The 56,836-nt window shown below is 50.0% G+C and carries 61 protein-coding genes and 1 pseudogene (2 of these 62 cut by a window edge); 23 read left to right on the top strand and 39 right to left on the bottom strand.

What is annotated here, in order from left to right; genetic code table 11:
* Window positions 1–735, top strand: partial view of a LysR substrate-binding domain-containing protein gene (locus KGP25_RS12100; RefSeq protein WP_048029920.1) — the 3' portion only. It extends 150 nt beyond the left edge of the window; 735 of the gene's 885 nt are visible here — the last part of the coding sequence; the start codon falls outside the window, past its left edge; its stop codon occupies window positions 733–735.
* Here KGP25_RS12100 and KGP25_RS12095 read toward each other — a convergent pair.
* From KGP25_RS12095 to KGP25_RS12080, 4 genes are all read right to left on the bottom strand, one after another.
* On the bottom strand, window positions 726–1,637 hold the full coding sequence (locus KGP25_RS12095) for a LysR family transcriptional regulator (RefSeq protein ID WP_223540529.1): 912 nt from the start codon (window positions 1,635–1,637) through the stop codon (window positions 726–728). The two genes, KGP25_RS12100 and KGP25_RS12095, sit on opposite strands and share 10 nt — an antisense overlap.
* Before the next feature lie 4 nt (window positions 1,638–1,641).
* Window positions 1,642–2,628, bottom strand: coding sequence for an MBL fold metallo-hydrolase (locus KGP25_RS12090; RefSeq protein WP_223540528.1), 987 nt, complete (start codon window positions 2,626–2,628; stop codon window positions 1,642–1,644).
* A 142-nt stretch (window positions 2,629–2,770) separates the two neighbouring features.
* Window positions 2,771–3,529 carry a 5'-nucleotidase, lipoprotein e(P4) family gene (locus KGP25_RS12085; protein ID WP_223540527.1) on the bottom strand — a complete coding sequence of 253 codons (759 nt, stop codon included), beginning with the start codon at window positions 3,527–3,529 and terminating at the stop codon, window positions 2,771–2,773.
* Between the two features lie 90 nt (window positions 3,530–3,619).
* Window positions 3,620–4,147: a GNAT family N-acetyltransferase gene (locus KGP25_RS12080; protein ID WP_223540526.1), complete on the bottom strand. Its 528-nt coding sequence runs from the start codon at window positions 4,145–4,147 to the stop codon at window positions 3,620–3,622.
* A 132-nt stretch (window positions 4,148–4,279) separates the two neighbouring features.
* Between KGP25_RS12080 and treZ the strand changes: the two genes are divergently transcribed.
* Genes treZ through glgX form a run of 3 tightly spaced genes read left to right on the top strand, consistent with a single transcriptional unit; the run spans window position 4,280 to window position 10,623 of the window.
* Window positions 4,280–6,067, top strand: coding sequence for a malto-oligosyltrehalose trehalohydrolase (gene treZ, locus KGP25_RS12075; RefSeq protein ID WP_223540525.1), 1,788 nt, complete (start codon window positions 4,280–4,282; stop codon window positions 6,065–6,067).
* Window positions 6,064–8,532, top strand: a complete 2,469-nt coding sequence (gene treY, locus KGP25_RS12070) for a malto-oligosyltrehalose synthase (protein WP_223540524.1) — start codon at window positions 6,064–6,066, stop codon at window positions 8,530–8,532. Before treZ ends, treY begins: the two co-directional genes overlap by 4 nt.
* A 15-nt stretch (window positions 8,533–8,547) precedes the next feature.
* Window positions 8,548–10,623, top strand: coding sequence for a glycogen debranching protein GlgX (gene glgX, locus KGP25_RS12065; RefSeq protein ID WP_223540523.1), 2,076 nt, complete (start codon window positions 8,548–8,550; stop codon window positions 10,621–10,623).
* Here glgX and KGP25_RS12060 read toward each other — a convergent pair whose 3' ends face one another.
* Window positions 10,624–11,169, bottom strand: coding sequence for a winged helix DNA-binding protein (locus KGP25_RS12060; protein WP_223540522.1), 546 nt, complete (start codon window positions 11,167–11,169; stop codon window positions 10,624–10,626). It abuts the gene before it with no gap.
* Between the two features lie 200 nt (window positions 11,170–11,369).
* Here KGP25_RS12060 and KGP25_RS12055 point away from each other — a divergent pair, with 200 nt between their 5' ends.
* Genes KGP25_RS12055 through KGP25_RS12045 form a run of 3 tightly spaced genes read left to right on the top strand, consistent with a single transcriptional unit; the run spans window position 11,370 to window position 14,080 of the window.
* Complete coding sequence (locus tag KGP25_RS12055; RefSeq protein WP_223540521.1) at window positions 11,370–12,092, top strand: DUF969 domain-containing protein; 723 nt, start codon at window positions 11,370–11,372, stop codon at window positions 12,090–12,092.
* Window positions 12,089–13,075: a DUF979 domain-containing protein gene (locus KGP25_RS12050; RefSeq protein WP_024908532.1), complete on the top strand. Its 987-nt coding sequence runs from the start codon at window positions 12,089–12,091 to the stop codon at window positions 13,073–13,075. The genes KGP25_RS12055 and KGP25_RS12050 overlap by 4 nt, the downstream gene beginning before the upstream one ends.
* A gap of 9 nt (window positions 13,076–13,084) precedes the next feature.
* Window positions 13,085–14,080, top strand: coding sequence for a DUF2891 domain-containing protein (locus tag KGP25_RS12045; protein WP_223540520.1), 996 nt, complete (start codon window positions 13,085–13,087; stop codon window positions 14,078–14,080).
* 47 nt (window positions 14,081–14,127) lie between these two features.
* Here KGP25_RS12045 and KGP25_RS12040 read toward each other — a convergent pair whose 3' ends face one another.
* Entirely contained in the window at window positions 14,128–15,543 is a 1,416-nt protein-coding gene (locus KGP25_RS12040; RefSeq protein WP_223540519.1) for an MFS transporter, read from the bottom strand.
* Window positions 15,544–15,660: 117 nt separating this feature from the next.
* Between KGP25_RS12040 and KGP25_RS12035 the strand changes: the two genes are divergently transcribed.
* Window positions 15,661–16,566 carry a LysR family transcriptional regulator gene (locus KGP25_RS12035; protein ID WP_063621652.1) on the top strand — a complete coding sequence of 302 codons (906 nt, stop codon included), beginning with the start codon at window positions 15,661–15,663 and terminating at the stop codon, window positions 16,564–16,566.
* A gap of 3 nt (window positions 16,567–16,569) precedes the next feature.
* Here the strand turns inward: KGP25_RS12035 and KGP25_RS12030 are convergent, their stop codons facing one another.
* Window positions 16,570–18,024: a Cu(+)/Ag(+) sensor histidine kinase gene (locus KGP25_RS12030; RefSeq protein WP_048223253.1), complete on the bottom strand. Its 1,455-nt coding sequence runs from the start codon at window positions 18,022–18,024 to the stop codon at window positions 16,570–16,572.
* On the bottom strand, window positions 18,014–18,697 hold the full coding sequence (locus KGP25_RS12025) for a copper/silver response regulator transcription factor (RefSeq protein ID WP_223540518.1): 684 nt from the start codon (window positions 18,695–18,697) through the stop codon (window positions 18,014–18,016). Before KGP25_RS12025 ends, KGP25_RS12030 begins: the two co-directional genes overlap by 11 nt.
* Window positions 18,698–18,859: 162 nt before the next feature.
* Between KGP25_RS12025 and KGP25_RS12020 the strand changes: the two genes are divergently transcribed.
* The 4 genes from KGP25_RS12020 to silA are packed head-to-tail and all read left to right on the top strand — an operon-like array spanning window position 18,860 to window position 25,023.
* On the top strand, window positions 18,860–20,245 hold the full coding sequence (locus tag KGP25_RS12020; RefSeq protein WP_223540517.1) for an efflux transporter outer membrane subunit: 1,386 nt from the start codon (window positions 18,860–18,862) through the stop codon (window positions 20,243–20,245).
* A gap of 23 nt (window positions 20,246–20,268) precedes the next feature.
* The gene (gene cusF, locus KGP25_RS12015) at window positions 20,269–20,610 is read left to right on the top strand and encodes a cation efflux system protein CusF (RefSeq protein ID WP_045910573.1); all 342 of its coding nucleotides are present in this window, start codon (window positions 20,269–20,271) and stop codon (window positions 20,608–20,610) included.
* A gap of 11 nt (window positions 20,611–20,621) precedes the next feature.
* A complete protein-coding gene (locus tag KGP25_RS12010) occupies window positions 20,622–21,872 on the top strand; it encodes an efflux RND transporter periplasmic adaptor subunit (protein WP_069719217.1) in 1,251 nt (416 codons plus the stop codon).
* A gap of 10 nt (window positions 21,873–21,882) precedes the next feature.
* Window positions 21,883–25,023, top strand: a complete 3,141-nt coding sequence (gene silA / locus KGP25_RS12005) for a Cu(+)/Ag(+) efflux RND transporter permease subunit SilA (RefSeq protein WP_223540557.1) — start codon at window positions 21,883–21,885, stop codon at window positions 25,021–25,023.
* A 41-nt stretch (window positions 25,024–25,064) separates the two neighbouring features.
* Here silA and KGP25_RS12000 read toward each other — a convergent pair whose 3' ends face one another.
* The 3 genes and pseudogenes from KGP25_RS12000 to KGP25_RS11990 all read right to left on the bottom strand — a co-directional run bounded on the left by KGP25_RS12000 (window position 25,065) and on the right by KGP25_RS11990 (window position 27,680).
* On the bottom strand, window positions 25,065–25,634 hold the full coding sequence (locus KGP25_RS12000; protein WP_223540516.1) for a hypothetical protein: 570 nt from the start codon (window positions 25,632–25,634) through the stop codon (window positions 25,065–25,067).
* Window positions 25,635–25,649: 15 nt separating this feature from the next.
* Window positions 25,650–26,611, bottom strand: a pseudogene (locus tag KGP25_RS11995) (hypothetical protein).
* A 160-nt stretch (window positions 26,612–26,771) separates the two neighbouring features.
* Window positions 26,772–27,680: a LysR family transcriptional regulator gene (locus KGP25_RS11990; RefSeq protein WP_223540515.1), complete on the bottom strand. Its 909-nt coding sequence runs from the start codon at window positions 27,678–27,680 to the stop codon at window positions 26,772–26,774.
* Window positions 27,681–27,892: 212 nt separating this feature from the next.
* Between KGP25_RS11990 and KGP25_RS11985 the strand changes: the two genes are divergently transcribed.
* Window positions 27,893–28,879, top strand: a complete 987-nt coding sequence (locus tag KGP25_RS11985) for an aldo/keto reductase (RefSeq protein WP_223540514.1) — start codon at window positions 27,893–27,895, stop codon at window positions 28,877–28,879.
* Window positions 28,880–28,983: 104 nt separating this feature from the next.
* Here the strand turns inward: KGP25_RS11985 and KGP25_RS11980 are convergent, their stop codons facing one another.
* From KGP25_RS11980 to KGP25_RS11935, 10 genes are all read right to left on the bottom strand, one after another.
* On the bottom strand, window positions 28,984–30,021 hold the full coding sequence (locus KGP25_RS11980; RefSeq protein ID WP_223540513.1) for an aldo/keto reductase: 1,038 nt from the start codon (window positions 30,019–30,021) through the stop codon (window positions 28,984–28,986).
* 681 nt (window positions 30,022–30,702) lie between these two features.
* On the bottom strand, window positions 30,703–30,951 hold the full coding sequence (locus tag KGP25_RS11975) for a hypothetical protein (protein WP_223540512.1): 249 nt from the start codon (window positions 30,949–30,951) through the stop codon (window positions 30,703–30,705).
* 88 nt (window positions 30,952–31,039) lie between these two features.
* Window positions 31,040–32,284 carry a type II secretion system protein GspD gene (locus KGP25_RS11970; RefSeq protein ID WP_000722137.1) on the bottom strand — a complete coding sequence of 415 codons (1,245 nt, stop codon included), beginning with the start codon at window positions 32,282–32,284 and terminating at the stop codon, window positions 31,040–31,042.
* A complete protein-coding gene (locus tag KGP25_RS11965; RefSeq protein ID WP_001007923.1) occupies window positions 32,284–33,309 on the bottom strand; it encodes a zonular occludens toxin domain-containing protein in 1,026 nt (341 codons plus the stop codon). The genes KGP25_RS11970 and KGP25_RS11965 overlap by 1 nt, the downstream gene beginning before the upstream one ends.
* Window positions 33,310–33,312: 3 nt before the next feature.
* Window positions 33,313–33,600, bottom strand: coding sequence for a DUF2523 domain-containing protein (locus KGP25_RS11960; RefSeq protein ID WP_000467041.1), 288 nt, complete (start codon window positions 33,598–33,600; stop codon window positions 33,313–33,315).
* A 12-nt stretch (window positions 33,601–33,612) separates the two neighbouring features.
* The gene (locus tag KGP25_RS11955; protein ID WP_223540556.1) at window positions 33,613–35,175 is read right to left on the bottom strand and encodes a hypothetical protein; all 1,563 of its coding nucleotides are present in this window, start codon (window positions 35,173–35,175) and stop codon (window positions 33,613–33,615) included.
* Window positions 35,176–35,389: 214 nt separating this feature from the next.
* The gene (locus KGP25_RS11950; RefSeq protein ID WP_000473544.1) at window positions 35,390–35,623 is read right to left on the bottom strand and encodes a hypothetical protein; all 234 of its coding nucleotides are present in this window, start codon (window positions 35,621–35,623) and stop codon (window positions 35,390–35,392) included.
* A gap of 34 nt (window positions 35,624–35,657) precedes the next feature.
* A complete protein-coding gene (locus tag KGP25_RS11945; RefSeq protein ID WP_000381239.1) occupies window positions 35,658–35,909 on the bottom strand; it encodes a membrane protein in 252 nt (83 codons plus the stop codon).
* A gap of 2 nt (window positions 35,910–35,911) precedes the next feature.
* Window positions 35,912–36,229 (bottom strand): DNA-binding protein, encoded by a 318-nt coding sequence (locus KGP25_RS11940; protein ID WP_223540511.1) that lies wholly within the window; start codon window positions 36,227–36,229, stop codon window positions 35,912–35,914.
* 11 nt (window positions 36,230–36,240) lie between these two features.
* Window positions 36,241–37,293: a phage/plasmid replication protein, II/X family gene (locus KGP25_RS11935; RefSeq protein ID WP_000568109.1), complete on the bottom strand. Its 1,053-nt coding sequence runs from the start codon at window positions 37,291–37,293 to the stop codon at window positions 36,241–36,243.
* A gap of 171 nt (window positions 37,294–37,464) precedes the next feature.
* Here KGP25_RS11935 and KGP25_RS11930 point away from each other — a divergent pair, with 171 nt between their 5' ends.
* From KGP25_RS11930 to KGP25_RS11915, 4 genes are all read left to right on the top strand, one after another.
* Window positions 37,465–37,911 (top strand): helix-turn-helix transcriptional regulator, encoded by a 447-nt coding sequence (locus KGP25_RS11930; RefSeq protein WP_000527682.1) that lies wholly within the window; start codon window positions 37,465–37,467, stop codon window positions 37,909–37,911.
* 99 nt (window positions 37,912–38,010) lie between these two features.
* Window positions 38,011–38,433 carry a hypothetical protein gene (locus KGP25_RS11925; RefSeq protein ID WP_000089313.1) on the top strand — a complete coding sequence of 141 codons (423 nt, stop codon included), beginning with the start codon at window positions 38,011–38,013 and terminating at the stop codon, window positions 38,431–38,433.
* 111 nt (window positions 38,434–38,544) lie between these two features.
* Window positions 38,545–39,012 (top strand): hypothetical protein, encoded by a 468-nt coding sequence (locus tag KGP25_RS11920; protein WP_000218697.1) that lies wholly within the window; start codon window positions 38,545–38,547, stop codon window positions 39,010–39,012.
* Window positions 39,013–39,057: 45 nt separating this feature from the next.
* The gene (locus KGP25_RS11915) at window positions 39,058–39,429 is read left to right on the top strand and encodes a hypothetical protein (RefSeq protein ID WP_096645245.1); all 372 of its coding nucleotides are present in this window, start codon (window positions 39,058–39,060) and stop codon (window positions 39,427–39,429) included.
* Window positions 39,430–39,966: 537 nt separating this feature from the next.
* On the opposite strand, the gene KGP25_RS11910 is transcribed toward KGP25_RS11915, so the two are convergent.
* The 9 genes from KGP25_RS11910 to KGP25_RS11870 form a co-directional block, all read right to left on the bottom strand.
* On the bottom strand, window positions 39,967–40,215 hold the full coding sequence (locus KGP25_RS11910; RefSeq protein WP_223540512.1) for a hypothetical protein: 249 nt from the start codon (window positions 40,213–40,215) through the stop codon (window positions 39,967–39,969).
* Between the two features lie 88 nt (window positions 40,216–40,303).
* The gene (locus KGP25_RS11905) at window positions 40,304–41,548 is read right to left on the bottom strand and encodes a type II secretion system protein GspD (protein WP_000722137.1); all 1,245 of its coding nucleotides are present in this window, start codon (window positions 41,546–41,548) and stop codon (window positions 40,304–40,306) included.
* The gene (locus tag KGP25_RS11900; protein ID WP_001007923.1) at window positions 41,548–42,573 is read right to left on the bottom strand and encodes a zonular occludens toxin domain-containing protein; all 1,026 of its coding nucleotides are present in this window, start codon (window positions 42,571–42,573) and stop codon (window positions 41,548–41,550) included. Before KGP25_RS11900 ends, KGP25_RS11905 begins: the two co-directional genes overlap by 1 nt.
* A 3-nt stretch (window positions 42,574–42,576) precedes the next feature.
* Window positions 42,577–42,864, bottom strand: a complete 288-nt coding sequence (locus tag KGP25_RS11895) for a DUF2523 domain-containing protein (protein WP_000467041.1) — start codon at window positions 42,862–42,864, stop codon at window positions 42,577–42,579.
* A gap of 12 nt (window positions 42,865–42,876) precedes the next feature.
* Window positions 42,877–44,439: a hypothetical protein gene (locus KGP25_RS11890; RefSeq protein WP_223540556.1), complete on the bottom strand. Its 1,563-nt coding sequence runs from the start codon at window positions 44,437–44,439 to the stop codon at window positions 42,877–42,879.
* 214 nt (window positions 44,440–44,653) lie between these two features.
* Window positions 44,654–44,887, bottom strand: coding sequence for a hypothetical protein (locus KGP25_RS11885; protein WP_000473544.1), 234 nt, complete (start codon window positions 44,885–44,887; stop codon window positions 44,654–44,656).
* Window positions 44,888–44,921: 34 nt separating this feature from the next.
* Entirely contained in the window at window positions 44,922–45,173 is a 252-nt protein-coding gene (locus KGP25_RS11880) for a membrane protein (protein WP_000381239.1), read from the bottom strand.
* A 2-nt stretch (window positions 45,174–45,175) separates the two neighbouring features.
* Window positions 45,176–45,493 carry a DNA-binding protein gene (locus KGP25_RS11875; protein ID WP_223540511.1) on the bottom strand — a complete coding sequence of 106 codons (318 nt, stop codon included), beginning with the start codon at window positions 45,491–45,493 and terminating at the stop codon, window positions 45,176–45,178.
* Between the two features lie 11 nt (window positions 45,494–45,504).
* The gene (locus KGP25_RS11870; protein ID WP_000568109.1) at window positions 45,505–46,557 is read right to left on the bottom strand and encodes a phage/plasmid replication protein, II/X family; all 1,053 of its coding nucleotides are present in this window, start codon (window positions 46,555–46,557) and stop codon (window positions 45,505–45,507) included.
* Between the two features lie 171 nt (window positions 46,558–46,728).
* Here KGP25_RS11870 and KGP25_RS11865 point away from each other — a divergent pair, with 171 nt between their 5' ends.
* The 4 genes from KGP25_RS11865 to KGP25_RS11850 all read left to right on the top strand — a co-directional run bounded on the left by KGP25_RS11865 (window position 46,729) and on the right by KGP25_RS11850 (window position 48,693).
* The gene (locus KGP25_RS11865) at window positions 46,729–47,175 is read left to right on the top strand and encodes a helix-turn-helix transcriptional regulator (protein ID WP_000527682.1); all 447 of its coding nucleotides are present in this window, start codon (window positions 46,729–46,731) and stop codon (window positions 47,173–47,175) included.
* A gap of 99 nt (window positions 47,176–47,274) precedes the next feature.
* Window positions 47,275–47,697 (top strand): hypothetical protein, encoded by a 423-nt coding sequence (locus KGP25_RS11860; protein ID WP_000089313.1) that lies wholly within the window; start codon window positions 47,275–47,277, stop codon window positions 47,695–47,697.
* A gap of 111 nt (window positions 47,698–47,808) precedes the next feature.
* Window positions 47,809–48,276, top strand: a complete 468-nt coding sequence (locus tag KGP25_RS11855; RefSeq protein WP_000218697.1) for a hypothetical protein — start codon at window positions 47,809–47,811, stop codon at window positions 48,274–48,276.
* Window positions 48,277–48,321: 45 nt separating this feature from the next.
* Complete coding sequence (locus KGP25_RS11850) at window positions 48,322–48,693, top strand: hypothetical protein (RefSeq protein ID WP_096645245.1); 372 nt, start codon at window positions 48,322–48,324, stop codon at window positions 48,691–48,693.
* A gap of 537 nt (window positions 48,694–49,230) precedes the next feature.
* Here KGP25_RS11850 and KGP25_RS11845 read toward each other — a convergent pair.
* From KGP25_RS11845 to KGP25_RS11805, 9 genes are all read right to left on the bottom strand, one after another.
* Window positions 49,231–49,479 carry a hypothetical protein gene (locus tag KGP25_RS11845; protein WP_223540512.1) on the bottom strand — a complete coding sequence of 83 codons (249 nt, stop codon included), beginning with the start codon at window positions 49,477–49,479 and terminating at the stop codon, window positions 49,231–49,233.
* Window positions 49,480–49,567: 88 nt separating this feature from the next.
* A complete protein-coding gene (locus tag KGP25_RS11840) occupies window positions 49,568–50,812 on the bottom strand; it encodes a type II secretion system protein GspD (RefSeq protein ID WP_000722137.1) in 1,245 nt (414 codons plus the stop codon).
* Window positions 50,812–51,837, bottom strand: coding sequence for a zonular occludens toxin domain-containing protein (locus KGP25_RS11835; RefSeq protein WP_001007923.1), 1,026 nt, complete (start codon window positions 51,835–51,837; stop codon window positions 50,812–50,814). The genes KGP25_RS11840 and KGP25_RS11835 overlap by 1 nt, the downstream gene beginning before the upstream one ends.
* A gap of 3 nt (window positions 51,838–51,840) precedes the next feature.
* Window positions 51,841–52,128 (bottom strand): DUF2523 domain-containing protein, encoded by a 288-nt coding sequence (locus KGP25_RS11830; protein ID WP_000467041.1) that lies wholly within the window; start codon window positions 52,126–52,128, stop codon window positions 51,841–51,843.
* Between the two features lie 12 nt (window positions 52,129–52,140).
* Window positions 52,141–53,703, bottom strand: a complete 1,563-nt coding sequence (locus KGP25_RS11825; protein ID WP_223540556.1) for a hypothetical protein — start codon at window positions 53,701–53,703, stop codon at window positions 52,141–52,143.
* Between the two features lie 214 nt (window positions 53,704–53,917).
* Complete coding sequence (locus KGP25_RS11820; protein ID WP_000473544.1) at window positions 53,918–54,151, bottom strand: hypothetical protein; 234 nt, start codon at window positions 54,149–54,151, stop codon at window positions 53,918–53,920.
* 34 nt (window positions 54,152–54,185) lie between these two features.
* Entirely contained in the window at window positions 54,186–54,437 is a 252-nt protein-coding gene (locus KGP25_RS11815) for a membrane protein (protein WP_000381239.1), read from the bottom strand.
* A gap of 2 nt (window positions 54,438–54,439) precedes the next feature.
* Complete coding sequence (locus KGP25_RS11810; protein ID WP_223540511.1) at window positions 54,440–54,757, bottom strand: DNA-binding protein; 318 nt, start codon at window positions 54,755–54,757, stop codon at window positions 54,440–54,442.
* Window positions 54,758–54,768: 11 nt separating this feature from the next.
* Window positions 54,769–55,821: a phage/plasmid replication protein, II/X family gene (locus KGP25_RS11805; RefSeq protein WP_000568109.1), complete on the bottom strand. Its 1,053-nt coding sequence runs from the start codon at window positions 55,819–55,821 to the stop codon at window positions 54,769–54,771.
* Between the two features lie 171 nt (window positions 55,822–55,992).
* Between KGP25_RS11805 and KGP25_RS11800 the strand changes: the two genes are divergently transcribed.
* Together KGP25_RS11800 and KGP25_RS11795 are read left to right on the top strand one after the other, a co-directional pair.
* A complete protein-coding gene (locus KGP25_RS11800; RefSeq protein ID WP_000527682.1) occupies window positions 55,993–56,439 on the top strand; it encodes a helix-turn-helix transcriptional regulator in 447 nt (148 codons plus the stop codon).
* A 99-nt stretch (window positions 56,440–56,538) separates the two neighbouring features.
* Window positions 56,539–56,836 carry the 5' portion of a hypothetical protein gene (locus KGP25_RS11795; RefSeq protein ID WP_000089313.1) on the top strand. It continues 125 nt past the right edge of the window, so the window shows 298 of its 423 coding nt (coding positions 1–298); the start codon lies at window positions 56,539–56,541; its stop codon lies beyond the right edge, outside the window.

Raw genomic sequence — 56,836 nt, 5'->3', positions numbered from 1 at the left:
GCGAATCGCCGCTTAACCCTGACGCCCGCGGGCGAAGCGTTCCTGGTAAAAGCCAGGCTTGCCATCTCGTTAACCGAGCAGGCAGTGCTGGACGCCAGACAGACGGCAAGGGGCGAGCAGGGCGTGTTAAACCTCGGGTGCGTGTCGAGCGCGATGTTCGACGGCAGGCTACCCGCCGCGCTGCGCCAGATGCATAGCCGCTGGCCGGCCATTACCATGTCGCTGATGACGGGAAACGTGCAGACGCTCTATGCCGCCGTGCAGAGCAACCAGCTGGATGTGGCCATCATCCGCGCGCCGCTACCGTCGCTGCCGGACGATCTGCAAAGCCGGCCGTTCGCCTCGGAGAAAACGGTGCTGGCGCTGTATCGTCAGCATCCGCTGGCCGGGTCCGCCGCGCTGACGCTTTCTTCGGTGAAAGACGAAAAATGGATCTCCCTGCGCGACCCGGAGGGAATGGGGCTGGAGCAGTACTTCTATGACGCCTGCAGCGGGGCGGGCTTTCAGCCGGACGTGGTGCAAAACGCGACCGACGTGCCCACGGTGATAAGCCTGGTTTCGGCAGGGTTTGGTCTGGCGCTGCTGCCCGCGTCGGCAAAGGCGGTGAGCGTCGAGAACGTCATCTACGTGGACATCCTCGACCGGCTGCGGGAGAGCGAACTCACCCTGGTTTGCCACCGGATTATACGCTCAGAAGTGCTAAAAAAGTTTCTGGTTACCCTCGATCACACCTGACGTCCGGCGGCCCGCAGGAGTTGCTCGCGCAGCCAGGCATTCGCCGGATCCTGGCTGTTTTTCGGGTGCCAGTACATGTTGATGGTAATCGGCTGGAGCGGCAGCGGCGGTGGAAAAATATCCAGCGTGCTGGCGAACCGTCGCAGCATCCGTTCCGGCAGGGTACAGACCAGGTCGGTACCGGCAACCAGCGGCGGCGCCATGGCGTAGCTCTGGGTGGACATGGCGACGTGTCGCTGATAGCCCAGCCCGGCAAGAGTTTGGTCGACAAAGCCGGTAAACGGATCTCCCGCCGACGACACCACCAGATGGGAAAGCGCGCAGTAGCTTTCCAGATCTAACGGACCTGTTCCGCGCGGATGGCCTTTACGTTGGGCGGTGGCAAACGCGTCGTCGAGGAGTTTGCGCCTCACCCAGCCGTCATGGGCGCCCGCGCTCACGCCGATGTAGATGTCCACATCCCCGTTTTCCAGCTGCTGCGGCAGGTCAGCCATCTCCGGCAGGGCGAAGCGCAGGCGGATGCCGGGGGCGTCGGTTCTCACCTGGTTAAGCAGCCCGGTGCCGAGCATCAGCGCCGGGTTCTCATGCAGCGCGATAACAAAGGTCCGGCTGCTGGTTTGCGCATCAAATGCCGTGGGGGCAAACATCGCGCTGATGCCGCGCAGTACGTTCGCCACCTGCGGCTTGAGCGCTTCCGCTCGCGGCGTGGGAAGCACCCCGCGTCCATGCGGGGAGGGAATGAACAGCGGTTCGCCAAACAGCGTGCGCAGACGGGCGAGACGGGCAGACAGCGCGGGTTGGCTGATGCCCAGCCGAGCGGCCGCATGGGTGATGTTCCTGTCCTGAAGCAGGGCGTCCAGCGTCAGGAGCAGGGCTATGTCCATGTCAGATATCCGCGTCATCGCTCTATTTCGCGCCGCTGGCGTCCCGGTTGGTATAGGTGACAGGGACCCAGGCATAACCGCCTTTCTCGCCTTTCGTCACATAGCCGATGACCGGGAAAGGCAGGTGCGGGGCGGCAACCAGGTCCTTGTTTTTCACAAAGTCAGCGAACGCATGCTCGCGTACGCTTGCCGCTTTGTTCTGATCTTCATCGTAGGTGATGGTCACCGCAGGCTGCGGGAACTGAACCGCCGCGGCATGAATGATGTCGCCGACAAAGGTGATCTTCTCGCCTTTACTCGTTAGCGTGTAGAAGGCTGAACCCGGCGTATGGCCGGGATGAACCGTGCCGGTCAGACCCGGGAGAATTTCCGATGTGCCGCTAAACGGCACCACTTTCCCCGCGTCAAGATAGGGCTTCAAGGTCTTCTGCGCGACGTCAAAGTAGTTCTTGCCGTAGCCGGTTTTCTTCTGATTGTCGTCGTTAAAGAAAAAGTCGATATCCGGTTTGCCAACGAAAACGCGCGCGTTGCTGAACACCACCTTGCCATCTTTCACCAGGCCACCGGCATGATCGGAGTGAGCGTGAGTCAGCAGGACTTCAGTGATGTCCTCGGGTTTTATCCCCTGCGTGGCGAGGCTTTCAACCAGACGTCCGCCGGTATCAGGACCAAAGAGCTGGCCAGAGCCGGTATCCACCAGGATTTTATGTCCGGGTATCGCAATCAGGAACGCGTTGATGGAGACCTCAGCCGGGTTGGTCTGGACGTTTTTCGCGAGCAGCGCATCAATGTTTTGCGGCGTAGTCCGGCGCAGCAGCTTGTGCAGATCCTGCGCGACGGTTCCGTCGGTAAACGAGGTGACCAGGACGTCCCCAACCTGAACGCTGTATCCGCCCGCCGGTTGTTTAACGACGTGCTGGGGCGTCTCTGCCGAGGCCTGGAGCGCAGGGTAGAAAAGCAGTGAACTGGAAATCAGCGTGGAAAGAGCAAGTTTTTTCACGGTAAGCATACGAGTCTCCTTTGAAAGTGCTCATCTTACTGCTCCGTAAAATTATAAGAACCTGCCCAGAAATGATAGGACCTATAAACGGGATGGATAGTCAACCGAAGGGCCGGGAAGGCGGGCAATGCCTTTACCGGCCCGTAAGACCTTATTTTTTCAGCGGTGCGTTCCAGCTATCGAGCGTGGCTTTGGACCAGGCGCCATAAGCGGCATTAGGCAGCACAATCCAGTCGTTGCCGAAATGTTCGGCGCTGGCTTCAACCAGCTCACGCTGCTGCTCGCTCGGCTTTTTGTTTTTAAACTGCACGGCGAAGTCCGGCAGGCTGTCGCCGAACAGCATCACGATCTGCTGCTTTTTGAGGATGCTCTGGCGGCGCTCTTCCTTACTGACCGTATCCAGCAGCACGCTTTCGTCAGACACCTGCGGCAGGCCGAGAGCGTTTAACGTTTTCAGCGTGTCGGCTTTATTTTCCTGCATACGATCCGAGACATAGTAGATCCGGACCTTGCTCTGATTCACCTGGTCAAGAAACGCTTTCGCACCAGGGATTAAGCCGGGTTTTCCCTGCTTCTCCCAGTCGCTCCAGGTATCCCATTGTGTATAGTCGTGACACTGCTCCGCGTCGCGCACCAGCAGAGGGGTGTTATCCAGCACCGTTTCGTCGAGGTCCATCACCACGGCGTAGTTTTCGGGCGTTTTCAGATCTTTTAACTTCTCGTTGAAACGCTCGGTGGCAAACCGATAGGTTTGCAGCTGAAGGGCCATAATCTCTGCCGATTTCTGCTGATAGCGCAACGCCATTTCGTACGCTTTCGGTTCACACAGGTCGCGCCCGGCAGCCGTCGCGGTTGCCGCTGCACTCATAACAGGTAATGCCAGCAGTAATGCCTTAGCCATTGAATTCACGCTTTTTTCCTCAACACCCTGGTTAAAATCCCGAAAGCGTAATGAAATTCAGTGACAGAAATATGACCGCGATGTGGCAATGTGTTTCCGCTAGACCAGCATGTAATACCAGAACAGGGCGACCTCGTCTTTTTCCGGCAAGGCGTTGTAGAGATAACGGTCGTACCCGCCCAGAGTAAATCCGTAGTGACGGTAAAACAGGCAGGCGGAGACGTTCACATTTTGTGTTTCAAGCCGTAATCCGGGCGCATTTACGCTACGGGCCCAGACGTGGGCGGCGGCCATTAATTTTTGCGCGGCGCCGGTTCTGCGTCTGGTGCGATCAACGGCAATATAATCCACTGAAATAAACTTATTCCAGCCGATTGACGCGGTAATAAATCCGGCTAATTCACCGTCATCCGTTTCCGCCACAAGAAATATGGCGTCCGGATTAACGCAATGGTTTTCAAGCGTTTGAATGTCAAGTTCGTAGGTTTTTATCCACGGCTCGGCGACGGCTTCAATATGCAAATTACAATGGATAAAGGGCTCTCGCGCAATGTGGCTAATGGTGAAAGAAAAGTCACAACATTCAAGACGGACGAGGTCCGTATTTAATCCTTTTCGAATCTGCATAGTATTCCCGATAGTGAGTTATTTCATAAAGAATAGACGAAGCGGTTAAATCCGCTGAGCTCACGCACTTTTAATCCTGAACTAAGCTTGTACTTCGTTCCGCGTAAAATGTGGGTCATTCGAGGACAATGAATGGAATTCAGGACATTTCAAAAGCAGTGGGGTGCTGAGTTTATTTCCGATGACGTTGTACGTTTTCGCGTCTGGGCAGAAGGACAGAAAGAACTTACGCTACGTCTTGCCGCCACCGATGTGCCGATGACGGCAACAGGCGGCGGCTGGTTCCAGGCAGACGTCCCTGGCGTCACGCACGGCGCAGAATATCAGTTTGTTCTTCAGGACGGTATGGCGGTGCCCGATCCCGCCTCGCGGGCGCAAAAGGGCGACGTTAATGGACCCTCGGTGGTGATCGATCCCCGACGTTACCAGCCGGTCAACCGCGACTGGGCAGGGCGTCCGTGGGAAGAGACGGTAATTTATGAACTGCACATCGGCACCTTTACCCCGGAGGGCACCTTCCGGGCGGCCATCGACAAGCTGCCGTATCTGGCAGAACTCGGGATTACTCAGCTTGAAGTGATGCCCGTCTCTCAGTTTGGCGGTTCTAGCGGCTGGGGGTACGACGGCGTGCTGCTGTATGCCCCTCACTCTGCTTACGGTACGCCGGAGGATTTCCACGCGTTTATCGACGCCGCGCACGGGCTGGGGCTTTCCGTGGTACTGGATATCGTGCTCAACCACTTCGGCCCGGAGGGGAACTATCTGCCTTTGCTGTCGCCCGCGTTTTTCGATGCTCAGCGGATGACGCCGTGGGGCAACGGCATCGCCTACGATCGCGAGCCGGTGAGACAGTACATGACCGACGCGCCGCTCTTCTGGCTGACGGAATACCGGCTGGACGGTCTGCGGTTTGATGCCATCGACCAGATTAAAGACGGCTCGGACACGCATATTCTCGAGGAGATTGCCGCAAAAATTCGCGAGGCCATTCCGCACCGTCACGTTCACCTGACCACGGAAGACAGCCGCAACGTGATTTTCCTGCATCCGCGCGATGAACAGGGCAACGCGCCGTTGTTTACCGGCGAGTGGAACGATGACTTCCACAACGCCGCCCACGTGTTTGCCACCGGTGAGACGCACGCCTACTACCAGGATTTTGCCTTTGAGCCGGAGAAAAAGTTCGCCCGGGCGCTGGCGGAAGGGTTTGTCTACCAGGGCGAGGTGTCTCTGCAAACCGGAGAATCCCGCGGGGTGGAGTGCCGCACGCAGCCGCCGCAGTTCTTCGTCGATTTTATTCAAAACCACGATCAGACCGGCAATCGCGCCCAGGGCGAGCGTCTTATCTCCCTCGCGGGTGCCGACAAGACGCGGGTGCTGCTTGCCGCGCTGCTGCTCTCCCCGCATATCCCGCTGCTGTTTATGGGCGAGGAGTTTGGGGAAACGCATCCGTTCCTGTTCTTCACCGACTTTCACGGCGAACTGGCAAAGGCAGTGCGGGAAGGGCGCGCGAAAGAGTTTACTGGCCATGCCGGGCACGATGAAACCGTCCCGGACCCGAACGACGTGAACACGTTTATCCGCTCAAAGCTCGACTGGCATAAAGTCGCCACCGACGAGGGCAAGACATGGCTGCGCTATACGCGCCATCTGTTGACGCTGCGCCATCGCTATATCGTTCCGCTTCTGCATCCGGGCGGCGCCGTTGAGGGGCATGTGCTCAAGACCGCGCCCGGCATGGTGGCGGTGTGCTGGCGCTTTCCGTCGGGGACGCTCTCACTGGCGCTTAATATCGGCATTAAGCCCGTCGCGCTGCCCGCTCTGGCGGGAGAGACACGTTTTGCCTCGCCAGAAGTTACCGACGTTTTACCCCCGAACGGTATTGTCGTTCGCTTTGCTGATGGAGAAGCATCGTTATGATCCCTTCCGCCACGTACCGAATTCAGTTCCGTAACGGCATGACCTTCGACCGCGTTGTGGCGCTGGTGCCGTATATGAAGGACCTCGGCATCAGCCACCTTTACGCGTCGCCCGTGTTCACTGCCACGACGGGGTCTACCCACGGCTATGACGTGACCAACCCGAATGAAATCGACCCTGCCATCGGCGGGCGAGACGGGTTTGACCGTATGGCCGCCGCGCTCAAACAGGCCGGTATGGGGTTGATTCTGGACATTGTCCCCAATCACATGTCCACCTCGCTGGAAAACGCATGGTGGCGGGATGTGATTGAATATGGCCAGCAGAGCCGCTATTTCCGCTACTTCGATATCGACGGGTCGCGACCGCTAACGCTGCCGTTTCTTGGCGACACCTTTGAGGCGGAGCTGGAGAAGAGAGCTATCACGCTAAAACGTGACCCTGTCACGAAAAAGGCCGCGCTGGTCTACTACGATGCCGAGTATCCGCTCAACCCCGAAACATACAGCGAGGAGAAGAGCATTGCAGAACTGCACAACGCGCAAAGCTGGCGGCTGATGTCCTGGCGGGAGGCGCCGAAGCAGCTCTCGTGGCGGCGATTCTTTGAGATCACCGGGCTGGTCGGCGTTCGGGTTGAAGATGATGCGGTCTTCGACGACACGCACCGGCTGATCCTTGAGCTGGTCCACGCGGGCGTGGTGGATGGTCTGCGCATTGACCATGTCGACGGCCTGGCGGATCCGCTGGGCTATCTGCAGCGCCTGCGGCAGGCCACCGGGCCCGACTGCTACATTACGGTCGAAAAGATTCTCGCCAAAGGGGAACAGCTCCCCGCTGACTGGCCGGTATCCGGTACCACCGGCTACGAGTTTATCGCCTCGCTGGCGGAAGTGCTGGTCGACGACGATAGCCTGGGGCGTCTTGAGAAAATCCATGACGAGACGCTGGGCATCACGGTCGATCGCCACGCGGAACTGCGCGATGCCAAAGGCCTGATGGCCGATCGTAATTTTGAGGGTGAATTCACCACGCTGCTAAACCTTGCTGAGGATCTGGCACGCCGCAATGAGGTTGCGCTGCCGCGCGAGGAAATCCGCCACGCGCTGCGCGAACTGCTTATTGCGTTTCCGGTCTACCGCACCTATGGCACCCGGGAAGGATTAACCCCGCCGGACGTGGCACTGCTCAACCGCGTGGTTGCCAGCGTGGAGACGTCGGAAGCCGCGCTCAGCCTGATCGTGCGCATTCTTACCGGCGACCTGCCGGAAGATTGCCGCGAGAGCGCCGCGCTGTTCAGGACCCGCTTCCAGCAGCTCACCGGGCCGCTGATGGCGAAGTCCGTTGAAGACACGCTTTTCTTTCGCCACAACCTCGAGCTTGCGCTCAATGAAGTCGGTGCCGACCCGACCCCGCGTGCGTTTTCCTTATCCCGCTTCCACCAGGAGATGCGCATTCGTCTGGCCCGTCAGCCCGACGCGCTGCTGGGCACCTCCACGCACGATACCAAGCGCGGGGAAGATGCCCGGGCGCGCCTTTACACCCTGACGGAAGCCCCGGAACGCTGGGGGGAAAATCTGGCCCGCTGGCGGCAGATGAACCAGGCCCAGGTGCGTTTTCTCAATGACGGTACCGCGCCGAACGCCGCCGATACGTGGATGATCTACCAGGCGCTGGCGGGCGTCTGGCCTGCCACGCTGACACCGGACGACGCTGACGGGCTGGCATCACTGGAAGAACGTTTTCTCGGCTTCCTCGAAAAAGCGCTGCGCGAGGCGAAACAGCGCACCGACTGGATTGACAGTAACGAGAGCTATGAGAGCGTGGTGTTGAGCTACGCGCGGCACCTGCTTTCACCGGACAATAGCCTGTTCCTGCATGATTTCAGCGAGGCGATGCAGCCCTTTATCCGCGCCGGGCTGATGAACAGCCTCAGCCAGACGGTGATCAAGCTGACGGCGCCCGGCGTGCCGGATATTTATCAGGGCAGCGAGGCGCTTAACTTCAGCCTTGTCGACCCGGATAACCGACGCGAGCCGGACTTTCCGGCCCTGGTGCAGAGCCTCAGCGCGGCGGATGTCGGGGTGTTTGACAACCCGGCATGCTGGCGGGACGGCAGGGTGAAGCAGTTTGTTACCGCCACGCTGCTGCGGCTTCGACCGCACTACGACGCGCTTTTCCGCTACGGCGACTGGCTACCGCTAAAGGTCAGCGGCGAGCGCGAGGAGAACCTGATTGTCTATGCGCGCGTTAAGGACGACGAGGCGCTGATTGTCGCCGTGCCGCGTCTGGTTTTTGACGTCACCGATAATCATCAGCTGTGGGTCAATACCACGGTCGCGTTACCCGACGAGCTGGCCGGGAAGCGCTATCGGGATCTGTTCAGCGGCGAAAGCCGCATGCTGCAAGAAACGCTGGCGTTAACGTCAGAAAAGGGATGTGTACTGGTTCTGCTTACCTGCGAATAATCGTGGAGAACGAAAATGGCAAAGGATACAAAGTTTGAAATTCGGGCCGGTCATGGCCAGCAGTTGGGGGCGAATTATGACGGGAAGGGCGTTAACTTCGCGCTGTTCTCCGCTCACGCTGAACGGGTGGAGCTCTGTCTGTTTGACCCGTCCGGGAAAACGGAAATCGCCCGGCTGGAGCTGCCCGAGTATACCCATGAGGTCTGGCACGGCTATGTGCCTGACCTGAAGCCGGGGACACTGTATGGCTATCGCGTCTACGGCCCCTACGACCCGGAAAACGGTCATCGCTTCAACCCGCATAAGCTGCTTATCGACCCCTACGCCCGCGAACTAGTGGGTGACATCGACTGGAACGATGCCCATTTCGGCTATGAGCTGGGGCATGACGAGCTGGATTTGAGCTTTGACACGCGGGACAGCGCGCCGTTTACGCCGAAATGCAGGGTCATTGACCCGGACGCCTTTGACTGGCAGGACAACAACCGGCCGAACGTGCCCTGGCCGCATACCGTTGTCTATGAGAGCCACGTGAAAGGCTTTACCCAGATGAACCCGGCCATACCGCCCGAGCTGCGCGGCACGTTTGAAGGCATGGGACATAAAGCCTCGGTCGATTATATCAAAAGCCTGGGCATTACCTCGGTGGAGCTGCTGCCGGTTCACTGGTTCCCGGATGACCAGCATCTGCTCGACCGCGGCCTGAAGAACTTCTGGGGCTATAACACGCTGGGCTTTTTTGCTCCGGCGTCGCGCTACTACGGTCCGGCGGGGATCCAGGGCTTTCGCGATATGGTGCGCGCCTATCATGACGCGGGCATCGAGGTGATTCTGGACGTGGTGTACAACCACACGGCGGAAGGGAACGAGCTTGGCCCGACGCTCTCGTTTAAGGGGATTGATAACTACAGCTATTACCGCACGCTCCCGGACCAGCACCGGTACTACATCAACGACACCGGGACGGGAAATACGGTCAACACCTCGCATCCGCGCGTGCTACAGATGGTGATGGATTCCCTGCGCTACTGGGCGGAATCGATGCACATTGACGGTTTTCGTTTCGACCTCGGGACGATCCTGGGCCGCGAGCCCGAAGGGTTTGACCCGCGCGGCGGTTTTTTTGACGCCATGACTCAGGATCCGGTCTTATCCCGACTGAAGCTGATTGGTGAACCCTGGGATATCGGTCCCGGCGGCTATCAGGTAGGCGGATTCCCGCCAGGCTGGGGGGAGTGGAACGACAAATACCGCGACACCGTTCGCGAGTACTGGAAGGGGGACAACGTCTCCACGGACTTTACCGCGCGTCTGCTCGGTTCCGGCGATCTGTACGATCTGCGCGGACGCCGTCCTTGGGCCAGCGTCAATTTCATCACCGCCCATGACGGCTTTACGCTGAATGACCTGGTGTCGTACAACGAAAAGCACAACGCCGACAACGGTGAGGACAATAATGACGGGCATAACGATAACCGCTCGTACAACTACGGCGAGGAAGGGCCAACCGAGAATCCGGATATTATTGCTACCCGCGAACGGCAGAAACGTAATTTCCTGACCACGCTGCTGTTCTCCCACGGCACGCCGATGCTGCTGGCGGGGGATGAGTTTGGCCGTACGCAGAAGGGGAATAACAATGGATACTGCCAGGACAGTGAGATCTCGTGGATCGACTGGAAGGGACTCTCCGAAAACGACGCTGCGCTGCGTGAGTTTACCCGTCGTCTCATTGCCCTTCGCGCGCAACAGCCGCTGCTGCGCCGTGAAAGCTGGCGCGACGGGCTGGAGATCCGCTGGTTCAATGCCGGAGGCGGTCCACAGCAGGCCGAGCAGTGGGATGAAGGCTCGACGCTTGGGGTCTCCATCAGCAGACCGGATCTGCGGCAGGAGGACGGTATCTGGCACGATGTGCTGATGCTGTTCAACCCGTTTGAAGGCACCGTGCCGTTCCAGATCCCGCAATTTGGCGAAGGGGGATGGGTGCTGGAGCTGTCTACGGCGGATGACGCTGCCACCGGGACAGCGATCACCGAAACCGTTGAGTACGAACTGGCCGGGCGCAGCATTACGCTGTTCCGCCGTCCTTAGTTACAGTGACGCCGCCGCCCGGGCGGCGGTGTCATACAGGGAGGAGATCGTGCGTAACAGCTGCGCGGTCTCGCCAATCGACTTCCCGGCAACGCCGCTCTCCGCGTGGATCGCAATCAGACACGCTTCCCGCACGTCCCGGTATTTCATGCACAGCGCTTTCCCTTCCTCCGTGGTGGAGAAAAAAAGCTCTTTACCCGCTTTCTCGCTCGTCACGTAGCCTGCCTTGACCAGCTTTTTCAGGGCATAGGTCACCACGTGGGTATCTTCCACGTTGAGGACGAAGCAGATATCGGCCAGCTTTTTCTTGCGGTCGCGGTGGTTCACGTGATGCAGCAGCGAAACGTCAAAGGCGCCCATATCGGGCTCGCCGGCAGCCGTCATGCAGCGCACCATCCATTTGTTGAACGCGTTGCTGGTCATGATCAGCGCATATTCCAGCTCTGATAACTCCGCGCAGCGCTCGGATACCAGATGGCGGGAAGAGACGATCCGGCCATCGTTGATATCGTCGCGATCGGGTGAAGCACTCTTTTCTGAGGTCATAACGTTCCTTAGCCAGAAATGTAAACTCATCGATAAAATAAGAACATTTTATTGATAATTTGTTTACATGTTTTTGAGGTTCAGATATAGCTTTTTAGCGCAGGTTTTGCGAAGCCTGCCAACAAAACACAACATCGCTCGCCGCAAATTAAAAAAATAGCCGTCGGCGCGCAACGCTCACTTTCGATAGGGTAAACGTTATGGACGGTACTACGCTGTTGCCGCTGATCGGGATACCGATCGTGGTTATTGGTTTTGCACTGCGCTTCAACCCGCTGCTGGTGGTCGTGGTGGCGGGGCTGGCGACGGGTCTGCTGGTCGGCATGGATTTCGGCATGCTGCTGGAGACCTTTGGCGAGAAGTTCGTCAATAGCCGATCGCTGGCCACCTTCATCCTGATCCTGCCGGTGATTGGTCTGCTGGAATATTACGGGCTAAAAGAGCGCGCCCAGGCTTGGGTGGCGAAGATCGCCAGTGCCACCTCAGCGCGTATTCTGATGCTCTATTTTGTCGCGCGGGAAGGCACCGCCGCGCTGGGCCTGATGTCGCTGGGCGGTCACGCGCAGACGGTGCGCCCGCTGCTGGCGCCGATGGCCGAAGGGGCGGCGCTGAACGAATATGGCGAGCTGCCGCAGCACATTCGCGACAAAATCAAAGCCCATGCCGCCGCGTGTGACAACATCGCGGTTTTCTTTGGGGAAGATATCTTTATTGCCTTTGGGGCGGTGCTGCTGATCGACGCGTTCCTGAAAGAGAATGGTATTCAGGGCATTGAACCGCTGCATATTGGCCTGTGGGCCATTCCAACCGCGATTGCGGCATTGATTATTCATATGACGCGCCTGCTGCGCCTCGATGCAAGTATCCGTCGCGACGTGATGGTCTGGCGTGCAGAGCAGGGTACGCAGGAGGCCGCGCAATGATGACGCTTATCACCATTAACCGCGTGTACTACCTGATTGGCTTTGTCGTGATGCTGCTGGTTGTGATGACCCTGCGCGATCGCGCCAATCCGAAGCGCTTTACCACCGCGCTGTTCTGGTTCTTGTTTGGCGGGATCTTCCTGTTTGGCGATCTGATGGTTCAGGAACTCGGCAAATCGCTGGCGTACCGGATTATCGGCGGCGGCGTTATCGCCATCGCGCTGCTGGCGGGGTTTGGCCTCGTCGGGAAAGGGCACTATAAAATGTCGACCGAGGAGGAGCGCGTCGCGTCGTCAAACCGGCTTAAAAACTGGCTGTTCCTGCCCGCGCTGATGATCCCGGTGGTGACGGTGCTGGGCACGTTATTCCTGAAGGGCGTTTCGGTCGGCGGCGTGTTTCTGCTCGATCAGAAGCAGCTCACCCTGGCGGCGCTGTGCGTGGCCTGCGTCGCGGCGATCCTCACCGGCTGGTGGCTGACCAAAGGCACGCCGCTGCATGCCGTTCGTCAGTCCCGTCGTCTTGTTGATACCATCGGCTGGGCGGTGATCCTGCCGCAGATGCTGGCCATGCTCGGCGGCGTGTTCGTGGTGGCCAACACGGGCGACTCGGTACAGAAGGTGGTGAGTCTGTTTGTGAACCCGGATAGCCGCTTTATGCTGGTGGTGATTTACTGCGTGGGTATGGCGCTGTTTACCATGATTATGGGTAATGCCTTTGCGGCCTTCCCGGTATTAAGTGCCGGTATCGCCTTGCCGTTTTTGATCAACGTGCATCACGGCAACCCTGCGCCGCTGCTGGCGATTGGCATGTATGCAGGCTACTGCGGCACGCTGATGACGCCGATGGCCGCGAACTTCAATATCGTTCCCGCCGCGCTGCTGGAGCTGAAAGACAAATATCAGGTGATCAAGATCCAGATCCCGACCGCGTTAACCCTGCTGGTGGTGAACGTGTTCTTAATGTATTTCCTCGTGTTTCGCTAAGGAGCTGTCATGGAATTAACGCAACATCAGGCCGACGCGTTTGCCCGCATGCCTTTGACCTATTTGCGCCAGGAATACCCGAACCACATCATGCACCTGCTTAATGATGATGGTGACGTTCTGCCGCCGCGTGAACTGCATCCCATTTTCTACGGCTGTTTTGACTGGCATTCGGCGGTGCACGGTTACTGGCTGCTGCTGCGCTGCGTGCGCCTCTATCCAGAATTACCGTGTCGGGACGCGATCGTCGCGCTTTTTGACGAGCACATGACCGAAGAGAACGTGGCGAAGGAGCTGGCCTATTTTACCGCGCCGTTCCGCGCCTCGTTTGAGCGTCCGTATGGCTACGGCTGGCTGCTGGCGCTGGCCCAGGAGCTGAAGCAGTCGTCGCTGCCGCAGGCCGCGGGCTGGTACCAGACGCTGGCGCCGCTCACCCAGGATATTCGCAACCGGCTGGTGGATTACCTCGGTAAGCTCACCTATCCGATCCGCGTCGGGACGCACTACAACACCGCGTTTGCCCTCGCGCTGGCGCTCGATTACGGTCGCGCAGTCGGAGACAAGGCGCTTGAACAGGCGATTGTGGCAGCGACGGAGCGGTTTTATCTCGCCGACACGCGCTATCCGGCTCATTATGAGCCCGGCGGAGACGAGTATATTTCCGGCGCGCTGACGGAGGCGCTGCTGATGAGCAAGGTGGCTGAAGACTTCCCGGCCTGGTTTGACGCGTTTCTGCCGGAGGTGGGCGCCATTACGGCACTGATGAACCCGGCGGAAGTGAGCGATCGTACCGACCCGAAAATTGCCCATCTGGACGGGTTAAACCTCAGCCGCGCGTGGTGTATGAAGCACATTGCGAAAGCGCTTCCTGCCAGCCACCCGGCGCAACCGGCATTGCGCGAGGCGGTGACGAAACATCTTGCCGCAAGTGTCGGGCATGTGGTCGGCAGCCACTATAGCGGCGGGCACTGGCTGGCGAGCTTTGCGCTACTGGCGCTGGAGTAAACAAACGCGCCGTCTTTACTTGCCGGGTGGCGCTGCGCTTACCCGGCCTACATTGTGCAACGCTTGCCTGTAGACCGCGCAGGGCGCAGCCTGCTCAGGCTAAATACCACCGAACCCGTCGAGGCGATGACGGCTAGCCACAGTGCAACCTGGATAGCATGTTGATGGTCCCATCCTGCCGCTGCTCCCAGCAGCACCCCCACCACGGCGGCGCCGAGACACTGGCCGAATGTTCTGACGATCGACAACACGCCGGAGGCATAGCTGGCATATTCCCGCGCGACGTTAGCGAGCATTTCCCGGTTATTGGGGCTCTGGAAGCAGCCAAAACCAATACCGCATACCAGGCTGCGCAGGCAGATATTCCACACGGAAGGATTCTCCGGCAACGTGGCCAGCAGGACCAACCCACCGACAAAGACGATAAGCCCGAGGGTCGAGATCAGCGGCGCGGAGATCGTATCCGCCCAGCGACCCGCGTGCGGCGCGATCAGCACGATGCCAATCGGCCACGGGGTAAACAGCAGCGCCGACACCACCGGGCTGTAGCCATACACACTCTGAAACAGGAACGGCAGCGCGACAAACGTGATCCCCTGGCTCACAAACGAGGCCAGCGAGGTCAGCGCGGCGAGGGTGAAGCGCCCGTTGCTGAACATCACCGGTGGCAGTAACGGATGTTGCGCGCGCCGGATACGCCAGGTAAAGGCGAAGGCGCTGACCAGCGCGAGAACGCCCCAGCAGACGGCCTGCCGGTTAATGTGTTGCGTCACGTGCTGAAGGCTGTCGGCCATCATGATTGCGGAACCTAACAGGACGGCGGAGAGCACGGCGCCTGGCGCGTCAAAGGGAGTGCGGTCAACGGCCGATTCCCGCGGCAAGGCCCGCCATGCCAGCAGCAGGGCGATGCTGCCCGGAATAAGGTTAATGGCGAACAGCCATTGCCAGCTCAGGGCGTCCAGTATTGTTCCGCCGAGTACAGGGGCTATCGCCGTGCTGGAGGCGATAAGCAAGGCGTGCAGCCCCAGAATACGGCCCAACAGTCGGCCCGGAAAAACGGACCGCAGGATCGCCGGGGCGATGCTCAGGGTCGCCGCGCCGCCGATGCCCTGCAGAATTCGCATCCCGGTTAACATTTCCGGCGTTGTTGCCAGCGCGCAGCCCAGCGAGGTGAGCGTAAAGGTGGCAAGCCCGGCCAGAAAGATTGGGCGATAGCCCACGCGGGCCGCCAGCGCCGCGAAGATGGCCAACGTCATCGCCGCTGACAGCAGATAACCGTTGGCGAACCAGACCGCAACGTTCGCGGGGACCTGCATCGCGCTTGCCATGGAGGGGAGCGCGATGTTGATCATGGTACCGTCAAAAACGCCCATCAGCGTGGTGGTCATAACGGCGGCCATCACCCTGGCACGTTCATGTCCGGGTAAACCTTCATCGCCGGGCTGGTTTGAAAAGAGCGTCATCGTCGTTACTCCGAATAAGAATCGTGATGACGAAACTATAATCATGCGGTATACAGGGCGGAAGACGCAGCATTTGCACTTAATCATTGCACGTAACGCCATATCTGAGGAGCCATCGTGTCCGATCCTGATTTTAACCTTCTGGTTGCGCTCGACGTTTTGCTGGCAGAAGCCAGCGTGGCGGGCGCGGCGCGACGTTTGAACCTGAGCACCTCCGCCATGAGCCGCACCCTGAGCCGGCTGCGGGAGGTGACCGGCGATCCGATCCTGGTACGGGCCGGTCGTCACATGGTGCTGACGCCCTGGGCCGAAGCTACCCGGGACCGCGCCAGAAGCGCTGTGCACGAGGCGAGGGCGGTGCTGCAGCCCTCCACCGACGCGCTGAAGGTGGAAAGCCTCGAACGGCTGTTCACCATCCGGGCCAACGACGGTTTTGTGGTGGCGTTTGGGCCTCTGCTCATTGCTGCGGTTGCGAGCGTTGCGCCCGGGGTGTGCATCCGCTTCTCACCGAAACCGGAAAAAACGTCGCGCTACTTGCGGGAGGGACTTGTCGATCTGGAGATCGGCGTGCAGGGCAACATGGGGCCTGAAATACGGCTGCAAAGGCTTTTCCAGGATCGGTTTGTTGGCACGGTGCGCAAGGGGCATCCGCTGTCAGAGCAGCCGGAGGTCAGCCTGAGTGACTATGTCGCCTGGGGGCATGTGGTGGCCTCGCCGGACGGATCGCTGCACGGGTTTGTCGATGAGGCGCTGGCGGAGCGCGGGATGAAGCGCAAGGTCGCCAGCGTGGTGCCCGGTTTTCCGACGGCGTTATCCGTGGCGCTGGCCTCCGATCTGATTGCCATGGTGCCGGCGTTATACCTGCTCAATCAGGCGATGACCGAGCGCGTGCACGTTTTTGAACTGCCCTTTAAGACCCGCACTATTACGGTATCCCAGATGTGGCATCCGCGCATGGAACGGGACCCGGCGCATCGCTGGCTCAGGGAAAAGGTCCTTGAAGTGTGCCGCGCGGTTTGCTGACGCTCAGAGCACTTTCCCCGGCACGGTGAGGATGAAGCGCGTCGACACCGCATCCGATTCCACGCGGACTTTTCCGTGGTGTGCCGTGACGATGGACTTCACGATGGCAAGCCCAATGCCGCTGCCTTCGCCTTTACGCTGCCTGGACGGATCGACGCGATAAAAACGGTCAAACAGCTTCGGCAAATGCGCCGGCGGGATCGGCGTACCGGGGTTTTCTGTCACCAGCTCAACGTCATTATCCTGTTTTCGCAGTGAGACCGTCACCGTTTTGCCCGCTGGCGTATAGCGCAGGGCGTTAGATAACAGATTATTGATTGCCCTTCTGAACATCTGCGGATCGCCTTCTATCAGGCAGGGCATCCCATTGAATGTCAGCGCGATGTGGCGTTCTTCCGCCCAGGCTTCGAAGAAATCAAACACCTTCATGACCTCGGCGCTTAAATCAAACATCACCCGATCCGGGATGAGCTGATTATTATCGGCCTGTGCAAGGAACAGCATGTCGCTGACCATGCGGGTCATCCGGTTGTACTCTTCAAGGCTGGAGTACAACACATCCTCCAGCTCCTTCGGAGAACGGTTCTGACTCAGCGCGATTTCGGTTTGCGTCACCAGGTTGGTGATAGGGGTTCTGATTTCGTGCGCGATATCGGCGGAAAAGTTAGCCTGACGGGTAAAGACATCTTCTATCTTCTCGATCATCTGGTTAAAGGAGATGACCAGCTGTTCCAGCTCAACGGGGACGCGGGACGGCTCCAGTCGTGCATCCAGGTTTTCGGAGGTGATGTTTTTAATGGCGTTGCTGACGTTACGCAGGGGCAAATGTCCCTGACGCACTGCGATGCGGATGACAAGAATAATCAGCAGGCTGATAACCGCGGCAATCGCCAGAAGGTTTTTTTTCAGCGCCTCAAGATAGTGGAGATGAAAATTAATGGAGAGCCCGATCAGCATGACGTAGTCCTGGGTTTTGCCCTGCAGCGTCGCCGTGCCTGAGGAGGCGATAATCCGGTACGTTTCCATTTTCATGTCGGACCCGGCATGCATCGGGTTGGCCGGGTCTTCTACCGTCCAGAGAAACACATCCTGTGCACGACGGTGTTCGCTAAAGTCCGCTGTCTTCATTGCCGGGCGCAATGCCGCCCCTTGCGTCGAGCTGAACAGGGTATTGCCCTGCGGATCCAGAAGCAGGACGGCCACGTTGCGGTAACTGGCGATCGACTCTTTGATCTTACTGATTTTCTTTTGGTCGGGATCTGCCGGTGAGTGCAGAATGCGGTGCATCGCGGTGCTGATCTGCTGAAGGTCGCTGATATCCTGCTCGGCAAAGTGCTTCTCAACGGAGTGCAGCATGAACCAGGTAAAGGCGAAGAAGGCCAGTATGGTGGAGAGGCTGATAAAAAAGGTCAGTCGCAGCGCAAGAGAGAACGGGCGTCGGAGGGGCTTAACGCGCATCCGGCACCTCCAGCATATAGCCCACGCCGCGCACCGTCTGGATCAGCTTCGGTTCAAAGTCATTATCGATCTTTGCGCGCAGCCGCTTTACCGCCACATCAATCGCGTTCGTGTCGCTGTCAAAGTTCATGTCCCATACCTGGGAGGCAATCAGGGAGCGGGGCAGCACTTCCCCCTGATGGCGCATGAAAAACTCCAGCAGGCTGAACTCCTTGCTGGTGAGCACAATCCGACTTCCTGTCCGGCTGACTTTTCTCGACACGAGGTCAACCGTCAGGTCTGCTACCTGAAGCTGGCTTTCTGCGATCACCGTATTTCCGCGTCTTAACAGCGTCCTTACCCGGGCGAGCAGCTCGGCAAAGGCGAACGGCTTGATCAGATAATCATCTGCGCCCAGCTCAAGCCCTTTAACACGATGTTCAATCGTACCGAGAGCCGTCAGAAGCAGTATGGGCATCCCTTTTCCGGCAGAGCGGAGCATGCGGACAATATCCCAGCCGTTCACATCGGGCAGCATGATGTCGAGAATCAGCAGATCGTATTCAGCGGTCATGGCGAGATGGTAACCGTTCAGGCCATTATCAGCGTGGTCCACGACAAACCCTGCTTCAGTGAGTCCCTTGCTGAGGTACTCACCGGTTTTCATTTCGTCTTCAACGATCAGTATTTTCATCTTGCTCCCCTGACTGGCTGCTGATGACATTCTATGGCGCCCGCCACCGTTCACAATGACTTACGTTAAAAATGACAACATTGTCATTATCCCGTCACCCGTCAAACAGGAAGCGTTCAGTAGAGTAGCCCTAAAAATACTCTGGACTTCATTTGAACCGTTATGTTCCTGATAAAACGACTTAGCATCAGTACGGTATTTATCCTGGCAGGCTGCGTCTCGCTGGCCCCCGACTATCAGCGCCCGGCGTCACCGGTCCCCCAGCAGTTTTCGCTTTCGCGTAACGGCCTGACGCCCGCGGTGGCGGGGTATCAGGACACCGGCTGGCGCACCTTTTTTGTCGATCCGCAGGTAGCCGGGTTGATTACGGAAGCCCTGAACAATAATCGCGATATAAAAATGGCCGTCCTGAAGGTTGAAGAGGCGCGGGCGCAGTTCAACGTGACGGAGGCGGACCGTTACCCGCAGTTGAACGGATCCGCGGGTATCACGTACAGCGGGGGACTGAAAAGTGACAAACCGACTTCGCAGCAGTACGACGCGGGTCTTGCGCTCAGTTACGAATTCGACTTTTTCGGCAAGCTGAAGAACATGAGTGAGGCTGATCGACAAAACTATTATGCCCAGGAAGAGGCCCGTCGCGCCGTGCATATCTTGCTCGTCTCTAACGTGTCGCAGAGCTATTTCAACCAGCAGCTGGCGTATAAACAGCTGCGTATCGCGCGGGAAACGCTGGAAAATTACCGGCAGTCTTATGCGTTCGTTGAGCAACAGCTGGTGACGGGCAGCACTAACGTACTCGCGCTGGAACAGGCCCGGGGACAGATCGAAAGCACGCAGGCAGAGATTGCCAAACGTGAGGGGGAGCTGGCGCAGGCCAATCATGCCCTGCAGCTGCTCCTCGGGACGTACCGTGCGCTGCCGGGCGACAGTGGAATGAACGCCAGCGATATTGCGCCGGTAAAACTCCCGCCTCATCTATCCTCAGCGATACTGCTGCAGCGCCCGGATATTATGGAGGCGGAGTATCAGCTTAACGCGGCTGATGCGAATATCGGCTCCGCGCGTGCCGCCTTTTTCCCGTCGATTTCCCTGACCAGCGGGCTTTCCACAGGCAGCACGGAATTATCCAGCCTGTTCACCGCGGGCAGTGGGATGTGGAATTTTATCCCTAAAATCGATATTCCCATTTTTAATGCGGGCAGGAATAAGTCTAACCTGAAGCTGGCTGAAATTCGTCAGCAGCAGTCGGTCGTGAATTACGAACAAAAAATACAGGCCGCCTTCAAACAGGTCGCCGATGCGCTCGCGCTGCGGGACAGCATTAACCAGCAAATTGACGCACAGCGTCGTTATCTTGATTCGCTCCAGATTACGCTCCAGCGTGCCAGAGGATTATATGCCAGTGGTGCGGTCAGTTATATCAACGTGCTGGACGCGGAACGTTCTCTTTTCTCCACCCGCCAGACCCTTCTCGACCTTATTTATGCCCGACAGGTTAATGAAATAACGCTCTTCACCGCCCTGGGCGGCGGTTGGGTCGAATAACTGTACTTAAAGAGGAAACTAAAATGCGTAATTCACTTAAAGCCGTGGTATTCGGTGCAATCGCCGTGACGTTTTCTGCCGGCCTTCAGGCTGAGGTTCATCAGCACGAGGCGATGAGCGCCGCCCGTGAAGGGGCCGCAGAGCAGGTTATTACCGGGACCGGTATCGTGAAAGACATTGATCTCACGAATAAAAAAGTCACGATTTCTCATGAGGCCATCCCGGCGATTGGCTGGCCCGCGATGACCATGCGTTTCACCTTTATTGAGGCCGATGAGAGCATCAACGCCTTAAAGGTCGGCAGTCACGTTGATTTTTCATTTGTTCAGCAGGGCAATATCTCATTACTAAAGAGCATTAAATAGCGAGAAACGGCATGGCCTCATTAAAAATAAAATACGCTGCCATGATAGTCAGCAGCCTTATTGCCGGAGGGCTGATATCCGTGACGGCATGGCAGACACTTTATTCATCTGAAAAAACAGCAAATAGCGTTGCGGAAAGAAAGGTCCTTTTCTGGTATGACCCGATGAAGCCTGACGTGAAATTCGACAAGCCCGGTAAATCACCGTTTATGGATATGGATCTGGTCCCGAAATATGCGGACGAAAATGACGATAAAAGCGGCGGTGGTATCCGTATCGATCCGACGCAGGTCCAGAATTTAGGATTAAAAACGCAAAAAGTGACGCGCGGAACGCTGAATTATGCCCAGACGATCCCGGCCAACGTCAGCTATAACGACTATCAGTTTGTCATTGTGCAGGCGCGTGCGGATGGGTTCGTTGAGAAAGTCTACCCGCTGACGATCGGCGATAAGGTGAAGAAAGGCACGCCGCTGATTGATATTACCATTCCGGACTGGGTCGAAGCGCAGAGCGAGTTCCTGCTGCTCTCCGGCACCGGTGGAACGCCCACGCAGATTAAAGGGGTTCTGGAACGGCTTAGGCTGGCGGGTATGCCGGATGAGGATATTCAGCGGCTGCGTGCGACCCGCACTATCCAGACCCGTTTTACCATCAGGGCGCCCATCGACGGGGTGATCACGGCATTTGACCTGCGCACCGGGATGAATATTTCGAAAGATAAGGTCGTGGCGCAAATTCAGGGAATGGATCCGGTCTGGATCGGCGCGGCGGTCCCAGAATCGATTGCGTATCTGCTGAAAGATACCTCGCAGTTTGCTGTTTCGGTACCGGCCTGGCCGGATAAATCCTTCCCGGTTGAAAAGTGGAGTCTTCTGCCAAGTGTGGATCAAACCACCCGTACGCTGCAGGTGCGCCTGCAGGTCTCCAACAAGGATGAGCTGCTGAAACCGGGCATGAATGCCTACCTGAAGCTGAATACCCAAAGTCAGGAAATGCTGCTGATTCCGTCTCAGGCCGTTATCGATACCGGCAAAGAGCAGCGCGTTATTACCGTTGACGCTAACGGGAATTTTGTACCGAAAAGGATCCACGTTCTGCATGAATCTCAGCAGCAGTCCGGCATTGGTAGCGGGCTGGAAGAGGGGGAGTCAGTCGTCGTCAGCGGTCTGTTCCTGATTGACTCGGAGGCCAATATTACCGGTGCGCTGGAGCGCATGCGCCACGCTGAAACCCCTGACGACGCCCATTCTGGCCATTAAGGAGACGATGATGATTGAATGGATTATCCGGCGGTCAGTGGCTAATCGTTTCCTGGTTATGATGGGGGCGCTGTTTCTCAGCGTCTGGGGAACATGGACCATCATCAACACCCCGGTTGATGCCTTGCCCGATCTGTCTGACGTTCAGGTGATTATCAAAACCAGCTATCCCGGCCAGGCCCCGCAGATTGTTGAAAACCAGGTGACCTATCCACTCACCACCACCATGCTGTCGGTTCCCGGCGCGAAGACCGTGCGCGGCTTTTCGCAGTTTGGTGATTCGTATGTCTATGTCATTTTTGAAGATGGCACTGATTTGTACTGGGCCCGTTCGCGCGTGCTGGAGTACCTGAACCAGGTTCAGGGCAAACTCCCTGCTGGCGTGAGTTCCGAGATCGGCCCGGATGCCACCGGCGTGGGCTGGATATTTGAATATGCGCTGGTGGATCGCAGCGGAAAACACGATCTCGCCGAGCTGCGCTCATTGCAGGACTGGTTCCTGAAGTTTGAGCTGAAAACGATCCCGAACGTGGCCGAAGCGGCCTCCGTCGGCGGCGTGGTGAAGCAGTATCAGATTCAGGTTGACCCGTTAAAGCTGGCACAGTATGGCGTCAGCCTGCCGGAGGTTAAGCAGGCCCTTGAGTCGTCTAACCAGGAAGCAGGGGGATCGTCCGTAGAAATCGCGGAAGCGGAATATATGGTTCGGGCCAGCGGCTATCTGCAGACCATCGATGATTTCAATCACATTGTCCTGAAAACCGGCGAGAACGGCGTACCGATCTATCTGCGTGACGTTGCCCGCGTACAAACAGGGCCGGAAATGCGCCGCGGTATTGCCGAGCTGAACGGGCAGGGTGAAGTGGCGGGCGGCGTGGTGATCCTGCGTTCGGGTAAAAATGCGCGCGAGGTCATCACGGCGGTGAAAGATAAGCTGGAGACGCTGAAGGCCAGCCTGCCGGAAGGCGTTGAGATTGTGACCACCTACGATCGCAGCCAGCTCATCGACCGGGCCATTGATAACCTGAGCGGCAAGCTTCTCGAAGAGTTTATCGTGGTGGCCATCGTCTGTGCACTGTTCCTCTGGCACATTCGCTCAGCGCTGGTGGCGATTATCTCTCTGCCGCTTGGCCTGTGTATTGCCTTCATCGTCATGCATTTCCAGGGGCTGAACGCCAATATTATGTCGCTCGGAGGTATTGCCATTGCCGTCGGTGCAATGGTGGATGCCGCCATCGTGATGATTGAAAATGCGCATAAACGGCTGGAAGAGTGGGATCACCAGCATCCGGGGGAACAGATTGACAACGCCACCCGGTGGCAGGTGATCACCAGTGCCTCTGTTGAAGTGGGGCCAGCCCTGTTTATCAGCCTGCTGATCATCACCTTGTCGTTCATTCCCATCTTTACCCTCGAGGGTCAGGAAGGGCGGCTGTTTGGTCCACTGGCCTTCACGAAAACGTACGCCATGGCGGGCGCGGCCGCGCTGGCCATCATCGTGATACCCATTCTGATGGGATTCTGGATCCGGGGTAAAATTCCCGCCGAGACCCGTAACCCGCTGAACAGACTGTTGATTAACGCCTATCATCCGCTTCTGATTCGGGTGCTCCACTGGCCTAAAACAACCCTGCTGGTTGCGGCATTATCCATCTTCACGGTGATCTGGCCCCTGAGCCAGGTGGGTGGCGAGTTTTTACCGAAGATCAACGAAGGCGATCTGCTGTATATGCCCTCGACATTGCCAGGCGTGTCTCCGGCAGAAGCGGCGGCGCTCCTGCAGACTACGGACAAACTCATCAAAACCGTGCCTGAGGTAGCGTCGGTGTTCGGTAAAACCGGTAAAGCCGAAACGGCCACGGATTCCGCGCCGCTCGAAATGGTCGAAACCACCATTCAGCTTAAGCCTGAGGATCAGTGGCGACCCGGCATGACGATTGACAAGATCGTTGACGAGCTCGATAAGACCGTTCGTTTGCCTGGCCTGGCGAATCTCTGGGTTCCGCCCATCCGCAACCGCATCGATATGCTTTCAACCGGGATTAAAAGCCCCATTGGTATCAAGGTTTCAGGTACCGTTCTGGCTGATATCGACGCCACGGCGCAGCGCATAGAGGCCGTCGCCAAAACGGTGCCAGGCGTGGTGTCTGCCCTCGCTGAACGTCTGGAAGGCGGGCGCTACATCGATGTTGATATCAACCGGGAGAAAGCCTCCCGCTATGGAATGACGGTGGGCGACGTGCAGCTGTTCGTCTCCTCGGCCATCGGCGGCGCGACGGTGGGGGAAACGGTGGAAGGCGTGGCCCGCTACCCGATTAATATTCGTTATCCTCAGGACTACCGGAACAGCCCGAACGCGTTGAGGCAGATGCCGATCCTGACGCCGATTAAACAGCAGATCACGCTGGGTGATGTGGCGGATATCAACGTGGTTTCCGGCCCCACGATGCTAAAAACGGAGAATGCCCGACCTGCAAGCTGGATTTATATCGATGCCCGCGGCAGGGATATGGTGTCCGTAGTGAACGACATTAAAACGGCCATCAGCCAGAACGTGAAGCTGAGGCCGGGTACCAGCGTGTCATTCTCCGGACAGTTTGAACTGCTTGAACACGCCAACAAGAAACTGAAGCTGATGGTGCCGATGACGGTGATGATCATTTTCATTCTGCTCTATCTGGCGTTCCGTCGCGTGGATGAAGCGTTGCTGATCCTGATGAGCCTGCCGTTCGCGCTGGTCGGCGGGATATGGTTCCTCTACTGGCAGGGTTTTCATATGTCAGTTGCAACCGGCACCGGGTTTATCGCCCTGGCCGGGGTGGCGGCAGAATTTGGGGTGGTCATGCTGATGTATTTGCGTCATGCCGTTGAAGCACATCCGGCGTTGTCCCGCCAGGAAACGTTCACTGAACGAGGGCTTGATGAGGCGCTTTATCATGGTGCCGTGTTGCGCGTGCGGCCAAAGGCAATGACCGTCGCGGTGATCATCGCGGGTCTGCTGCCCATTCTCTGGGGGACCGGCGCAGGGTCAGAAGTTATGAGCCGGATAGCGGCCCCCATGATCGGCGGGATGATTACAGCACCGCTGCTATCGCTGTTTATTATTCCTGCGGCGTATAAGTTAATTTGGTTGCGCAGACATAAAAAGCCATAAAAAAACCCGCCGGTAGCGGCGGGTTTTTACGTGATGAATGCTTAGCGCTCCTTGCTGATCAGTTTGCGCCAGGCTCTGTTATGCAGAGTAAATAGCAGCATCTTATAGAAAGCGGTAGAGAAGATGCAGCTGCCGCTAAGCCCCAGCATGACAGTACTCACCATCGCAGCGGTCAGACTGACGCCCGGAGCAGCGCTACCGCTCAGCGCGGCCAGCAGATAGGCTGCCGTTAATACCAGACTCATCACCGCCAGCGTAAGATGTAACCGCACGGCGCGCATGCTGCCTTTGCCAATCATAAACATCGTCACGCCGTTGATGCTTGCGAACAGGAGGGCGATCAGCACAACCCACACGAATACGCGTTCGGCTGGCTGGCCGAGTGCGGCGAGTACGCCATAGCCCAACCACAGCTGAGGAATCGCGAAGCTGACAATTACCCCGAGAGTGCTGATTGCCGCCGGAATACCCATGGTGTGTAGACCCACAGGTTTGCCCATTTCTTCAGCCAACTGAGTCTTTAGCTGTTGCAGCTGTGTCGGGGAGGTATTGCTTATGCTGGTAGCCACCTCGTTACAGTGTTGCAGGCGACGGGTTAAAACTTTAAACATTTGAATACTCAGCGTTCAGTTAGGTAAAAATGATTGCAGCACACCTACTACATAGCGTCCTGACTGGACGGTATTTTGTGGATTGCGAATAGTCCCAGTGAGCTCCCCACAAAGGCCGATGCGTTGTTGACCGCACTCATCAGCTCGCGCTGCAGTGATTTTTGTAACGATTCGCTTGGGAAACGTTTCGGATAAACACCTGCGCGGATCGCGGCCTTTACCCCGGCACTGGAGATACCTGGATTCTGCGCTTTAATGATCTCTTCCGTGATGCGCTTACGTTCGGCACGGCTCAGGCTCTGGAACCAGGCGGTAACTTTACTTGAAGACGCCGCTTTCATCAGCTTGTACGTTTCTAAAGTACCTCTTAGCGCGGTTCCTGCCGCAGCAAGCGAAATGACATCCAGAACTGTCGTGGTGGCAACGTACCAGTCCTGGCTGTCAAGCCATGCAACATCGGAACCATGGTCGTTATGGATAGCCAGTAGACGGCCCGCGCCAATCATGCATTGCGCTCCCGTCGCCAGTGTACCGGACAGACTAATCGCCGCAATCACACCAGACCCGCCAGCGGTAAACGGTACTGCCGCACCGGCACCAAACGCCATGACAAGCGTAACAATCATCGCGCCACAGGCAAAACCGGTCGAGGTAATTTCCGTAGCAAGTGACGGAGTAGTTAGCGTCGCAACCACAGCTTTTTCTGCACTGATTTCCTTAGCATCCGGAATTTTACTGATGACTACATGGCTGACGGTGCTCTGATTCACATCAGCAATGCGTCGAGACGGGCGAACCAGCCAGCGTTGCTTGCCATCATCAAAAATGATGCCGACATTGTAAAAATTACGCGTGCAGTCGAGCTGTGCGGCCAGCTTTTTAAAATCGATATCTGCACCGGCCTGTAGGCCAAGGCTTCGCGAGAGATCATAAGAGGGAAGGGTGCTGTCAGGCGACTGCTGACCGGGTAAGTTCATCGAGGAAGCTCCTTCATTCCGTGAGGACTATTAATTAGCAGGGTAATATATTGAAATAATTTATGATTCGAAGATTAATACTTTGATAATAGCAGCGTTAACTCGGTGATCAAATGATTCCTACAACTGTTCCCGTATCGTCCCGTATGGAAGCACTATTTCACAACCCCAGCGGCCTGGCCTCCTGTATGAACTCTATCAGAAGGCGAAGCCCGGTCGGCAGTTGCCGGCGGCTTGAATAATAGATATGAAAACCTTCCTCCAGCGGGGACCATTCCGTCAGCACCAGGCGGAGCCGTCCATCCTTCACATAGGATGCAACAAGAGGCTCCGGAAAATACATCAGGCCGGCTCCGCCTAATACGGCCACAAGGCCCGTTTCAGCCTGATTGACCGTCACAGAGCCAGGCACACTGATTTGGTACGTTTCGCCGTCTCGCTCAAGTTCCCAGCGATAAATCCGATCGTCGCCGAGACGATTGCTTATACAGCGATGGTGTAATAAATCATCCGGATGTTCAGGCGTTCCGCAGCGTTCAAGGTAGTCGGGGGATGCTGCGATAACCCAGCGAATATCGGCAGATAAACGCCGGGCAACCATGTCTTCCGGGACGGTGCCACCATAGCGGATACCGGCATCGAAGCCCGCATCAGTGACGTCAACCATACGGTTGCTGGCCACAATATCGATTTCAATATCGGGATAGCGATCCATAAACGCGGGCATAACTGGCGCAAGCAAAAGATTGGCCGCTTCAACGGCAGCATTGATGCGGATACGTCCGGTAGGGGTATTACGATACCGGTTAAGCGATTCAAGCGCGCCTTCTATCTTGTCGAAAGGCTGAAGGACAGACTGAACCAGTTCTTCACCTGCAGCCGTAGGTGTAACGCTCTTCGTCGTGCGATTAAGGAGGCGAACACCGAGCCGGGTTTCCAGCCCCTTCAGGGCATGACTAAGCGCTGATGCACTCACACCTAATTCAATCGCCGCACGGCTGAAACTGCGATGACGTGCAATAGCCATGAAATAAATGAGATCGGCGACATCCGCTCTGCTTATTTGCATACAGAATCGTTTTCCTTGTGCGTTAAGGCCCGAATGTATTGATACGGAAATGATATACACCATAGACCGATTAGCGCTAATCCGTTGCTGAATTTATTTCACAAGTCCATCCACTCATCGCCTCTCACTGAACACGTTGTGCTTCGTTATTCTTGAAAATTATGCGCTCTGGCCGTCGGTCAGGGCGGAATATTCACCTAACGGAGCCGTGTATGAACTATACGCATCTTGGCCGCACCGGCCTGAAAGTCAGCCGCCTTTGTCTCGGAACCATGAATTTTGGTGACGTCACCGACGAGAAAACCAGCGCCCGCATTCTGGATGAAGCGCTTGAGGCAGGTATAAATTTCATTGATACAGCAGACGTGTATGGCACCGAACAATCACCCGATATCCAGCAAGGCTCGGGGCTGTCCGAAGAGATTATTGGTCGCTGGATCCAGCAGGGTGGACGCCGTGACCGTATCGTTCTGGCGACGAAAGTCTATCAGCCAATGGGGCCAGGTCCGAATGATCGCCGTCTTTCTGCTTACCATATTCGCAAGGCCTGCGAGGACAGTTTGCGACGGCTTAAGACCGACCATATTGACGTCTATCAGATGCATCACATCGATCGCTATACGCCATGGGAAGAGATCTGGCAGGCCATGGAACTCCTTGTTCAGCAGGGAAAAGTGCTTTATATCGGTAGCAGCAATTTCGCAGGCTGGGACATTGCGACTGCGCAGTCAGTTGCTACGGCCCGTCATTCCCTTGGCCTTGTCGCCGAGCAAAGTCTCTACAATCTGACTGCCCGAACTGTTGAGCTGGAGGTCATTCCCGCATGCCGCCATTTTGGCCTGGGATTGATCCCCTGGAGCCCACTTGCCGGAGGGTTGCTTGGGGGCGCACTGAAAAAGATGGCAAGCGGGCGCCGTGCAAGGCCCGCGTTTGCCCGTCTAATTGAACAACACCGTCCTCAGCTGGAAGCCTACGAAGGATTATGTGAGGACCTCGGCGAAACCCCTTCCGATGTGGCGCTTGCGTGGCTCCTGCAGAATCCTGTCGTTACTGCTCCTCTTATCGGGCCTCGTACGGTCGAACAACTCCAGCAGGCGGTTCACGCAACGACAATCACGCTATCAGACCACACCATGAGCTGTCTCGATGAAATCTGGCCCGGACCCGGGGGAGAAGCGCCCCAGGCTTATGCCTGGTAATCACCGTATGTAGGGTGGTCGCGCAGATCCGTTAACCGAAAGTCAGTTTGATAAAAGTTAAACCTTTACTGGGAGACCCGGCAACGCCGGGCCAGGGTAGGGCATTAACAGTCCTGTATTGCTGAAGGCGGCGTGAGTGAAGGTGGCGTCTCCGGAAGTGGGGGAATGATCCCGTCGACGGGGTGCGGCAGATAGTGTGCCTCGAGTTCCGTGATTTCTGCATCGCTAAGTGAAAAGTCCAGCGCGCTGATAGCCGTGGAAAGATGTTCTGGTTTCGTCGCGCCGATGATCGGTGCTGTGATGACCGTTTTTGATAGCAACCAGGCAATTGCAACATGGGCTCTTGGCACATCGTGCTTTTCAGCAATTCTGGCAACAACATCAACAACGGGCTTATCCAGCAGGGCTGCGTTCTCATACATTTTTAACGCAAAGGCATCGTTTTGCGTTCGTCGGGACGTGACACTCCAGTCGCGCGTGAGCCTGCCGCGTGCCATCGGACTCCAGGGGATCACACCAACGCCCTGGTCTTCACACAGGGGCAGCATCTCGCGCTCTTCTTCCCGGTAAAGCAGGTTGTATTGCGGTTGCATCGTAATAAATCGGGACCAGCCGTTACGCTCTGCAGTATGCTGCATTTTTGCAAAGCGCCAGGCTTCCATAGATGATGCGCCGATGTAACGTACTTTTCCTGATTTAACGAGGTCATGCAGAGCCTCCATGGTCTCTTCAACAGGCGTGGAGTGGTCAAAGCGGTGAATCTGAAAGAGATCCACATAATCCATACCTAAGCGCATCAGGCTATCGTCAATAGACTGAAAAATGGCCTTGCGGGAAAGAAACCCGGTATTGGGTGAGTTGCGCCACGGAAAGAAGGTCTTTGTCGCCACAACGATCTCGTCGCGTCTGGCCATTTCTCTCAGCGCTTTTCCTGTGATCTCTTCAGAACTTCCGCCCGAGTAGATATTTGCGGTATCAAAAAAATTAATGCCAGCTTCAAGCGCCTGACGAATGAGCGGACGTGACGCTTTTTCATCCAGGGACCAGGGTTGAGGCAAACGTTCGGGGTCACCATAGCTCATACAACCGAGACAAAGACGGGAGACTTTCAAACCGCTACGACCCAGATTCACATACTTCATTCGGTGTTCCTTCTTTTATTACCAGCAATTCTGTATGCGACAGGTTATTGCACTGGTATGAAGGGGACCAGCATGTGCTATCGAATGGTGCTGTGAGTTTTTCTCACAAATGGTTTGTTATCGACGGTGGATTTTATCGAGAAGGGAGGACACCAACGTACTAATTTCTGGAGCTGCATGAGAGCACCATGGAGAATAGACCTATAAATGCAATTTAACATAATATACATTATGCGCACCAATGGTAAGGATGGCAGAATCTGGCGGGAATCGTTGACACTGGCCGTCAACTGGCTACTATCGACAGTGATTCAAAATCATCCGTTTCTCCAAACGAATCAGAATCAAATGTCTGTCAGCAGTAAGTGAACGGCCTGACCTCACCAATCAGGCCTGTTCATCCAGTTAGTTGGTAAATCTGTACCTGATACACGAGAATCAAACACCACTTCTTCAGTGCCATCACCATGCTCCTGATGTGTCATGAATTTTTCCATGATAAGGCCCGATGAATGCTGCCGCGCCGAATCAGCCATAACGCTGAAAATGGAAACTGTACGGCTTGGCCAACCCCGGACAGCAACAAAACAAGTTTTGTCACTGACCGGCGTTATCTTTCAAAACAGACAGTTAACGATTTTTTGTCTGGTGTTTATGCGTGAAATTTCGTGCGTACGAAATTCACCACCAATAAACAAACGGACGATGACTGACCGGAAAAGCAATGCCGTCAGCATCATGACCACGCATTACCTGATTGAGAAGCCTTCTGACTTCAAGGCGCTCAGGCCTGGTCATCATCATATTGCGATACCAGGACGGCGATTTATCAAACCATCTGGCACAACTGGCAAAATGTGAACCTACACGACGATAAGACTTAAGGCGGCCACCGGGAAGTCGGTCACGCGCCTTATTTTTTACAGACATAATAAATCCTCTAAGTAACTGAATACCTAGAAGATGTCGTACTGTTCATACCCCATAAAAGTTAACGCCATAATAAAAATCCATACAATCAGTTCAGGTTGTCCCGGAACAGTTCACCGCTCCTCGCGGCGCTGCGGGGCGTCGCCCTGCTCCGGTCAACCTTTCTGACCTGAAGCATCACCATAATATCAGTCTTGTTGCTTTCACTGGTACGGGAACCGAAGAAGCTCCAGCCGGAACTGGCCTTACTGTCTTTCTGTTCAGCAAGGCCACCAAGTAAAATAATATCACCATCTGCAAGGCTGACTTCGGTTGTTACATCACGCTTGATAAGGGTTGGCGAGTTATTGACGCCGGTTTCAGTGGTCACAAAGTTGGAAAGCTGCTGCTGAATCTTGAGATCCATTGTCCGACTTTTGATTGATGGCGTCACGTTAAACAAAACACCGCTGGAACGATATTCAACGGATTGCGTTGTCGTATTGTTATTCACCGTAACACTGCCCAGTACTGGCACATCAGAGCCGACTGAAAAAGACGCTGATGCATTATTTTTTACCCGCAGTCGTGGCGCACTGACAACAGTAAAACGACTGTCGGTTTTCAGCAGATTGAAAATGGCATCAATGGAGCCGGTTCGAATATTGATAAAATTATCCAGTCCGGCAGCACCAACTGAAATATTGAATTTATCAGACAGAATTTTAGCCGCTAAAAGAATGCCGGAGCCGTCAGACTGCGAGGTCTGAACCTCAAAAACATAACCAGAAACAACCACTTCATCACTCATCGTATCCAGCGAAGTGACCAGTGTTTTCAGGATGGCGATATCCTCTTTCGTACCATAATAAACCAGAATATCACCGGTTCGATTGATGTAGTTGCTTGCCCCTGATGAACCTTTTAGCGAATCGTCAGAAATCACGGCTCCACTGTTATTGAAGGAGCCTGAAACGTAGCCGCCAAGAATATCAGACAGGTAGGCAACAGAACGGTACTGAGGCGTATAAGTCCATGTATAACGTGGCTTAACCGGCTCTTTCGGCGTATAGGGCGCGATAAAATCAACACCCTTTTTCGTCCATATTCGAATGTTCATATTGCCAAGATAACGGGTTACAAATTCCCGTTCATCAATATCAGATGTTAACCTGAATGTAATCATTCGTTCATCATTAACAAGCTGTGGATCTAGCATATACGGGACTTTAAGCACCTCACTGTAAATAAGAGAAATAGCCTCCGGTAGCTTGACTTTATTTAATTCAAGCTCTGACCCTGCGAAAGCACATGAAGAAAATAGTAGCGTTAATGCGAGTAAAATCTTTTTCATTATTTTTTCCCCGTATAAAGCGTCACACGCTCACCATCAATAATTCCGCTCATCAACATCCCTTTATAATTAAAACTGGATGCAGGAACGGCACGCAAAACACCGGCACCGTTAACAAGAATCACAAACGCCCTGCCTTCACTGGTCATTCTCCCTGATATACGCCACTCGGTTGAAAGTGGCGGTTCAGCTGGTTCTGAGGGAGTATCTGGTGCTGGAGTAGCAGCGGAAGAACGAAACATGGCCGCATCACGTACATCTGTTGTAGTCAAATCTGGCGAGGGATCGCTTCGGCCAAACGTGCTGAAAAATGAGTAAATCAGCCAGCCTGACCCGATAAACATCAATGGAAAAAGCACAAGAAAGAACCTGACTTTGCCAGAATTCCAGATGCTCTGGCGTTTATCTGTCTGCTTTTCATTACCGTTATTTCCTTCATAGCTTTTGTAAAGTTCAAAAATATCAGGGTTATATTTATTGCGATAACTGGTGACGAGGTTGCTTTTATAGATTTTGTGGCCTGAATATACGTCAATGCAGTAATGATTATTCAGGCCCAACGCTTTCAGCTTGCGCATCCGGTAAGTTGTTTCTATTTTGTCTTTCAGAAAGCGAGCAATATTAGAAAGTGACTGATTTACAATAACCAAATCACAGCTAATACCCGTTTCAGGGTGCGTAAAATGACGATGTTCAGCAATAAATGATTTCTTCTCAGCCGTCATATCCTTATCGCTACCGAAGATTCGCCATGCTTCATCAATAACAATTAAATCACCAAACTGGCAAAAGCTCCCTTCCCCACCTTTAAAAGGAAAGAAATCTGCTTTAAGCACATCATCATTATCCACAACAATAATTTCTCCCGTTGCATCAGGATAACGTTCGGTGATTTTATCTTTTTGTAAACCATAAATGTTCGTCACAACTCTCCGGCCGCTGGTAAATGCCGGAATAATGACATTGCAAACGGCTTCATAACTTTTTCCTGAGCCGGGTATGCCAATATATGCAGAAATAGCCATAACTCACCCTATAACAGGAATACGTCGAATAATAAAACGAGTAGCCATTGCGGAGATAATCATACTAATCCCCTGTGGTAATTTACTCAGGTTAATGAAGTACCAGAATCCGTCTGATAAATTGGCAAACAGCGATGAGAGATTGCTTGAATCTGGCAGTAACTCAACAAGGATTTCAACGAAGCCCTGGACTACAAAATACAGCGCAAAGAATACGACGAATTTAATAATCAATGACCGGAATACAAAACCTAACAAAGTATTTAATGCACTAATCAGAATCCCAAACATAGTTGCACTCCTTTAGGCACTCAGAATAATACGGAGCGCAACAAATCCCCATATAATCAGAAATATGGTTTCTACGGCGCTTCTGTTCTGCTCAATTAACGGACAATGGGAGTCAATTCTGTACTGGTGATTAAACACGCTGAATTCAACAACGGGGCAGGATGCTGAACGAGAGCCGATGTTAAATTCGTTTGTAAAAGGCAACAAGTTAATAATTGGCGTTAAAATATCTCTTGCCGTTGGCGTTTCTTCAAGCTCAGGCTCTTTTACACCGGGATCTTCTCCCAAATCTATATTGCCATTATTTCCAGTGTCAGATCCTGAGTTGTTATTAATGGTAATATCAATATTGACGTCAGCCCCTGCACTGTCAGATACAGGTGAAAGCATATCTAATAACGTTGGAGATAGCCTAAGTTCCGACATCGCAGAAGTTACTTCAGCCGGTGAAACCTCTTTAAACGGTAAGCCGTTATAATCGGCATTAACGGCAGCTTCAGACCACAGCTCGTTAATCATGTCGGCAAGAAGTGCTGGCGATACACTAACACTATCAAGATACTCCAGATAATCAATCATGGACTCAATATTTCCGGCCTCCAGTACTTCCGTCATGGCTTTATATTTGGTATTGGTCCAGATAGTAAGCTCACTCTTTTCATCAATATCTTTTGCGGTGTAATCCTCTTTTTCAGGAACGGCGCAAATCGTCGAATATCCACCATTTGACTGATTAGTCGTTTTACAAGGCGTGTTGTGATACTGATATTGCTTTCCTGCTGTTAAATAAGCAACGCTGTAATACATGGGAAGCCCTGCTACATTTTCATACATGGGAATACCTGCGGGAAATGAAGATGCGGCCGGGTTGCTATACAAGTGTGTAATCTCAGGAATTTCATAAAATGAGGAAGGATAAGTAAACTTATAATTCTGTTTAGTAAAGGATACATCTCCATTACTGTTGACAACTTTATTCGTCACAGTGCGTTCAAAATTCGTTAGTGTTTCAGTATAAGTACGCGAGTTATAGTCATTAAGATAATTTCTGGCAATTTCAGTTGGATTATCACCATAGTAATAAATTAGCTCTTTCGAATCCTGATAATAATAAAGTGCATTATCTGGCGTGGAATATCCTGTTTCAACACCTACAACTGGAGAACCCGCATCCACATTATTACGACTAACATGAAGGATTACCGGACTTAATTCCTGTGGTTCAAAATTAACGGTTATCGTCTTACTTTCACCACTTTGACCACTGTACGTTACTTCATATAAATTATCGGAAATCTTTTTACCGTTAGTCATTACCATTACCGAGCCGTCAGATGAACTCAAAGAAGACGGAACAAAAGATGATACAGCAGCAGCAATACCCGCCCACGTTGCAACACCGCTCATTTTGTATGATGAGGCAGCAGGCAAGTATTCGGCAGCATTAGCCGCAGCGCGGCCAACAAAAACACGGGTTGCTGTAAGCTGTGATGCCGTATAAATCGCATCATTGGCAGCAAAGCGACGAACAAGCACCCGGCCAACGACTTTAGGAATAACAGCCCGCGCAGCCACTGCTGCAATTGCTGGTACAAATGAATATGAATATCGGGGAAAGGAAACCCAGAGAAAGGAAAAAATAAAGGAATAAACCGTCAGCCTCTTAGCCCAAGAATAACGACATAAGCTGAGACGATCCCCCATAAAAGGGAACCCAATTTCCATAATTCAATCTCCATAATAACCTCAAGTAAAACGGGCGATATTGCATCGCCCATGAATAATGAATTTATGCGGATTTAACGGTACGCAATACCCAGCGAACGCCAGCGACACCGGCATAAAGTGTTACCAGTGAAGCAGCAACGGCCATAATCGCAACCAGAACTGTACTGAAATCAATGCTGTTCGTCAGCGGCGATAAATCAACACCACTTGATGCCGCTCCTTCTGCAGCGAAAGTCGCGCCAGAAACAGCCATTAATGCAGGTACAGCCAGAAAACTAACGATTTTTTTAAACATAACTCTATCTCCATTACATTTTAAAGGTTCGCATTCAAGCAGTACGAACCATCTTTATTACCTGTCCCACACCTACAGAAAAAAGCCAGAGCAGCAGGACAGAGCCAAAACCTAATGTCCAGTAATTTCCCATTGCAGAATAATCAATTTGATGAAATGGTTCAGAACGTACCATTATTGCCTGACATTCTTTTGCATTGTTCGCATTACATAAATAACCTTCAATACGGTAACCATTTTCAGGAATATGATTATCAAACTGAATATCGAAACCTGATGTATCCATAATCAGCCTTTTATTTCAGTAATGCCGCCATCTGATGAAATGTTATAAGTTACTCCTTCCCTCCCCTCCATTGACCAGACGCGAACATATACAGGTATCTGGACTAACTTACCGATAAAATTATTTGCCTGATTCATTACACCGGCATTAACAAGAGCCTGAGATACACGAATAATAATCTGGTCTTGCTTAGTGCCGCCAAAACCATCAGGAATCTCTAAGCCAACACCAATTTCACTATAGTATCCCTGACCATTGACCTTATTACGCTGGCGAGCACCAAGCATTTTACCTTTTACAAAAAGACCATAATTAGACATATCACTCTCCTTTAATGCCAGTTACTGGCATGTGAAATACGGTTATAATCGAAAATTAAACCTTTCTCATAAACCCATGATGGAATTTTGGCTGGTTTGGCTTCAAGAGTACGAACCAACGGAACAACGTTATTAGAATCCGGTGACTCACAATAAAAGTTAATATCTATTCCGAAAGAAAGTAATTCTTTACGGTGTCGGTAGAATGTAGGTTTCGGTAACATCTCTTTCATGTTCGCGCCCTGCTTCCACAATAAATATGTAGACTGTATTTTTCTTGGGAGATTAATTATTTTTTCATCAGTTAATATAGTATTTTGATTCATTTCTATTCTCCCTACATAGTCAGAGAATAATTTATTGGGCGTCTCAATATTCCAGCTATTACCAAGCGTAAGATTCAAGTCAATTAATTCAGTTGTTCTTAATGTTAATTCAATGCGTAATTTATCTTTTGACCAGTCCAGTAAACCAGCTTTAACGAATTCGTCTGCCATCTGGTGCCCTTTTTTGCCAGATGTATGCTCATCATATTTTGAATAAAATTTCAGGCTCCAACGACGGGAGTTTTTCCCTAAGTAAACAGTGCCACCTTTACTACAGGCGCGACCGTGGCGAGTTTTAGCTTTAAATTCTGCGGCATATAACCATGCGCGGACATTTTCTAATGTTGACAATGAATACATGTAATTGATATCGATGCGCGAGATCTTAAATTGCCCTTTCATGACCTGCCGATAGGATGGTAGATCATGAGGAATATGCAGTAATGCCAATATTCTGGCGTAAGCTGTTAACACCAACCCTTGCAAATCGTCGGAACCGATAACAGAGTGACCTTGCAAAAACTTTGATGGATTACCGTCAATGTAGAGATGTGTTGCCCGACCTTCACCATCAGATCCAACAGACCTTACTTTCATTGTGGACTCATGCGAACCGCGAACGGTCAACCGTTTTACTGTTTCCCACTCCACTGCACCGTCAGCATCGACGCTGACGACACTACCAGCCGGTAACGGTCGGTGTGTGCAAGGCAGGATTCCGGTAAACCAGTCGATCATAAGTAGTCACACCCATCAAAATATGTGTCAATAGTCATTTGTGAGCAGATTGAATGGTCACAATGTAATATGCTCAGATCTGACAGTCAATACATTTGCAATGTTTAAATTGTCAGAAATGAGCATCAAATCTAACTATTGAAAAACCACTGTTAAGATGGAGCCAAGGAGATGGGCAACAATGAGCATGAAGTTATGGCGGACAAACAGAGAGCAGAACGTATCAAAAAGGTAATTCTGGAACACTCGACTTATGAAGAACTGGCCGAGAAGACTGGCATTAGCGTGAGTACGCTGGTCAGGATAGCGTCCGGCAAAACTGAACCTAAATTCAGTGACATCATTCAGATAGCTAAAATTACGGGTGCAGACTTAAACACCTTAGCTTATGGCTATGCTCTTGATGTTAAAGAAGAAGCTACCGAGCGGAAGCTAATCACTTCTGCGGATGGATATACTGATGAAGAAACCACTAACGCACATAATTTCATCGTGTGGAACATCAGGACACTGGAAAAACAAGATATTCTGGCACTCGCAAGGCAAGTTTCTGCCTTAAGTTCATACACTTACAGTACTAAAATGTTTATGAAAAAAGCGGTGTCTGGAGAAGAGTAAAAGGATTAACAGTCTCAGGAATGAGACAAACGTGCAGTATTACCAACACTGCACGTTCTTTATTGTGCGAGTTTTGAATAGCGAAAAAGGATCAAAAGGATGAGTAGAAATAACGAAACAAGCGGCGTTGAACTGGTTGTCGTGGGCGTATTTGCTTTCTGTCTGGCAGTTGTTGCCTGGCTAATGAAAACTTTCGATGTTGAATGGCAAACAGCACTAGAAACTGCGCCTGGCCTGATAGTCTGGTTGCTTGTTGTCGGTGCGGGGATCTTTTTCGGGATCAAAATGGAAACTGGTCTTGTTCGCTGGGGTGCTCCACTTGCGATCGCCCTTCTGATTCCGGTATTCAAACCAATTCTTAAGGAAGCAGCCGGAGTTCGTGAAATGGGCGGGTTAGTTTTCGATGATATGGTTTCGTGGTACGGAACTGGCTGGGGAATGTCGCTGATGTTCTTCGGGATTCTTATCGTCGGATACGGCCTACTTTATTGGTGGCACAGAAGAAAGTCATATTACTGGTAACTCCGCCGCGGGAAACCACGGTAAAGTTCGGGTGTCACTGAACCCCGAACCGCAAGCGGTTAAATAGCAATCAACTATAGAGAGTAAGTCAAAACATATAAGGGTTAAATAATGACAGTATCTCTTGGCGATGTGTTTGGTGGTTTGGCGTTTTTTCTCTCAATCTATGCAACAATTAAAACCGTAAAGTTCAATGAAAGACAAAAAGCGTTAATAGAAGCGCAAGAAAGGTTAACGAACCTCCAACTTACTAAAGAAAAAAATGAGTTGGAAAGTTCAAAGAAAGCTGATATTAGTGCAAGCATGGTCTCTGTAGGAAATAGAGAATATAAACTAAGAGTTATTAATAAAGGGAAGGTTTCTGCGAAAAATGTAAGAATAGAATTTCCCGATAATAATTCACCAGTATCAATGAGTGACGTTAAAAGCAAATTTCCGCTTGAGTATCTCGCGACAGATCAACCAGTCGATCTCATTGCGTCAGGAGAGTTAGGTCGAGCAAGGAAATTTACTGTAAGACTAATGTGGGATGACGATTTCAAGGATGATAATGAAATTGTTTTACACATAACATATTGATTTAAATACACTTTATATCGAAGCAAAACAAGTAGAGGAGTAAGGATGAAAAATCAACTTTATAGCCGTCAAGGAATATATGACATAATCAGAAGCCACTATTTAAGAAACTTTCCATATACGATTCAATTTGAAGCGCTTAATGCAATAAATGAACACATTAGCCTTATAATTGATAGCGCATCAATACAAAAAAATGAAAGTGGTGAGTACGTATTTATCAATAATAATCCTAATATGGAAGTTGATGACCCATTTGAAAGCACAGAGAGAAATCTTGCTGCTTATCTATCAAAGCCTAGTGGTGTTGAAGCGTTATTCCAAGATGTGAACGCATTACAAAAATGGTTGCTCCAATATGGATTTATCCATGGTGGTATAGCGACTGAAAAAATGCTGGTTACGAATAAACTATAATTGGTTCGCATAATGACGTTATGCTAAAGAGGCCGCTGCGGGATTCGATTTTCGCAGCGGCCTTTTCAACATAACGAGTCGTACATTATGCGCACCAATGGTAAGGATGGCAGAATCTGGCGGGAATCGTTGACACTGGCCGTCAACTGGCTACTATCGACAGTGATTCAAAATCATCCGTTTCTCCAAACGAATCAGAATCAAATGTCTGTCAGCAGTAAGTGAACGGCCTGACCTCACCAATCAGGCCTGTTCATCCAGTTAGTTGGTAAATCTGTACCTGATACACGAGAATCAAACACCACTTCTTCAGTGCCATCACCATGCTCCTGATGTGTCATGAATTTTTCCATGATAAGGCCCGATGAATGCTGCCGCGCCGAATCAGCCATAACGCTGAAAATGGAAACTGTACGGCTTGGCCAACCCCGGACAGCAACAAAACAAGTTTTGTCACTGACCGGCGTTATCTTTCAAAACAGACAGTTAACGATTTTTTGTCTGGTGTTTATGCGTGAAATTTCGTGCGTACGAAATTCACCACCAATAAACAAACGGACGATGACTGACCGGAAAAGCAATGCCGTCAGCATCATGACCACGCATTACCTGATTGAGAAGCCTTCTGACTTCAAGGCGCTCAGGCCTGGTCATCATCATATTGCGATACCAGGACGGCGATTTATCAAACCATCTGGCACAACTGGCAAAATGTGAACCTACACGACGATAAGACTTAAGGCGGCCACCGGGAAGTCGGTCACGCGCCTTATTTTTTACAGACATAATAAATCCTCTAAGTAACTGAATACCTAGAAGATGTCGTACTGTTCATACCCCATAAAAGTTAACGCCATAATAAAAATCCATACAATCAGTTCAGGTTGTCCCGGAACAGTTCACCGCTCCTCGCGGCGCTGCGGGGCGTCGCCCTGCTCCGGTCAACCTTTCTGACCTGAAGCATCACCATAATATCAGTCTTGTTGCTTTCACTGGTACGGGAACCGAAGAAGCTCCAGCCGGAACTGGCCTTACTGTCTTTCTGTTCAGCAAGGCCACCAAGTAAAATAATATCACCATCTGCAAGGCTGACTTCGGTTGTTACATCACGCTTGATAAGGGTTGGCGAGTTATTGACGCCGGTTTCAGTGGTCACAAAGTTGGAAAGCTGCTGCTGAATCTTGAGATCCATTGTCCGACTTTTGATTGATGGCGTCACGTTAAACAAAACACCGCTGGAACGATATTCAACGGATTGCGTTGTCGTATTGTTATTCACCGTAACACTGCCCAGTACTGGCACATCAGAGCCGACTGAAAAAGACGCTGATGCATTATTTTTTACCCGCAGTCGTGGCGCACTGACAACAGTAAAACGACTGTCGGTTTTCAGCAGATTGAAAATGGCATCAATGGAGCCGGTTCGAATATTGATAAAATTATCCAGTCCGGCAGCACCAACTGAAATATTGAATTTATCAGACAGAATTTTAGCCGCTAAAAGAATGCCGGAGCCGTCAGACTGCGAGGTCTGAACCTCAAAAACATAACCAGAAACAACCACTTCATCACTCATCGTATCCAGCGAAGTGACCAGTGTTTTCAGGATGGCGATATCCTCTTTCGTACCATAATAAACCAGAATATCACCGGTTCGATTGATGTAGTTGCTTGCCCCTGATGAACCTTTTAGCGAATCGTCAGAAATCACGGCTCCACTGTTATTGAAGGAGCCTGAAACGTAGCCGCCAAGAATATCAGACAGGTAGGCAACAGAACGGTACTGAGGCGTATAAGTCCATGTATAACGTGGCTTAACCGGCTCTTTCGGCGTATAGGGCGCGATAAAATCAACACCCTTTTTCGTCCATATTCGAATGTTCATATTGCCAAGATAACGGGTTACAAATTCCCGTTCATCAATATCAGATGTTAACCTGAATGTAATCATTCGTTCATCATTAACAAGCTGTGGATCTAGCATATACGGGACTTTAAGCACCTCACTGTAAATAAGAGAAATAGCCTCCGGTAGCTTGACTTTATTTAATTCAAGCTCTGACCCTGCGAAAGCACATGAAGAAAATAGTAGCGTTAATGCGAGTAAAATCTTTTTCATTATTTTTTCCCCGTATAAAGCGTCACACGCTCACCATCAATAATTCCGCTCATCAACATCCCTTTATAATTAAAACTGGATGCAGGAACGGCACGCAAAACACCGGCACCGTTAACAAGAATCACAAACGCCCTGCCTTCACTGGTCATTCTCCCTGATATACGCCACTCGGTTGAAAGTGGCGGTTCAGCTGGTTCTGAGGGAGTATCTGGTGCTGGAGTAGCAGCGGAAGAACGAAACATGGCCGCATCACGTACATCTGTTGTAGTCAAATCTGGCGAGGGATCGCTTCGGCCAAACGTGCTGAAAAATGAGTAAATCAGCCAGCCTGACCCGATAAACATCAATGGAAAAAGCACAAGAAAGAACCTGACTTTGCCAGAATTCCAGATGCTCTGGCGTTTATCTGTCTGCTTTTCATTACCGTTATTTCCTTCATAGCTTTTGTAAAGTTCAAAAATATCAGGGTTATATTTATTGCGATAACTGGTGACGAGGTTGCTTTTATAGATTTTGTGGCCTGAATATACGTCAATGCAGTAATGATTATTCAGGCCCAACGCTTTCAGCTTGCGCATCCGGTAAGTTGTTTCTATTTTGTCTTTCAGAAAGCGAGCAATATTAGAAAGTGACTGATTTACAATAACCAAATCACAGCTAATACCCGTTTCAGGGTGCGTAAAATGACGATGTTCAGCAATAAATGATTTCTTCTCAGCCGTCATATCCTTATCGCTACCGAAGATTCGCCATGCTTCATCAATAACAATTAAATCACCAAACTGGCAAAAGCTCCCTTCCCCACCTTTAAAAGGAAAGAAATCTGCTTTAAGCACATCATCATTATCCACAACAATAATTTCTCCCGTTGCATCAGGATAACGTTCGGTGATTTTATCTTTTTGTAAACCATAAATGTTCGTCACAACTCTCCGGCCGCTGGTAAATGCCGGAATAATGACATTGCAAACGGCTTCATAACTTTTTCCTGAGCCGGGTATGCCAATATATGCAGAAATAGCCATAACTCACCCTATAACAGGAATACGTCGAATAATAAAACGAGTAGCCATTGCGGAGATAATCATACTAATCCCCTGTGGTAATTTACTCAGGTTAATGAAGTACCAGAATCCGTCTGATAAATTGGCAAACAGCGATGAGAGATTGCTTGAATCTGGCAGTAACTCAACAAGGATTTCAACGAAGCCCTGGACTACAAAATACAGCGCAAAGAATACGACGAATTTAATAATCAATGACCGGAATACAAAACCTAACAAAGTATTTAATGCACTAATCAGAATCCCAAACATAGTTGCACTCCTTTAGGCACTCAGAATAATACGGAGCGCAACAAATCCCCATATAATCAGAAATATGGTTTCTACGGCGCTTCTGTTCTGCTCAATTAACGGACAATGGGAGTCAATTCTGTACTGGTGATTAAACACGCTGAATTCAACAACGGGGCAGGATGCTGAACGAGAGCCGATGTTAAATTCGTTTGTAAAAGGCAACAAGTTAATAATTGGCGTTAAAATATCTCTTGCCGTTGGCGTTTCTTCAAGCTCAGGCTCTTTTACACCGGGATCTTCTCCCAAATCTATATTGCCATTATTTCCAGTGTCAGATCCTGAGTTGTTATTAATGGTAATATCAATATTGACGTCAGCCCCTGCACTGTCAGATACAGGTGAAAGCATATCTAATAACGTTGGAGATAGCCTAAGTTCCGACATCGCAGAAGTTACTTCAGCCGGTGAAACCTCTTTAAACGGTAAGCCGTTATAATCGGCATTAACGGCAGCTTCAGACCACAGCTCGTTAATCATGTCGGCAAGAAGTGCTGGCGATACACTAACACTATCAAGATACTCCAGATAATCAATCATGGACTCAATATTTCCGGCCTCCAGTACTTCCGTCATGGCTTTATATTTGGTATTGGTCCAGATAGTAAGCTCACTCTTTTCATCAATATCTTTTGCGGTGTAATCCTCTTTTTCAGGAACGGCGCAAATCGTCGAATATCCACCATTTGACTGATTAGTCGTTTTACAAGGCGTGTTGTGATACTGATATTGCTTTCCTGCTGTTAAATAAGCAACGCTGTAATACATGGGAAGCCCTGCTACATTTTCATACATGGGAATACCTGCGGGAAATGAAGATGCGGCCGGGTTGCTATACAAGTGTGTAATCTCAGGAATTTCATAAAATGAGGAAGGATAAGTAAACTTATAATTCTGTTTAGTAAAGGATACATCTCCATTACTGTTGACAACTTTATTCGTCACAGTGCGTTCAAAATTCGTTAGTGTTTCAGTATAAGTACGCGAGTTATAGTCATTAAGATAATTTCTGGCAATTTCAGTTGGATTATCACCATAGTAATAAATTAGCTCTTTCGAATCCTGATAATAATAAAGTGCATTATCTGGCGTGGAATATCCTGTTTCAACACCTACAACTGGAGAACCCGCATCCACATTATTACGACTAACATGAAGGATTACCGGACTTAATTCCTGTGGTTCAAAATTAACGGTTATCGTCTTACTTTCACCACTTTGACCACTGTACGTTACTTCATATAAATTATCGGAAATCTTTTTACCGTTAGTCATTACCATTACCGAGCCGTCAGATGAACTCAAAGAAGACGGAACAAAAGATGATACAGCAGCAGCAATACCCGCCCACGTTGCAACACCGCTCATTTTGTATGATGAGGCAGCAGGCAAGTATTCGGCAGCATTAGCCGCAGCGCGGCCAACAAAAACACGGGTTGCTGTAAGCTGTGATGCCGTATAAATCGCATCATTGGCAGCAAAGCGACGAACAAGCACCCGGCCAACGACTTTAGGAATAACAGCCCGCGCAGCCACTGCTGCAATTGCTGGTACAAATGAATATGAATATCGGGGAAAGGAAACCCAGAGAAAGGAAAAAATAAAGGAATAAACCGTCAGCCTCTTAGCCCAAGAATAACGACATAAGCTGAGACGATCCCCCATAAAAGGGAACCCAATTTCCATAATTCAATCTCCATAATAACCTCAAGTAAAACGGGCGATATTGCATCGCCCATGAATAATGAATTTATGCGGATTTAACGGTACGCAATACCCAGCGAACGCCAGCGACACCGGCATAAAGTGTTACCAGTGAAGCAGCAACGGCCATAATCGCAACCAGAACTGTACTGAAATCAATGCTGTTCGTCAGCGGCGATAAATCAACACCACTTGATGCCGCTCCTTCTGCAGCGAAAGTCGCGCCAGAAACAGCCATTAATGCAGGTACAGCCAGAAAACTAACGATTTTTTTAAACATAACTCTATCTCCATTACATTTTAAAGGTTCGCATTCAAGCAGTACGAACCATCTTTATTACCTGTCCCACACCTACAGAAAAAAGCCAGAGCAGCAGGACAGAGCCAAAACCTAATGTCCAGTAATTTCCCATTGCAGAATAATCAATTTGATGAAATGGTTCAGAACGTACCATTATTGCCTGACATTCTTTTGCATTGTTCGCATTACATAAATAACCTTCAATACGGTAACCATTTTCAGGAATATGATTATCAAACTGAATATCGAAACCTGATGTATCCATAATCAGCCTTTTATTTCAGTAATGCCGCCATCTGATGAAATGTTATAAGTTACTCCTTCCCTCCCCTCCATTGACCAGACGCGAACATATACAGGTATCTGGACTAACTTACCGATAAAATTATTTGCCTGATTCATTACACCGGCATTAACAAGAGCCTGAGATACACGAATAATAATCTGGTCTTGCTTAGTGCCGCCAAAACCATCAGGAATCTCTAAGCCAACACCAATTTCACTATAGTATCCCTGACCATTGACCTTATTACGCTGGCGAGCACCAAGCATTTTACCTTTTACAAAAAGACCATAATTAGACATATCACTCTCCTTTAATGCCAGTTACTGGCATGTGAAATACGGTTATAATCGAAAATTAAACCTTTCTCATAAACCCATGATGGAATTTTGGCTGGTTTGGCTTCAAGAGTACGAACCAACGGAACAACGTTATTAGAATCCGGTGACTCACAATAAAAGTTAATATCTATTCCGAAAGAAAGTAATTCTTTACGGTGTCGGTAGAATGTAGGTTTCGGTAACATCTCTTTCATGTTCGCGCCCTGCTTCCACAATAAATATGTAGACTGTATTTTTCTTGGGAGATTAATTATTTTTTCATCAGTTAATATAGTATTTTGATTCATTTCTATTCTCCCTACATAGTCAGAGAATAATTTATTGGGCGTCTCAATATTCCAGCTATTACCAAGCGTAAGATTCAAGTCAATTAATTCAGTTGTTCTTAATGTTAATTCAATGCGTAATTTATCTTTTGACCAGTCCAGTAAACCAGCTTTAACGAATTCGTCTGCCATCTGGTGCCCTTTTTTGCCAGATGTATGCTCATCATATTTTGAATAAAATTTCAGGCTCCAACGACGGGAGTTTTTCCCTAAGTAAACAGTGCCACCTTTACTACAGGCGCGACCGTGGCGAGTTTTAGCTTTAAATTCTGCGGCATATAACCATGCGCGGACATTTTCTAATGTTGACAATGAATACATGTAATTGATATCGATGCGCGAGATCTTAAATTGCCCTTTCATGACCTGCCGATAGGATGGTAGATCATGAGGAATATGCAGTAATGCCAATATTCTGGCGTAAGCTGTTAACACCAACCCTTGCAAATCGTCGGAACCGATAACAGAGTGACCTTGCAAAAACTTTGATGGATTACCGTCAATGTAGAGATGTGTTGCCCGACCTTCACCATCAGATCCAACAGACCTTACTTTCATTGTGGACTCATGCGAACCGCGAACGGTCAACCGTTTTACTGTTTCCCACTCCACTGCACCGTCAGCATCGACGCTGACGACACTACCAGCCGGTAACGGTCGGTGTGTGCAAGGCAGGATTCCGGTAAACCAGTCGATCATAAGTAGTCACACCCATCAAAATATGTGTCAATAGTCATTTGTGAGCAGATTGAATGGTCACAATGTAATATGCTCAGATCTGACAGTCAATACATTTGCAATGTTTAAATTGTCAGAAATGAGCATCAAATCTAACTATTGAAAAACCACTGTTAAGATGGAGCCAAGGAGATGGGCAACAATGAGCATGAAGTTATGGCGGACAAACAGAGAGCAGAACGTATCAAAAAGGTAATTCTGGAACACTCGACTTATGAAGAACTGGCCGAGAAGACTGGCATTAGCGTGAGTACGCTGGTCAGGATAGCGTCCGGCAAAACTGAACCTAAATTCAGTGACATCATTCAGATAGCTAAAATTACGGGTGCAGACTTAAACACCTTAGCTTATGGCTATGCTCTTGATGTTAAAGAAGAAGCTACCGAGCGGAAGCTAATCACTTCTGCGGATGGATATACTGATGAAGAAACCACTAACGCACATAATTTCATCGTGTGGAACATCAGGACACTGGAAAAACAAGATATTCTGGCACTCGCAAGGCAAGTTTCTGCCTTAAGTTCATACACTTACAGTACTAAAATGTTTATGAAAAAAGCGGTGTCTGGAGAAGAGTAAAAGGATTAACAGTCTCAGGAATGAGACAAACGTGCAGTATTACCAACACTGCACGTTCTTTATTGTGCGAGTTTTGAATAGCGAAAAAGGATCAAAAGGATGAGTAGAAATAACGAAACAAGCGGCGTTGAACTGGTTGTCGTGGGCGTATTTGCTTTCTGTCTGGCAGTTGTTGCCTGGCTAATGAAAACTTTCGATGTTGAATGGCAAACAGCACTAGAAACTGCGCCTGGCCTGATAGTCTGGTTGCTTGTTGTCGGTGCGGGGATCTTTTTCGGGATCAAAATGGAAACTGGTCTTGTTCGCTGGGGTGCTCCACTTGCGATCGCCCTTCTGATTCCGGTATTCAAACCAATTCTTAAGGAAGCAGCCGGAGTTCGTGAAATGGGCGGGTTAGTTTTCGATGATATGGTTTCGTGGTACGGAACTGGCTGGGGAATGTCGCTGATGTTCTTCGGGATTCTTATCGTCGGATACGGCCTACTTTATTGGTGGCACAGAAGAAAGTCATATTACTGGTAACTCCGCCGCGGGAAACCACGGTAAAGTTCGGGTGTCACTGAACCCCGAACCGCAAGCGGTTAAATAGCAATCAACTATAGAGAGTAAGTCAAAACATATAAGGGTTAAATAATGACAGTATCTCTTGGCGATGTGTTTGGTGGTTTGGCGTTTTTTCTCTCAATCTATGCAACAATTAAAACCGTAAAGTTCAATGAAAGACAAAAAGCGTTAATAGAAGCGCAAGAAAGGTTAACGAACCTCCAACTTACTAAAGAAAAAAATGAGTTGGAAAGTTCAAAGAAAGCTGATATTAGTGCAAGCATGGTCTCTGTAGGAAATAGAGAATATAAACTAAGAGTTATTAATAAAGGGAAGGTTTCTGCGAAAAATGTAAGAATAGAATTTCCCGATAATAATTCACCAGTATCAATGAGTGACGTTAAAAGCAAATTTCCGCTTGAGTATCTCGCGACAGATCAACCAGTCGATCTCATTGCGTCAGGAGAGTTAGGTCGAGCAAGGAAATTTACTGTAAGACTAATGTGGGATGACGATTTCAAGGATGATAATGAAATTGTTTTACACATAACATATTGATTTAAATACACTTTATATCGAAGCAAAACAAGTAGAGGAGTAAGGATGAAAAATCAACTTTATAGCCGTCAAGGAATATATGACATAATCAGAAGCCACTATTTAAGAAACTTTCCATATACGATTCAATTTGAAGCGCTTAATGCAATAAATGAACACATTAGCCTTATAATTGATAGCGCATCAATACAAAAAAATGAAAGTGGTGAGTACGTATTTATCAATAATAATCCTAATATGGAAGTTGATGACCCATTTGAAAGCACAGAGAGAAATCTTGCTGCTTATCTATCAAAGCCTAGTGGTGTTGAAGCGTTATTCCAAGATGTGAACGCATTACAAAAATGGTTGCTCCAATATGGATTTATCCATGGTGGTATAGCGACTGAAAAAATGCTGGTTACGAATAAACTATAATTGGTTCGCATAATGACGTTATGCTAAAGAGGCCGCTGCGGGATTCGATTTTCGCAGCGGCCTTTTCAACATAACGAGTCGTACATTATGCGCACCAATGGTAAGGATGGCAGAATCTGGCGGGAATCGTTGACACTGGCCGTCAACTGGCTACTATCGACAGTGATTCAAAATCATCCGTTTCTCCAAACGAATCAGAATCAAATGTCTGTCAGCAGTAAGTGAACGGCCTGACCTCACCAATCAGGCCTGTTCATCCAGTTAGTTGGTAAATCTGTACCTGATACACGAGAATCAAACACCACTTCTTCAGTGCCATCACCATGCTCCTGATGTGTCATGAATTTTTCCATGATAAGGCCCGATGAATGCTGCCGCGCCGAATCAGCCATAACGCTGAAAATGGAAACTGTACGGCTTGGCCAACCCCGGACAGCAACAAAACAAGTTTTGTCACTGACCGGCGTTATCTTTCAAAACAGACAGTTAACGATTTTTTGTCTGGTGTTTATGCGTGAAATTTCGTGCGTACGAAATTCACCACCAATAAACAAACGGACGATGACTGACCGGAAAAGCAATGCCGTCAGCATCATGACCACGCATTACCTGATTGAGAAGCCTTCTGACTTCAAGGCGCTCAGGCCTGGTCATCATCATATTGCGATACCAGGACGGCGATTTATCAAACCATCTGGCACAACTGGCAAAATGTGAACCTACACGACGATAAGACTTAAGGCGGCCACCGGGAAGTCGGTCACGCGCCTTATTTTTTACAGACATAATAAATCCTCTAAGTAACTGAATACCTAGAAGATGTCGTACTGTTCATACCCCATAAAAGTTAACGCCATAATAAAAATCCATACAATCAGTTCAGGTTGTCCCGGAACAGTTCACCGCTCCTCGCGGCGCTGCGGGGCGTCGCCCTGCTCCGGTCAACCTTTCTGACCTGAAGCATCACCATAATATCAGTCTTGTTGCTTTCACTGGTACGGGAACCGAAGAAGCTCCAGCCGGAACTGGCCTTACTGTCTTTCTGTTCAGCAAGGCCACCAAGTAAAATAATATCACCATCTGCAAGGCTGACTTCGGTTGTTACATCACGCTTGATAAGGGTTGGCGAGTTATTGACGCCGGTTTCAGTGGTCACAAAGTTGGAAAGCTGCTGCTGAATCTTGAGATCCATTGTCCGACTTTTGATTGATGGCGTCACGTTAAACAAAACACCGCTGGAACGATATTCAACGGATTGCGTTGTCGTATTGTTATTCACCGTAACACTGCCCAGTACTGGCACATCAGAGCCGACTGAAAAAGACGCTGATGCATTATTTTTTACCCGCAGTCGTGGCGCACTGACAACAGTAAAACGACTGTCGGTTTTCAGCAGATTGAAAATGGCATCAATGGAGCCGGTTCGAATATTGATAAAATTATCCAGTCCGGCAGCACCAACTGAAATATTGAATTTATCAGACAGAATTTTAGCCGCTAAAAGAATGCCGGAGCCGTCAGACTGCGAGGTCTGAACCTCAAAAACATAACCAGAAACAACCACTTCATCACTCATCGTATCCAGCGAAGTGACCAGTGTTTTCAGGATGGCGATATCCTCTTTCGTACCATAATAAACCAGAATATCACCGGTTCGATTGATGTAGTTGCTTGCCCCTGATGAACCTTTTAGCGAATCGTCAGAAATCACGGCTCCACTGTTATTGAAGGAGCCTGAAACGTAGCCGCCAAGAATATCAGACAGGTAGGCAACAGAACGGTACTGAGGCGTATAAGTCCATGTATAACGTGGCTTAACCGGCTCTTTCGGCGTATAGGGCGCGATAAAATCAACACCCTTTTTCGTCCATATTCGAATGTTCATATTGCCAAGATAACGGGTTACAAATTCCCGTTCATCAATATCAGATGTTAACCTGAATGTAATCATTCGTTCATCATTAACAAGCTGTGGATCTAGCATATACGGGACTTTAAGCACCTCACTGTAAATAAGAGAAATAGCCTCCGGTAGCTTGACTTTATTTAATTCAAGCTCTGACCCTGCGAAAGCACATGAAGAAAATAGTAGCGTTAATGCGAGTAAAATCTTTTTCATTATTTTTTCCCCGTATAAAGCGTCACACGCTCACCATCAATAATTCCGCTCATCAACATCCCTTTATAATTAAAACTGGATGCAGGAACGGCACGCAAAACACCGGCACCGTTAACAAGAATCACAAACGCCCTGCCTTCACTGGTCATTCTCCCTGATATACGCCACTCGGTTGAAAGTGGCGGTTCAGCTGGTTCTGAGGGAGTATCTGGTGCTGGAGTAGCAGCGGAAGAACGAAACATGGCCGCATCACGTACATCTGTTGTAGTCAAATCTGGCGAGGGATCGCTTCGGCCAAACGTGCTGAAAAATGAGTAAATCAGCCAGCCTGACCCGATAAACATCAATGGAAAAAGCACAAGAAAGAACCTGACTTTGCCAGAATTCCAGATGCTCTGGCGTTTATCTGTCTGCTTTTCATTACCGTTATTTCCTTCATAGCTTTTGTAAAGTTCAAAAATATCAGGGTTATATTTATTGCGATAACTGGTGACGAGGTTGCTTTTATAGATTTTGTGGCCTGAATATACGTCAATGCAGTAATGATTATTCAGGCCCAACGCTTTCAGCTTGCGCATCCGGTAAGTTGTTTCTATTTTGTCTTTCAGAAAGCGAGCAATATTAGAAAGTGACTGATTTACAATAACCAAATCACAGCTAATACCCGTTTCAGGGTGCGTAAAATGACGATGTTCAGCAATAAATGATTTCTTCTCAGCCGTCATATCCTTATCGCTACCGAAGATTCGCCATGCTTCATCAATAACAATTAAATCACCAAACTGGCAAAAGCTCCCTTCCCCACCTTTAAAAGGAAAGAAATCTGCTTTAAGCACATCATCATTATCCACAACAATAATTTCTCCCGTTGCATCAGGATAACGTTCGGTGATTTTATCTTTTTGTAAACCATAAATGTTCGTCACAACTCTCCGGCCGCTGGTAAATGCCGGAATAATGACATTGCAAACGGCTTCATAACTTTTTCCTGAGCCGGGTATGCCAATATATGCAGAAATAGCCATAACTCACCCTATAACAGGAATACGTCGAATAATAAAACGAGTAGCCATTGCGGAGATAATCATACTAATCCCCTGTGGTAATTTACTCAGGTTAATGAAGTACCAGAATCCGTCTGATAAATTGGCAAACAGCGATGAGAGATTGCTTGAATCTGGCAGTAACTCAACAAGGATTTCAACGAAGCCCTGGACTACAAAATACAGCGCAAAGAATACGACGAATTTAATAATCAATGACCGGAATACAAAACCTAACAAAGTATTTAATGCACTAATCAGAATCCCAAACATAGTTGCACTCCTTTAGGCACTCAGAATAATACGGAGCGCAACAAATCCCCATATAATCAGAAATATGGTTTCTACGGCGCTTCTGTTCTGCTCAATTAACGGACAATGGGAGTCAATTCTGTACTGGTGATTAAACACGCTGAATTCAACAACGGGGCAGGATGCTGAACGAGAGCCGATGTTAAATTCGTTTGTAAAAGGCAACAAGTTAATAATTGGCGTTAAAATATCTCTTGCCGTTGGCGTTTCTTCAAGCTCAGGCTCTTTTACACCGGGATCTTCTCCCAAATCTATATTGCCATTATTTCCAGTGTCAGATCCTGAGTTGTTATTAATGGTAATATCAATATTGACGTCAGCCCCTGCACTGTCAGATACAGGTGAAAGCATATCTAATAACGTTGGAGATAGCCTAAGTTCCGACATCGCAGAAGTTACTTCAGCCGGTGAAACCTCTTTAAACGGTAAGCCGTTATAATCGGCATTAACGGCAGCTTCAGACCACAGCTCGTTAATCATGTCGGCAAGAAGTGCTGGCGATACACTAACACTATCAAGATACTCCAGATAATCAATCATGGACTCAATATTTCCGGCCTCCAGTACTTCCGTCATGGCTTTATATTTGGTATTGGTCCAGATAGTAAGCTCACTCTTTTCATCAATATCTTTTGCGGTGTAATCCTCTTTTTCAGGAACGGCGCAAATCGTCGAATATCCACCATTTGACTGATTAGTCGTTTTACAAGGCGTGTTGTGATACTGATATTGCTTTCCTGCTGTTAAATAAGCAACGCTGTAATACATGGGAAGCCCTGCTACATTTTCATACATGGGAATACCTGCGGGAAATGAAGATGCGGCCGGGTTGCTATACAAGTGTGTAATCTCAGGAATTTCATAAAATGAGGAAGGATAAGTAAACTTATAATTCTGTTTAGTAAAGGATACATCTCCATTACTGTTGACAACTTTATTCGTCACAGTGCGTTCAAAATTCGTTAGTGTTTCAGTATAAGTACGCGAGTTATAGTCATTAAGATAATTTCTGGCAATTTCAGTTGGATTATCACCATAGTAATAAATTAGCTCTTTCGAATCCTGATAATAATAAAGTGCATTATCTGGCGTGGAATATCCTGTTTCAACACCTACAACTGGAGAACCCGCATCCACATTATTACGACTAACATGAAGGATTACCGGACTTAATTCCTGTGGTTCAAAATTAACGGTTATCGTCTTACTTTCACCACTTTGACCACTGTACGTTACTTCATATAAATTATCGGAAATCTTTTTACCGTTAGTCATTACCATTACCGAGCCGTCAGATGAACTCAAAGAAGACGGAACAAAAGATGATACAGCAGCAGCAATACCCGCCCACGTTGCAACACCGCTCATTTTGTATGATGAGGCAGCAGGCAAGTATTCGGCAGCATTAGCCGCAGCGCGGCCAACAAAAACACGGGTTGCTGTAAGCTGTGATGCCGTATAAATCGCATCATTGGCAGCAAAGCGACGAACAAGCACCCGGCCAACGACTTTAGGAATAACAGCCCGCGCAGCCACTGCTGCAATTGCTGGTACAAATGAATATGAATATCGGGGAAAGGAAACCCAGAGAAAGGAAAAAATAAAGGAATAAACCGTCAGCCTCTTAGCCCAAGAATAACGACATAAGCTGAGACGATCCCCCATAAAAGGGAACCCAATTTCCATAATTCAATCTCCATAATAACCTCAAGTAAAACGGGCGATATTGCATCGCCCATGAATAATGAATTTATGCGGATTTAACGGTACGCAATACCCAGCGAACGCCAGCGACACCGGCATAAAGTGTTACCAGTGAAGCAGCAACGGCCATAATCGCAACCAGAACTGTACTGAAATCAATGCTGTTCGTCAGCGGCGATAAATCAACACCACTTGATGCCGCTCCTTCTGCAGCGAAAGTCGCGCCAGAAACAGCCATTAATGCAGGTACAGCCAGAAAACTAACGATTTTTTTAAACATAACTCTATCTCCATTACATTTTAAAGGTTCGCATTCAAGCAGTACGAACCATCTTTATTACCTGTCCCACACCTACAGAAAAAAGCCAGAGCAGCAGGACAGAGCCAAAACCTAATGTCCAGTAATTTCCCATTGCAGAATAATCAATTTGATGAAATGGTTCAGAACGTACCATTATTGCCTGACATTCTTTTGCATTGTTCGCATTACATAAATAACCTTCAATACGGTAACCATTTTCAGGAATATGATTATCAAACTGAATATCGAAACCTGATGTATCCATAATCAGCCTTTTATTTCAGTAATGCCGCCATCTGATGAAATGTTATAAGTTACTCCTTCCCTCCCCTCCATTGACCAGACGCGAACATATACAGGTATCTGGACTAACTTACCGATAAAATTATTTGCCTGATTCATTACACCGGCATTAACAAGAGCCTGAGATACACGAATAATAATCTGGTCTTGCTTAGTGCCGCCAAAACCATCAGGAATCTCTAAGCCAACACCAATTTCACTATAGTATCCCTGACCATTGACCTTATTACGCTGGCGAGCACCAAGCATTTTACCTTTTACAAAAAGACCATAATTAGACATATCACTCTCCTTTAATGCCAGTTACTGGCATGTGAAATACGGTTATAATCGAAAATTAAACCTTTCTCATAAACCCATGATGGAATTTTGGCTGGTTTGGCTTCAAGAGTACGAACCAACGGAACAACGTTATTAGAATCCGGTGACTCACAATAAAAGTTAATATCTATTCCGAAAGAAAGTAATTCTTTACGGTGTCGGTAGAATGTAGGTTTCGGTAACATCTCTTTCATGTTCGCGCCCTGCTTCCACAATAAATATGTAGACTGTATTTTTCTTGGGAGATTAATTATTTTTTCATCAGTTAATATAGTATTTTGATTCATTTCTATTCTCCCTACATAGTCAGAGAATAATTTATTGGGCGTCTCAATATTCCAGCTATTACCAAGCGTAAGATTCAAGTCAATTAATTCAGTTGTTCTTAATGTTAATTCAATGCGTAATTTATCTTTTGACCAGTCCAGTAAACCAGCTTTAACGAATTCGTCTGCCATCTGGTGCCCTTTTTTGCCAGATGTATGCTCATCATATTTTGAATAAAATTTCAGGCTCCAACGACGGGAGTTTTTCCCTAAGTAAACAGTGCCACCTTTACTACAGGCGCGACCGTGGCGAGTTTTAGCTTTAAATTCTGCGGCATATAACCATGCGCGGACATTTTCTAATGTTGACAATGAATACATGTAATTGATATCGATGCGCGAGATCTTAAATTGCCCTTTCATGACCTGCCGATAGGATGGTAGATCATGAGGAATATGCAGTAATGCCAATATTCTGGCGTAAGCTGTTAACACCAACCCTTGCAAATCGTCGGAACCGATAACAGAGTGACCTTGCAAAAACTTTGATGGATTACCGTCAATGTAGAGATGTGTTGCCCGACCTTCACCATCAGATCCAACAGACCTTACTTTCATTGTGGACTCATGCGAACCGCGAACGGTCAACCGTTTTACTGTTTCCCACTCCACTGCACCGTCAGCATCGACGCTGACGACACTACCAGCCGGTAACGGTCGGTGTGTGCAAGGCAGGATTCCGGTAAACCAGTCGATCATAAGTAGTCACACCCATCAAAATATGTGTCAATAGTCATTTGTGAGCAGATTGAATGGTCACAATGTAATATGCTCAGATCTGACAGTCAATACATTTGCAATGTTTAAATTGTCAGAAATGAGCATCAAATCTAACTATTGAAAAACCACTGTTAAGATGGAGCCAAGGAGATGGGCAACAATGAGCATGAAGTTATGGCGGACAAACAGAGAGCAGAACGTATCAAAAAGGTAATTCTGGAACACTCGACTTATGAAGAACTGGCCGAGAAGACTGGCATTAGCGTGAGTACGCTGGTCAGGATAGCGTCCGGCAAAACTGAACCTAAATTCAGTGACATCATTCAGATAGCTAAAATTACGGGTGCAGACTTAAACACCTTAGCTTATGGCTATGCTCTTGATGTTAAAGAAGAAGCTACCGAGCGGAAGCTAATCACTTCTGCGGATGGATATACTGATGAAGAAACCACTAACGCACATAATTTCATCGTGTGGAACATCAGGACACTGGAAAAACAAGATATTCTGGCACTCGCAAGGCAAGTTTCTGCCTTAAGTTCATACACTTACAGTACTAAAATGTTTATGAAAAAAGCGGTGTCTGGAGAAGAGTAAAAGGATTAACAGTCTCAGGAATGAGACAAACGTGCAGTATTACCAACACTGCACGTTCTTTATTGTGCGAGTTTTGAATAGCGAAAAAGGATCAAAAGGATGAGTAGAAATAACGAAACAAGCGGCGTTGAACTGGTTGTCGTGGGCGTATTTGCTTTCTGTCTGGCAGTTGTTGCCTGGCTAATGAAAACTTTCGATGTTGAATGGCAAACAGCACTAGAAACTGCGCCTGGCCTGATAGTCTGGTTGCTTGTTGTCGGTGCGGGGATCTTTTTCGGGATCAAAATGGAAACTGGTCTTGTTCGCTGGGGTGCTCCACTTGCGATCGCCCTTCTGATTCCGGTATTCAAACCAATTCTTAAGGAAGCAGCCGGAGTTCGTGAAATGGGCGGGTTAG

The sequence above is a fragment of the Enterobacter sp. JBIWA003 genome (genome assembly GCF_019968825.1).
GTDB lineage: Bacteria > Pseudomonadota > Gammaproteobacteria > Enterobacterales > Enterobacteriaceae > Enterobacter > Enterobacter quasiroggenkampii.
The sequence above is the reverse complement of the archived record's forward strand: the minus strand, read 5'-3'. Positions and strand labels throughout refer to the sequence as shown.

Coding starts and splice junctions, on each gene's coding strand:
- KGP25_RS12095 (WP_223540529.1), bottom strand. CDS start 1,637: ATGACGCGGATATCTGACATGGACATAGCCCTGCTCCTGACGCTGGAC.
- KGP25_RS12090 (WP_223540528.1), bottom strand. CDS start 2,628: ATGCTTACCGTGAAAAAACTTGCTCTTTCCACGCTGATTTCCAGTTCA.
- KGP25_RS12080 (WP_223540526.1), bottom strand. CDS start 4,147: ATGCAGATTCGAAAAGGATTAAATACGGACCTCGTCCGTCTTGAATGT.
- treZ (WP_223540525.1), top strand. CDS start 4,280: ATGGAATTCAGGACATTTCAAAAGCAGTGGGGTGCTGAGTTTATTTCC.
- treY (WP_223540524.1), top strand. CDS start 6,064: ATGATCCCTTCCGCCACGTACCGAATTCAGTTCCGTAACGGCATGACC.
- glgX (WP_223540523.1), top strand. CDS start 8,548: ATGGCAAAGGATACAAAGTTTGAAATTCGGGCCGGTCATGGCCAGCAG.
- KGP25_RS12060 (WP_223540522.1), bottom strand. CDS start 11,169: ATGACCTCAGAAAAGAGTGCTTCACCCGATCGCGACGATATCAACGAT.
- KGP25_RS12055 (WP_223540521.1), top strand. CDS start 11,370: ATGGACGGTACTACGCTGTTGCCGCTGATCGGGATACCGATCGTGGTT.
- KGP25_RS12050 (WP_024908532.1), top strand. CDS start 12,089: ATGATGACGCTTATCACCATTAACCGCGTGTACTACCTGATTGGCTTT.
- KGP25_RS12045 (WP_223540520.1), top strand. CDS start 13,085: ATGGAATTAACGCAACATCAGGCCGACGCGTTTGCCCGCATGCCTTTG.
- KGP25_RS12040 (WP_223540519.1), bottom strand. CDS start 15,543: ATGACGCTCTTTTCAAACCAGCCCGGCGATGAAGGTTTACCCGGACAT.
- KGP25_RS12030 (WP_048223253.1), bottom strand. CDS start 18,024: ATGCGCGTTAAGCCCCTCCGACGCCCGTTCTCTCTTGCGCTGCGACTG.
- KGP25_RS12025 (WP_223540518.1), bottom strand. CDS start 18,697: ATGAAAATACTGATCGTTGAAGACGAAATGAAAACCGGTGAGTACCTC.
- KGP25_RS12020 (WP_223540517.1), top strand. CDS start 18,860: ATGTTCCTGATAAAACGACTTAGCATCAGTACGGTATTTATCCTGGCA.
- cusF (WP_045910573.1), top strand. CDS start 20,269: ATGCGTAATTCACTTAAAGCCGTGGTATTCGGTGCAATCGCCGTGACG.
- KGP25_RS12010 (WP_069719217.1), top strand. CDS start 20,622: ATGGCCTCATTAAAAATAAAATACGCTGCCATGATAGTCAGCAGCCTT.
- silA (WP_223540557.1), top strand. CDS start 21,883: ATGATTGAATGGATTATCCGGCGGTCAGTGGCTAATCGTTTCCTGGTT.
- KGP25_RS12000 (WP_223540516.1), bottom strand. CDS start 25,634: ATGTTTAAAGTTTTAACCCGTCGCCTGCAACACTGTAACGAGGTGGCT.
- KGP25_RS11990 (WP_223540515.1), bottom strand. CDS start 27,680: ATGCAAATAAGCAGAGCGGATGTCGCCGATCTCATTTATTTCATGGCT.
- KGP25_RS11985 (WP_223540514.1), top strand. CDS start 27,893: ATGAACTATACGCATCTTGGCCGCACCGGCCTGAAAGTCAGCCGCCTT.
- KGP25_RS11980 (WP_223540513.1), bottom strand. CDS start 30,021: ATGAAGTATGTGAATCTGGGTCGTAGCGGTTTGAAAGTCTCCCGTCTT.
- KGP25_RS11975 (WP_223540512.1), bottom strand. CDS start 30,951: ATGTCTGTAAAAAATAAGGCGCGTGACCGACTTCCCGGTGGCCGCCTT.
- KGP25_RS11970 (WP_000722137.1), bottom strand. CDS start 32,284: ATGAAAAAGATTTTACTCGCATTAACGCTACTATTTTCTTCATGTGCT.
- KGP25_RS11965 (WP_001007923.1), bottom strand. CDS start 33,309: ATGGCTATTTCTGCATATATTGGCATACCCGGCTCAGGAAAAAGTTAT.
- KGP25_RS11960 (WP_000467041.1), bottom strand. CDS start 33,600: ATGTTTGGGATTCTGATTAGTGCATTAAATACTTTGTTAGGTTTTGTA.
- KGP25_RS11950 (WP_000473544.1), bottom strand. CDS start 35,623: ATGTTTAAAAAAATCGTTAGTTTTCTGGCTGTACCTGCATTAATGGCT.
- KGP25_RS11945 (WP_000381239.1), bottom strand. CDS start 35,909: ATGGATACATCAGGTTTCGATATTCAGTTTGATAATCATATTCCTGAA.
- KGP25_RS11940 (WP_223540511.1), bottom strand. CDS start 36,229: ATGTCTAATTATGGTCTTTTTGTAAAAGGTAAAATGCTTGGTGCTCGC.
- KGP25_RS11935 (WP_000568109.1), bottom strand. CDS start 37,293: ATGATCGACTGGTTTACCGGAATCCTGCCTTGCACACACCGACCGTTA.
- KGP25_RS11930 (WP_000527682.1), top strand. CDS start 37,465: ATGGGCAACAATGAGCATGAAGTTATGGCGGACAAACAGAGAGCAGAA.
- KGP25_RS11925 (WP_000089313.1), top strand. CDS start 38,011: ATGAGTAGAAATAACGAAACAAGCGGCGTTGAACTGGTTGTCGTGGGC.
- KGP25_RS11920 (WP_000218697.1), top strand. CDS start 38,545: ATGACAGTATCTCTTGGCGATGTGTTTGGTGGTTTGGCGTTTTTTCTC.
- KGP25_RS11915 (WP_096645245.1), top strand. CDS start 39,058: ATGAAAAATCAACTTTATAGCCGTCAAGGAATATATGACATAATCAGA.
- KGP25_RS11910 (WP_223540512.1), bottom strand. CDS start 40,215: ATGTCTGTAAAAAATAAGGCGCGTGACCGACTTCCCGGTGGCCGCCTT.
- KGP25_RS11905 (WP_000722137.1), bottom strand. CDS start 41,548: ATGAAAAAGATTTTACTCGCATTAACGCTACTATTTTCTTCATGTGCT.
- KGP25_RS11900 (WP_001007923.1), bottom strand. CDS start 42,573: ATGGCTATTTCTGCATATATTGGCATACCCGGCTCAGGAAAAAGTTAT.
- KGP25_RS11895 (WP_000467041.1), bottom strand. CDS start 42,864: ATGTTTGGGATTCTGATTAGTGCATTAAATACTTTGTTAGGTTTTGTA.
- KGP25_RS11885 (WP_000473544.1), bottom strand. CDS start 44,887: ATGTTTAAAAAAATCGTTAGTTTTCTGGCTGTACCTGCATTAATGGCT.
- KGP25_RS11880 (WP_000381239.1), bottom strand. CDS start 45,173: ATGGATACATCAGGTTTCGATATTCAGTTTGATAATCATATTCCTGAA.
- KGP25_RS11875 (WP_223540511.1), bottom strand. CDS start 45,493: ATGTCTAATTATGGTCTTTTTGTAAAAGGTAAAATGCTTGGTGCTCGC.
- KGP25_RS11870 (WP_000568109.1), bottom strand. CDS start 46,557: ATGATCGACTGGTTTACCGGAATCCTGCCTTGCACACACCGACCGTTA.
- KGP25_RS11865 (WP_000527682.1), top strand. CDS start 46,729: ATGGGCAACAATGAGCATGAAGTTATGGCGGACAAACAGAGAGCAGAA.
- KGP25_RS11860 (WP_000089313.1), top strand. CDS start 47,275: ATGAGTAGAAATAACGAAACAAGCGGCGTTGAACTGGTTGTCGTGGGC.
- KGP25_RS11855 (WP_000218697.1), top strand. CDS start 47,809: ATGACAGTATCTCTTGGCGATGTGTTTGGTGGTTTGGCGTTTTTTCTC.
- KGP25_RS11850 (WP_096645245.1), top strand. CDS start 48,322: ATGAAAAATCAACTTTATAGCCGTCAAGGAATATATGACATAATCAGA.
- KGP25_RS11845 (WP_223540512.1), bottom strand. CDS start 49,479: ATGTCTGTAAAAAATAAGGCGCGTGACCGACTTCCCGGTGGCCGCCTT.
- KGP25_RS11840 (WP_000722137.1), bottom strand. CDS start 50,812: ATGAAAAAGATTTTACTCGCATTAACGCTACTATTTTCTTCATGTGCT.
- KGP25_RS11835 (WP_001007923.1), bottom strand. CDS start 51,837: ATGGCTATTTCTGCATATATTGGCATACCCGGCTCAGGAAAAAGTTAT.
- KGP25_RS11830 (WP_000467041.1), bottom strand. CDS start 52,128: ATGTTTGGGATTCTGATTAGTGCATTAAATACTTTGTTAGGTTTTGTA.
- KGP25_RS11820 (WP_000473544.1), bottom strand. CDS start 54,151: ATGTTTAAAAAAATCGTTAGTTTTCTGGCTGTACCTGCATTAATGGCT.
- KGP25_RS11815 (WP_000381239.1), bottom strand. CDS start 54,437: ATGGATACATCAGGTTTCGATATTCAGTTTGATAATCATATTCCTGAA.
- KGP25_RS11810 (WP_223540511.1), bottom strand. CDS start 54,757: ATGTCTAATTATGGTCTTTTTGTAAAAGGTAAAATGCTTGGTGCTCGC.
- KGP25_RS11805 (WP_000568109.1), bottom strand. CDS start 55,821: ATGATCGACTGGTTTACCGGAATCCTGCCTTGCACACACCGACCGTTA.
- KGP25_RS11800 (WP_000527682.1), top strand. CDS start 55,993: ATGGGCAACAATGAGCATGAAGTTATGGCGGACAAACAGAGAGCAGAA.